The organism is Paenibacillus sp. 1781tsa1 (assembly GCF_024159265.1).
GTDB lineage: Bacteria > Bacillota > Bacilli > Paenibacillales > Paenibacillaceae > Paenibacillus.
This window is the reverse complement of the sequence record NZ_JAMYWY010000001.1, coordinates 346,027-403,697: the sequence shown is the minus strand read 5'-3', so window position 1 is coordinate 403,697 and position 57,671 is coordinate 346,027. Positions and strand designations below refer to the sequence as shown.

The 57,671-nt window shown below is 48.9% G+C and carries 42 protein-coding genes, 17 tRNA genes and 3 rRNA genes (1 of these 62 running past the window's edge); 14 read left to right on the top strand and 48 right to left on the bottom strand.

Translation table 11 applies throughout. The features are described from left to right. The 5 genes from NKT06_RS01935 to chrA all read left to right on the top strand — a co-directional run. A protein-coding gene (locus NKT06_RS01935) for a response regulator (protein ID WP_017691068.1) crosses the window boundary here: on the top strand, window positions 1-392 show its 3' portion. 259 nt of this gene lie to the left of the window's left edge; 392 of the gene's 651 nt are visible here — the last part of the coding sequence; the start codon falls outside the window, past its left edge; its stop codon occupies window positions 390-392. Next, a complete protein-coding gene (locus NKT06_RS01930) occupies window positions 385-1,500 on the top strand; it encodes a PAS domain-containing sensor histidine kinase (RefSeq protein WP_253429309.1) in 1,116 nt (371 codons plus the stop codon). The genes NKT06_RS01935 and NKT06_RS01930 overlap by 8 nt, the downstream gene beginning before the upstream one ends. 270 nt (window positions 1,501-1,770) lie before the next feature. Beyond that, entirely contained in the window at window positions 1,771-2,265 is a 495-nt protein-coding gene (chrS, locus tag NKT06_RS01925) for a chromate efflux transcriptional regulator ChrS (protein WP_062837151.1), read from the top strand. Between the two features lie 12 nt (window positions 2,266-2,277). Beyond that, window positions 2,278-2,865: a chromate efflux transporter ChrB gene (gene chrB / locus NKT06_RS01920; protein ID WP_253429307.1), complete on the top strand. Its 588-nt coding sequence runs from the start codon at window positions 2,278-2,280 to the stop codon at window positions 2,863-2,865. Window positions 2,866-2,867: 2 nt separating this feature from the next. Next, window positions 2,868-3,413: a chromate efflux transporter ChrA gene (gene chrA / locus NKT06_RS01915; protein WP_253429305.1), complete on the top strand. Its 546-nt coding sequence runs from the start codon at window positions 2,868-2,870 to the stop codon at window positions 3,411-3,413. 367 nt (window positions 3,414-3,780) lie between these two features. Here chrA and NKT06_RS01910 read toward each other — a convergent pair whose 3' ends face one another. Next, window positions 3,781-6,153, bottom strand: a complete 2,373-nt coding sequence (locus tag NKT06_RS01910) for an Ig-like domain-containing protein (protein WP_253429303.1) — start codon at window positions 6,151-6,153, stop codon at window positions 3,781-3,783. A gap of 211 nt (window positions 6,154-6,364) precedes the next feature. Between NKT06_RS01910 and NKT06_RS01905 the strand changes: the two genes are divergently transcribed. Beyond that, on the top strand, window positions 6,365-6,970 hold the full coding sequence (locus tag NKT06_RS01905; protein ID WP_253429301.1) for a methyltransferase domain-containing protein: 606 nt from the start codon (window positions 6,365-6,367) through the stop codon (window positions 6,968-6,970). Window positions 6,971-7,141: 171 nt separating this feature from the next. Here NKT06_RS01905 and NKT06_RS01900 read toward each other — a convergent pair whose 3' ends face one another. The 7 genes from NKT06_RS01900 to NKT06_RS01870 all read right to left on the bottom strand — a co-directional run bounded on the left by NKT06_RS01900 (window position 7,142) and on the right by NKT06_RS01870 (window position 15,301). Then, on the bottom strand, window positions 7,142-8,278 hold the full coding sequence (locus tag NKT06_RS01900; protein WP_253429299.1) for a glycoside hydrolase family 88 protein: 1,137 nt from the start codon (window positions 8,276-8,278) through the stop codon (window positions 7,142-7,144). A 128-nt stretch (window positions 8,279-8,406) separates the two neighbouring features. After that, window positions 8,407-10,371, bottom strand: a complete 1,965-nt coding sequence (locus NKT06_RS01895; RefSeq protein ID WP_253429297.1) for a glycosyl hydrolase — start codon at window positions 10,369-10,371, stop codon at window positions 8,407-8,409. After that, window positions 10,368-12,356 (bottom strand): heparinase II/III domain-containing protein, encoded by a 1,989-nt coding sequence (locus NKT06_RS31835; RefSeq protein WP_253429295.1) that lies wholly within the window; start codon window positions 12,354-12,356, stop codon window positions 10,368-10,370. Before NKT06_RS31835 ends, NKT06_RS01895 begins: the two co-directional genes overlap by 4 nt. A 240-nt stretch (window positions 12,357-12,596) precedes the next feature. Beyond that, the gene (locus tag NKT06_RS01885; RefSeq protein WP_253429294.1) at window positions 12,597-13,253 is read right to left on the bottom strand and encodes an SGNH/GDSL hydrolase family protein; all 657 of its coding nucleotides are present in this window, start codon (window positions 13,251-13,253) and stop codon (window positions 12,597-12,599) included. Window positions 13,254-13,368: 115 nt separating this feature from the next. Continuing rightward, entirely contained in the window at window positions 13,369-14,166 is a 798-nt protein-coding gene (locus tag NKT06_RS01880) for an NAD-dependent epimerase/dehydratase family protein (protein ID WP_253442336.1), read from the bottom strand. Window positions 14,167-14,276: 110 nt separating this feature from the next. Further along, window positions 14,277-14,606: an AzlD domain-containing protein gene (locus tag NKT06_RS01875; protein ID WP_076319591.1), complete on the bottom strand. Its 330-nt coding sequence runs from the start codon at window positions 14,604-14,606 to the stop codon at window positions 14,277-14,279. After that, window positions 14,597-15,301 (bottom strand): AzlC family ABC transporter permease, encoded by a 705-nt coding sequence (locus tag NKT06_RS01870; RefSeq protein WP_253442334.1) that lies wholly within the window; start codon window positions 15,299-15,301, stop codon window positions 14,597-14,599. Before NKT06_RS01870 ends, NKT06_RS01875 begins: the two co-directional genes overlap by 10 nt. Before the next feature lie 489 nt (window positions 15,302-15,790). Here NKT06_RS01870 and NKT06_RS01865 point away from each other — a divergent pair, with 489 nt between their 5' ends. Next, window positions 15,791-17,749 (top strand): methyl-accepting chemotaxis protein, encoded by a 1,959-nt coding sequence (locus NKT06_RS01865; RefSeq protein ID WP_253429292.1) that lies wholly within the window; start codon window positions 15,791-15,793, stop codon window positions 17,747-17,749. A gap of 103 nt (window positions 17,750-17,852) precedes the next feature. Here the strand turns inward: NKT06_RS01865 and NKT06_RS01860 are convergent, their stop codons facing one another. After that, window positions 17,853-19,049 carry a DUF2087 domain-containing protein gene (locus NKT06_RS01860; protein ID WP_253429290.1) on the bottom strand — a complete coding sequence of 399 codons (1,197 nt, stop codon included), beginning with the start codon at window positions 19,047-19,049 and terminating at the stop codon, window positions 17,853-17,855. A 273-nt stretch (window positions 19,050-19,322) separates the two neighbouring features. Then, on the bottom strand, window positions 19,323-21,296 hold the full coding sequence (locus NKT06_RS01855) for a methyl-accepting chemotaxis protein (protein WP_253429288.1): 1,974 nt from the start codon (window positions 21,294-21,296) through the stop codon (window positions 19,323-19,325). Between the two features lie 233 nt (window positions 21,297-21,529). Between NKT06_RS01855 and NKT06_RS01850 the strand changes: the two genes are divergently transcribed. After that, entirely contained in the window at window positions 21,530-22,963 is a 1,434-nt protein-coding gene (locus tag NKT06_RS01850) for a serine hydrolase domain-containing protein (protein ID WP_253429286.1), read from the top strand. Window positions 22,964-23,162: 199 nt separating this feature from the next. On the opposite strand, the gene nagZ is transcribed toward NKT06_RS01850, so the two are convergent. The 7 genes from nagZ to NKT06_RS01815 all read right to left on the bottom strand — a co-directional run bounded on the left by nagZ (window position 23,163) and on the right by NKT06_RS01815 (window position 31,225). Further along, the gene (nagZ, locus tag NKT06_RS01845; protein ID WP_253429284.1) at window positions 23,163-24,848 is read right to left on the bottom strand and encodes a beta-N-acetylhexosaminidase; all 1,686 of its coding nucleotides are present in this window, start codon (window positions 24,846-24,848) and stop codon (window positions 23,163-23,165) included. 31 nt (window positions 24,849-24,879) lie between these two features. Further along, window positions 24,880-26,076, bottom strand: coding sequence for an exo-beta-N-acetylmuramidase NamZ family protein (locus tag NKT06_RS01840; RefSeq protein ID WP_253429282.1), 1,197 nt, complete (start codon window positions 26,074-26,076; stop codon window positions 24,880-24,882). Then, window positions 26,076-26,786 (bottom strand): hypothetical protein, encoded by a 711-nt coding sequence (locus NKT06_RS01835; protein ID WP_253429280.1) that lies wholly within the window; start codon window positions 26,784-26,786, stop codon window positions 26,076-26,078. Before NKT06_RS01835 ends, NKT06_RS01840 begins: the two co-directional genes overlap by 1 nt. Before the next feature lie 48 nt (window positions 26,787-26,834). Continuing rightward, window positions 26,835-27,944 (bottom strand): ABC transporter ATP-binding protein, encoded by a 1,110-nt coding sequence (locus NKT06_RS01830; protein WP_253429278.1) that lies wholly within the window; start codon window positions 27,942-27,944, stop codon window positions 26,835-26,837. Between the two features lie 51 nt (window positions 27,945-27,995). After that, on the bottom strand, window positions 27,996-28,829 hold the full coding sequence (locus tag NKT06_RS01825) for a carbohydrate ABC transporter permease (protein ID WP_076290721.1): 834 nt from the start codon (window positions 28,827-28,829) through the stop codon (window positions 27,996-27,998). A 64-nt stretch (window positions 28,830-28,893) separates the two neighbouring features. Further along, window positions 28,894-29,817 (bottom strand): carbohydrate ABC transporter permease, encoded by a 924-nt coding sequence (locus tag NKT06_RS01820; RefSeq protein WP_253429276.1) that lies wholly within the window; start codon window positions 29,815-29,817, stop codon window positions 28,894-28,896. 55 nt (window positions 29,818-29,872) lie between these two features. Then, window positions 29,873-31,225 (bottom strand): ABC transporter substrate-binding protein, encoded by a 1,353-nt coding sequence (locus NKT06_RS01815; protein WP_253429274.1) that lies wholly within the window; start codon window positions 31,223-31,225, stop codon window positions 29,873-29,875. Between the two features lie 359 nt (window positions 31,226-31,584). Here NKT06_RS01815 and NKT06_RS01810 point away from each other — a divergent pair, with 359 nt between their 5' ends. Together NKT06_RS01810 and murQ are read left to right on the top strand one after the other, a co-directional pair. After that, window positions 31,585-32,547 (top strand): N-acetylglucosamine kinase, encoded by a 963-nt coding sequence (locus NKT06_RS01810; RefSeq protein WP_253429273.1) that lies wholly within the window; start codon window positions 31,585-31,587, stop codon window positions 32,545-32,547. 22 nt (window positions 32,548-32,569) lie between these two features. Beyond that, complete coding sequence (gene murQ / locus NKT06_RS01805) at window positions 32,570-33,475, top strand: N-acetylmuramic acid 6-phosphate etherase (protein WP_253429271.1); 906 nt, start codon at window positions 32,570-32,572, stop codon at window positions 33,473-33,475. A 150-nt stretch (window positions 33,476-33,625) separates the two neighbouring features. Here murQ and NKT06_RS01800 read toward each other — a convergent pair whose 3' ends face one another. The 6 genes from NKT06_RS01800 to NKT06_RS01775 form a co-directional block, all read right to left on the bottom strand. Then, window positions 33,626-34,465 (bottom strand): MurR/RpiR family transcriptional regulator, encoded by an 840-nt coding sequence (locus tag NKT06_RS01800; protein WP_253442332.1) that lies wholly within the window; start codon window positions 34,463-34,465, stop codon window positions 33,626-33,628. Between the two features lie 123 nt (window positions 34,466-34,588). Further along, window positions 34,589-35,818 (bottom strand): anhydro-N-acetylmuramic acid kinase, encoded by a 1,230-nt coding sequence (locus tag NKT06_RS01795; protein WP_253429268.1) that lies wholly within the window; start codon window positions 35,816-35,818, stop codon window positions 34,589-34,591. Between the two features lie 228 nt (window positions 35,819-36,046). Beyond that, entirely contained in the window at window positions 36,047-37,681 is a 1,635-nt protein-coding gene (locus NKT06_RS01790; protein ID WP_253429266.1) for an MBL fold metallo-hydrolase, read from the bottom strand. Then, window positions 37,678-39,348 carry an ABC transporter permease gene (locus tag NKT06_RS01785; RefSeq protein WP_253442330.1) on the bottom strand — a complete coding sequence of 557 codons (1,671 nt, stop codon included), beginning with the start codon at window positions 39,346-39,348 and terminating at the stop codon, window positions 37,678-37,680. The genes NKT06_RS01790 and NKT06_RS01785 overlap by 4 nt, the downstream gene beginning before the upstream one ends. A 115-nt stretch (window positions 39,349-39,463) precedes the next feature. Further along, window positions 39,464-40,537: an ABC transporter substrate-binding protein gene (locus NKT06_RS01780; protein WP_253429264.1), complete on the bottom strand. Its 1,074-nt coding sequence runs from the start codon at window positions 40,535-40,537 to the stop codon at window positions 39,464-39,466. A gap of 70 nt (window positions 40,538-40,607) precedes the next feature. After that, entirely contained in the window at window positions 40,608-41,624 is a 1,017-nt protein-coding gene (locus NKT06_RS01775) for an ABC transporter ATP-binding protein (RefSeq protein ID WP_253429262.1), read from the bottom strand. A 406-nt stretch (window positions 41,625-42,030) separates the two neighbouring features. Here NKT06_RS01775 and NKT06_RS01770 point away from each other — a divergent pair, with 406 nt between their 5' ends. Together NKT06_RS01770 and NKT06_RS01765 are read left to right on the top strand one after the other, a co-directional pair. Continuing rightward, window positions 42,031-42,957: a LysR family transcriptional regulator gene (locus tag NKT06_RS01770; RefSeq protein WP_253429260.1), complete on the top strand. Its 927-nt coding sequence runs from the start codon at window positions 42,031-42,033 to the stop codon at window positions 42,955-42,957. Between the two features lie 128 nt (window positions 42,958-43,085). Continuing rightward, on the top strand, window positions 43,086-43,946 hold the full coding sequence (locus tag NKT06_RS01765; RefSeq protein ID WP_253429258.1) for a CYTH domain-containing protein: 861 nt from the start codon (window positions 43,086-43,088) through the stop codon (window positions 43,944-43,946). Between the two features lie 178 nt (window positions 43,947-44,124). On the opposite strand, the gene NKT06_RS01760 is transcribed toward NKT06_RS01765, so the two are convergent. The 24 genes from NKT06_RS01760 to NKT06_RS01645 form a co-directional block, all read right to left on the bottom strand. After that, window positions 44,125-44,195: transfer RNA gene (locus tag NKT06_RS01760), tRNA-Gly, on the bottom strand. A 12-nt stretch (window positions 44,196-44,207) separates the two neighbouring features. Next, window positions 44,208-44,281: transfer RNA gene (locus tag NKT06_RS01755), tRNA-Pro, on the bottom strand. 16 nt (window positions 44,282-44,297) lie between these two features. After that, a tRNA-Arg gene (locus tag NKT06_RS01750) sits at window positions 44,298-44,374 on the bottom strand. Between the two features lie 6 nt (window positions 44,375-44,380). Next, window positions 44,381-44,455: transfer RNA gene (locus NKT06_RS01745), tRNA-Gly, on the bottom strand. A gap of 8 nt (window positions 44,456-44,463) precedes the next feature. Continuing rightward, window positions 44,464-44,551 (bottom strand) — tRNA-Leu (locus tag NKT06_RS01740). A 9-nt stretch (window positions 44,552-44,560) separates the two neighbouring features. Continuing rightward, window positions 44,561-44,636: transfer RNA gene (locus NKT06_RS01735), tRNA-Lys, on the bottom strand. Between the two features lie 12 nt (window positions 44,637-44,648). Then, window positions 44,649-44,723: transfer RNA gene (locus NKT06_RS01730), tRNA-Gln, on the bottom strand. A gap of 11 nt (window positions 44,724-44,734) precedes the next feature. Further along, a tRNA-His gene (locus NKT06_RS01725) sits at window positions 44,735-44,810 on the bottom strand. A 97-nt stretch (window positions 44,811-44,907) separates the two neighbouring features. Next, a tRNA-Thr gene (locus tag NKT06_RS01720) sits at window positions 44,908-44,983 on the bottom strand. 22 nt (window positions 44,984-45,005) lie between these two features. Then, a tRNA-Asp gene (locus NKT06_RS01715) sits at window positions 45,006-45,083 on the bottom strand. A 25-nt stretch (window positions 45,084-45,108) separates the two neighbouring features. After that, a tRNA-Met gene (locus NKT06_RS01710) sits at window positions 45,109-45,182 on the bottom strand. A gap of 18 nt (window positions 45,183-45,200) precedes the next feature. Further along, window positions 45,201-45,276 (bottom strand) — tRNA-Val (locus NKT06_RS01705). Window positions 45,277-45,391: 115 nt separating this feature from the next. Next, window positions 45,392-45,463 (bottom strand) — tRNA-Glu (locus NKT06_RS01700). Between the two features lie 16 nt (window positions 45,464-45,479). Beyond that, window positions 45,480-45,571 (bottom strand) — tRNA-Ser (locus tag NKT06_RS01695). Between the two features lie 3 nt (window positions 45,572-45,574). Continuing rightward, window positions 45,575-45,650 (bottom strand) — tRNA-Asn (locus NKT06_RS01690). 1 nt (window position 45,651) lies between these two features. Further along, window positions 45,652-45,727 (bottom strand) — tRNA-Ala (locus NKT06_RS01685). A gap of 34 nt (window positions 45,728-45,761) precedes the next feature. Next, window positions 45,762-45,835: transfer RNA gene (locus NKT06_RS01680), tRNA-Ile, on the bottom strand. 57 nt (window positions 45,836-45,892) lie between these two features. After that, window positions 45,893-46,009: ribosomal RNA gene (rrf, locus tag NKT06_RS01675) — 5S ribosomal RNA — on the bottom strand. 79 nt (window positions 46,010-46,088) lie between these two features. After that, window positions 46,089-49,014, bottom strand: a 23S ribosomal RNA gene (locus NKT06_RS01670). 341 nt (window positions 49,015-49,355) lie between these two features. Continuing rightward, window positions 49,356-50,907: ribosomal RNA gene (locus NKT06_RS01665) — 16S ribosomal RNA — on the bottom strand. Together the 16S, 23S and 5S rRNA genes with 17 tRNA genes alongside form the textbook arrangement of a ribosomal RNA operon. Window positions 50,908-51,518: 611 nt before the next feature. Beyond that, a complete protein-coding gene (rocF, locus tag NKT06_RS01660; RefSeq protein ID WP_253429256.1) occupies window positions 51,519-52,493 on the bottom strand; it encodes an arginase in 975 nt (324 codons plus the stop codon). Beyond that, window positions 52,483-53,703, bottom strand: coding sequence for an ornithine--oxo-acid transaminase (locus NKT06_RS01655; protein ID WP_253429254.1), 1,221 nt, complete (start codon window positions 53,701-53,703; stop codon window positions 52,483-52,485). The genes rocF and NKT06_RS01655 overlap by 11 nt, the downstream gene beginning before the upstream one ends. A gap of 142 nt (window positions 53,704-53,845) precedes the next feature. Next, window positions 53,846-54,502, bottom strand: coding sequence for an amino acid ABC transporter permease (locus NKT06_RS01650; protein WP_253429252.1), 657 nt, complete (start codon window positions 54,500-54,502; stop codon window positions 53,846-53,848). A 23-nt stretch (window positions 54,503-54,525) separates the two neighbouring features. After that, window positions 54,526-55,347, bottom strand: a complete 822-nt coding sequence (locus tag NKT06_RS01645) for a transporter substrate-binding domain-containing protein (RefSeq protein WP_253429250.1) — start codon at window positions 55,345-55,347, stop codon at window positions 54,526-54,528. A gap of 326 nt (window positions 55,348-55,673) precedes the next feature. On the opposite strand from NKT06_RS01645, the gene NKT06_RS01640 reads away from it, so the two are divergent. Next, complete coding sequence (locus NKT06_RS01640; RefSeq protein ID WP_036671927.1) at window positions 55,674-56,318, top strand: GntR family transcriptional regulator; 645 nt, start codon at window positions 55,674-55,676, stop codon at window positions 56,316-56,318. Window positions 56,319-56,378: 60 nt separating this feature from the next. On the opposite strand, the gene NKT06_RS01635 is transcribed toward NKT06_RS01640, so the two are convergent. Further along, on the bottom strand, window positions 56,379-57,113 hold the full coding sequence (locus NKT06_RS01635; protein WP_253429248.1) for a class I SAM-dependent methyltransferase: 735 nt from the start codon (window positions 57,111-57,113) through the stop codon (window positions 56,379-56,381). A gap of 164 nt (window positions 57,114-57,277) precedes the next feature. Between NKT06_RS01635 and NKT06_RS01630 the strand changes: the two genes are divergently transcribed. Beyond that, window positions 57,278-57,625, top strand: coding sequence for a hypothetical protein (locus tag NKT06_RS01630; RefSeq protein ID WP_253429246.1), 348 nt, complete (start codon window positions 57,278-57,280; stop codon window positions 57,623-57,625). Window positions 57,626-57,671: the final 46 nt, after the last annotated feature.

Below are 57,671 nucleotides of genomic sequence, written 5' to 3'. Positions count from 1 at the left end.
ATGAAGAATATCTGTTCCGCGCCATCCATGCGGGAGCATCCGGATATATTCTCAAAAGTGCGCCGCATGAAGAATTGCTTGCCGCAATTCGTTCCGTAGCAGAGGGTAGCGCCTATCTGTACCCCAGTGCGACCAAGCGGCTGATGAGTGAATATCTGGACAAAGCCAAACAGGAAAACGCCGGACCGTATGACACGTTATCCGAGCGGGAGAAAGAGATTTTGTCCTGGATTGCCAAAGGTTATGCCAACAAGGAAATTGCCGAACATCTGATCATCAGTGTCAAAACGGTCGAATCCCACAAAAGCAATCTGATGGAGAAACTTGGCCTGCGTACACGCCCGGAACTGGTGAAGTTCGCCATGAAAAAGGGGTTGCTGAACTTTGAGTAGTGCACGCAAGAACAGACTAAGTGGACTCGCAGACCAGCCCGTACGCCTCTTGCTGAACGAAATCGATAATCACATTACGGATAATGAATTTCGCAGCAGGTTGAAAGGTTCCCTGCATCAATTGAGTGATTTGAAATTTGCTCTGGATGAGTCCTCCATTGTTGCTCTCACAGACCGCAAAGGGAAAATCCAATATGTGAATGATAAATTCTGTGAAATCTCACAGTATGAGCGCGAGGAACTGATCGGTAAGGATCATCGAATCATTAATTCCGGATACCATGGCAAAAGCTTTATGAAAAACCTGTGGGAGACGATATCCTCAGGTAAGGTATGGAACGGGGAAATTCGCAATCGTGCCAGAGATGGCAGTCATTATTGGGTCAACACCACCATTGTGCCTTTCCTTGATAACGACGGCGAGCCATATCAATACCTGGCTGTACGTAGTGAGGTCACCAAGCTAAAATCCGTTGAAGCCGAATTGCAGAAGATGATGTCCCAGGTCATGAATATTCAGGAAGAGGAACGACGCCGAATCTCGCGTGAACTGCATGACGGGATTGGACAGAGTCTCTTCTCTCTGGTGATTCAGATGGACCGACTGCTGGCAGACCAGCCTCAACCCGGGGTTGAATCACTTCGTAAGCAGGTCACGGGTATTATGGAAGATGTACGTGGTATGGCATGGGAGCTGAGACCGTCCGTTCTGGATGACCTGGGTGTTGTTCCGGCGATTCGTACGTATATCGAGAATTACACCCGTCACTACGGGATCGAAGTTGATCTGGAATGTAATTTGCGCAAACGTCTGGAGATGAACCGGGAGATAGCCATCTACCGGATTATTCAGGAAGCCTTAACCAATGTCGCGAAGTATGCCGATGTTGCCGAGGCACGTGTTACTATAGAAGACGCTGAGGACATGACGATGGTTATTATTGAAGACCAGGGTGCCGGATTCAGCGAAGCAACTGCTGGCAATGGCGTTGGATTGTTCAGTATGGAAGAGCGTGCCCGTGGTGCAGGAGGAACGTTGAGAGTTTCTTCCGAGCCTGGCGAAGGGACTACCGTTACCCTTTTACTGCCCAAGACAGCCCGAGCATAACCGGACATGCTTCGTATCACACTTTGCGCTTCACTCCAGCTTATCTATTATTTAACGGCTGCTCGCTATTGGACTGTGCGAGTGGTCTTTTTATTTCCGATTGGTCGAAATGACAAAATGAAGGCTCAAAATCGGTTAATTTCAATAATCATGATAAATAGATTGACTCCAATTACGATTCGTCATTAAACTATGAATGCCACATACACATTGTATGTTTAGTAAAATTCCATTGTTCATTTCATATAGCGAAAGAAAAGGATGGTCAACATGTCAGAGAAACGCTCCTCCAAAGGAGGAGAAATTCCACAAATGTACAATCTCGACGAGATGGATCGCAAAATCATCGCCGCGCTTCACAAGAACAGCCGGATATCCTACACGGACCTGGGTACACAGATTGGATTGTCGCGTGTAGCTGTTCAGGCGCGCATTAATGCGTTATCCGAAAAAGGAATCATCGAACGTTTCACCGTGGTGATCAACCCTGGCAAGGTTGGGCTTCAGGTCTCGGCCTTTTTTAATGTCGATGTCGAACCGCCCTTCCTGGATGAAGTCGCTGAGAAACTGGACGAAGAGCCCGCCGTCACCAGCCTTTATCATATGACAGGCCCGAGTACTCTGCACATGCACGGTATTTTTGCGGATATGGAAGAGATGGAGCAGTTCTTGCTGGAGAAGCTCTATAAGATGCCAGGTATCGTCAAAGTGGAATCACAGCTATTGTTGAAACGTTATAAAAGCCGGATGGGCATGAGACTCTAGGAGGAAATCAGCATGGGTTGGAAAGATTACAACGGTCTCGTCATCGGAATGGTACGGACCGGAATTCTCGGATATGGCGGTGGCCCTTCGGTTATTCCGTTAATCCGTTATGAAGCCGTTACGCGTTATAAATGGGTCAGTGATGAGGAGTTCGGCGAGATTTTGGCTATCGCCAACGCCTTGCCGGGTCCCATCGCGACCAAGATGGCCGCATATCTCGGTTATAAAACCAAAGGTGTACTGGGCGCGATTGTGTCCGTACTCGCTCATATTTTACCGACAAGTATCGCCATTATTGCTCTGCTCGGTTCCATGTACGCGCTACGCGAGTCGAAAGTGGTAGCAGGTATGGTAGCCGCCGTGCGGCCGGTCATTTTTGTCATGCTGGGCATGATGGCTTATGAATTTGCCATGAAAGCCTGGAAGGGACTCGGCAAAGTTTTTGCCGCCCTATTCGGCGTAATTGCCTTTGTACTGTTGCAGCTGCTCGATATCCATCCGGGGATTGTAATCGCCGTTTTCCTTGGATATGGTGTCTTCCATCTGGAACTGGTCCAGCGCTTCAAATCCAAAGGCAACTCCGATAAGGGGGTGTCCTAAGGATGCTCCAGACATGGTGGGAATTATTTTGGGGATTTTTCGTAGCCAACATCTTGGGATATGGGGGCGGTCCAGCTTCCATTCCGCTTATGCAGGAAGAGATTGTGAACCATTATCAATGGATGACCACAGAGCAATTCGGGGATGTACTGGCGATTGGTAACGCCCTTCCCGGTCCGATTGCAACCAAAATTGCTGCATTTGTCGGGTATCACGTGGCAGGCTGGTTTGGGGCACTTATTGCAAGTTTTGCTACAATCGTGCCTTCCGCAACCGCACTAATTATATTACTTCGTCTGTTGAACAAACATCGCACGTCACCGAAAGTCAAAGGCATGACCCTACTCGTGCAGCCTGTCATCGCTGTACTCATGATTCTGCTTACATGGGAATTCGGGCAGCTATCCACTGATTCCATCGGCATCTGGCAGACGTTGATCATTGCAGGTATCTCGCTCTGGGTCATGACCAAGACCAAGCTACATCCAGCCATTCTAATCGTTATCGCTTTTGCCTATGGTGCACTGGTACTGTCTCACACGATGTAGTTATAGAACATAGTGAGTAAATTTGGCGAATGGCAAGACTATTTTCATTTTCATTTTCTAAGGAACTGAGGACGTCTTATTTGGTCTTAAGGTGCTCTTTTTAAATTGTAAGGAACATCAGACATGTTATTTACCAAAATCACCAGACAAAAGCGCTATAAAAGACTGTATTTTCCGATATAGCGTGTCTCAGATTCCTTAGATTTCTACAAACGTTCCTAATCCCTGATTAAGATGTCTCAGATTCGTTAACGCTCCATGCTCCCTTTCAATTCTAGTTTATAGACAAAAAACGGCGACCCCAGCTATCAAGCTGGGGTCACCGTTTTTTATATTACGCGTTTCACGCTCACATTAGGAAAAACAATTACTTCGCTTCAACCACTACCGTTACTTTGGTTTTTACACCTGCAAATGTCACCGTAATCGTCGCTTTACCTTTACCGTTCGCCTGAATAACGCCATCTTTCACCGATGCTGTTGCAATACGGGAAGATTTCCAGAGAGCCGGTTTGGATACATTGGCTTCACTGCCATCAGCATACGTTGCAGTTGCCGCCACAGTTACCTTTTCACCAGGTTTCATGGTCAACGTTACTTTATCCGTCTGCAAATATTTCAGTGTATCCACATCTACAGCAATCGTGACAGACTTGCTGCCGTATTTGGCTGTGATCTTGGCTTTACCTGAACCTGTAGCTTTGACTTTACCTTTGGTCACTTGAGCTACTTTGTAACTGTTGGTTTTCCACTCCGCTTTGTCCGTAACATCACGCTCGCTACCGTCGCTCAAGAAAGCAGTTACTGTCAGATCAGCTGTATCGCCTGATTTCAGGGACAGAGCCGGCTCGGAAGCTTCAATACGTGAGATGACATCCACTTCAACCTGGATCGTCACTTTTTTGGAGCCGTATTCTGCTGTGATGTTGGCTTTGCCACTGCCGTTACCCGTGATCACGCCTTTTTTCACATCCGCTACACGTGCGTTACTGGATTTCCAGGTTGCTTCGGATGTAACATCCAGCGTGTTGCCGTCCTCATCCGTTCCTGTCAGAAGGATGTTCTGTGTTTCTTTGGCAGACAATACGACGAAGTTCACATCTGCTTCCAGTCCACTAGCCATACCTACTTCAACAGGCAGAGTCAGCGTTTTGCCTTCAATCTTCGCTGTAATGGTTGCTTTACCTGTAGCAACACCTGTGATAACCCCTTTGCTATCTACCTCAGCGATTTTGTCGCTGCTGCTGCTCCAGGTTGCATCTTCGGATACATCCTTGGATGTCTCACCGTAAATCGCCAGTACTTTGGCATTGGTCGTTCCACCAACAGCTACTGATGCTTTTTTCTTATCCATTTCATACTTGTCCGGAACGTCAACATTTACTGTAAACTTAGCTGTTTTACCGCCATAAGCTACAGTGATCGTCGCAGTACCGGATTTGTATGCGATCAGATCGCCGTTGGATACATATACAACATCCGCATTGCTTGAAGTCCACGTTGCTTTGGAAGTTACAATTTCTGTGCTTCCATCAATATACTCTGCATTGGCTACCAATGTCTTGGACTTGTTATCGCCCGTAACACTCATAGCGAGTTTGTCATTTACATCTTTGATATCCAGATATCTTGCCGTATCAACATCCACAGCAATTTCTACGGTTTTGCCACTATAGGTTGCCTTGATCGTTGTTGAACCTGCGCTAATGGCTGTGATCTGTCCCTTAAACACCGTTGCAACCTTCTCGTTGCTGGATGTCCATGTTGCCTGATCCGTTACATTCACATCGCTGCTGTTTGGATAAGAAGCCGTTACAACGACATTAGCCGTTTTGGTTGTCTCACTCAAACGGAAGAAAATACTTTGTTTCTCCACACTCAACTTGCTAGTCAGATCCACATCCACGTCAACGGATACGGACTTCGTACCGTATTTGGCTGTGATCTTGGCAGAACCTGCCGAGTATCCTGTAATTTCGCCTTTAAGAACGTCTGCAACTTTCTCGTTGCTGGATGTCCACTCCGCCAGATCGGTTACATCTTTGGTTGTGCCATCTGGATACGTAGCCGTCACTTTCACACTTTCACTTTTGTTTAACAACAGGTTAACCTGCTGTTTATCTACATCTACACGTTTAACCACTTCAACGTTAACATCCACCGTCACGCTCTGGCTGCCAACTTTCGCAGTAATAACTGCCGTACCTGCGCTTTGTCCAGTTACTTTACCATTCACAACGGTAGCAACCTTCTCATCACTTGTAGACCATTCAGCGGTACTTGCTGCTGCATTATTTGTTTCATTGTCACTATACGTTGCTGTCAAAATAATTTCTTTTGTATCTCCCGTGCGCAAATCCAGACTTTGCACGTTTTTCGAAAGGGCTTTGACCTTCTTCGTTACTTTTACTTGAACGGTTTGACTTTGACCCTGGTAAGCTGCGGTAATCGTCGCTGTACCTTCCTTTTTGGCTGTAATTGCGCCATTATATACAGTTGCTATCGAAGTATCACTGGTACTCCAGGATGAACTGATCGTTACGTTTGCCGATGTATTATCAGAATATACACCTGTCACTGTAACGGAACTGGAATCACCAACTTCGAGCGACATTTCATTCTTGGAAACCACAATTTTGGACAGTTCTTTGTCTGCCGCAGCGGCCAAGCCTACGTTGGAAATACTCAGCATCAACACCAGCATCATCACCATGTACTTGGTCAATCTTGGCTTTAACATCATTTCCCCCCGATTATCATCATTTTTTTCCTTATGTTTTATGTCGGCAAGTCCTTTCCAGATGTTTAGACTTTCAGGAAATTTTCAGGGAATTCTATGGAAATTAATTTATCTTCTATTCCTGTTTCAACCGATCATACCTGCAAATATTGCGCATACCTATGTATATTGACTGTCTTGAACTTCTTTTAACAGGATTGGAGGAAACATAATGCGTCAGCCTTTTGATTACATCGGGTATTGGGAGGAAACATATCGTTCGGGTGAAACTTCCGGGAGGGGTTCATACGGGGTTTTGGCTGAATTTAAGGCCGAGGTCGTGAACGGACTGATTCAACGTGAAGGGATTCATCGTGTCATTGAGTTTGGATGTGGGGATGGCAACCAGTTGCAATACATGAATTATGAGGACTACCTGGGCGTGGATGTAGCGGCTTCTTCAGTAAAGCGTTGTGCTTCCCAATTTGCCAAGGATTCGTCCAAGAGCTTCATGCTGTATACACCAGGCCTATGGATTAACCGAGGTTTCCTGCAAGCCGATCTGACGGTCTGTCTGGATGTGTTATATCACATCACGGATGAAACAGATTTTCGCAATACCCTCTATGATATTCTGCACTCCTCAACAGCATGGGTGGTGCTTTACACCCGTTTGAAAGAAAACGGCAACCCGGGGATTGATACAATCCAGGACCGTAATCTGTTCCATTATCTCTACGACTACCCTGATTTCAAAGTACATGAGATTATTCCGCAGCGATATCCGGATCAATCTTCCGCCGACTTTGTTATCCTGAGACGCACGCCTTCGAAGTGAGACGAGTTCTTTTCAATCAAACATATTACACATCATCTGCCTGTCCGCGGCCTCCAATAGAAGGAATATTGTTCGTTCCTCGTATCGGATACAACGTGAGGCGGACAGGTGATGATGGCTTGTTATTGTTGCTACTACTAATTACATGCTAAATCGTTCTTAACTCTTTTTCTAAAATAACCCCGCACGTCCACGCAGCTTCGCCAGCGCTTCCATATAGAAATAATCGCCGTATATAATCGGCACATTCAGCCCTCGCCCTTCCGGGTAATGCACCGTTCCCTGCATGATCAGACCTTCTTCCGCTGCCGAGTCGCCGGAGCTATAGTTCTCATGCAAGCCGCGGACGATACGTTCTCCCGCGGCAGCATAGGTTTCCCCGCGTGGCGACAGCTTCGCCAGCTCTATAAGCCCGCTCGCGGCAATCGCCGCAGCGGACGAATCCCACGCCACCTGATGCTCCGCAGGTGCGCGGAAATCCCACATCGGCACGATCTCTTCGCCAAGCATGGCGAGGAAGAAATCGGCCGCACGCTCCGCTGTCTCCAGATATCGGGCTTCGCCCGTATACCGGAAAGACAGCGCAAACCCATGCAACGCCCAGGCGGTGCCTCGCGCCCAGGCGGAACCTGGAGCATGGCCCTGTCCGCCATGCTCTCGCAGCTTCTGCCCCGTGTGTGGATCGAACTCCACCACGTGGCAGATGGACCCGTCAGCGCGGATAAATTCGCGCGCGACGGTGTCCGCATGTGCTTCCGCCAGCCAGCGGAAGCGAGGATCGCCGCTCTGCTCGGATGCCCAGTAGAGCAGCGGCAGGTTCATCATGCTGTCAATGATGGCTACGCCGCGCGTATCCATTGCTGACGAGCTGAAGTTCCAGGCGCGTATGAACTCACCGCGCACATGGAACCGGGCAGCGAGCAGGTTGGCGGCGAGCATGCCGCGCCGCCGTCCATCCGTGCTGCCCGTCTGGCGGTAGTTGGCTACGCCACTAAGCAGCCAGATGAACCCCAGATCGTGATCGACCGATTCGGGATCACGTAGACAACCTTCCAGTTGCCGCTCACAACTTTCGGCAATGCGATGTAGCGGAGCGACCGCTTCATTTTCCGGCGCATCTCCATGGACCAACCATAACAGTCCAGGCCAGAAACCTGCTGTCCACCATTCCGGATCATTCCGGTCATACGTCCCTTGCGGGGCGATATGTGGAAATGTATCCTTGATCCGCTTCGCATTCCGAATCGTTTTGGCAGCTCCCTGTTGCCACGCTTCCTCCAGCCATTTTACCGACGTTGATGTGTTCATGAACATATCCCTCCTCGATTCAATACCGGACATCTTTGCTTGATGCTCCAGTTCAACCTCAACTTATTCATCCAGGAATAACACGTTTAACTATCATCGAGATGTTTCGAGGTCTAATGATCCTCGACCTAAACGCCTTCCTGTGTAACCTCGCCCAATCGGACCGTAAAGGTCAGACTACGTGCTCCGTTCACTTCAATCCTCGCTTCTTTCAGCAACCCATTACGGGAAGCCACGGCCTGATCCTCCAGATGAATAATGGCTTCCTGATCCAGCGCTGTAGATTCTACATAGGCCCCCCGATACTCCGTTCGCACGCTTTGATCCGTATGAGTAATCACCGCCTGTTCACGGCCATCATGGAACATCAACGGAATGAGTGCACCTGCCGCCGTGATCTCACCTTCGAATTCATACGTTATAGTCAGCAAGTCTGCCTGTTGCACATAATGAGTACGCAATGTTTCAATTCCAGGTAATGGACCGACCCATGTCACGGCAAAAGAATTCTCCAAGGCATTAACACCATCTTCTGATGCTCTTTCCGCCAGATGCTGCTCCACTTGGTTCCGGGTATCATGGTCCACCTTCTCATATACAATGGAACCACCTCCCTGAGCAGGATCTAATCCAACATCCCGATCATATGTACCACCCAATGGAATACCCTCTGCAAGACTGTGCCATACCCCATCTGGTGTCTTCCAGGCAGGACAATAGCTGAGCGGGCGGACCACCCCTTCGGCAAATTCCGTGAATCCGGCCTGCACATGACTGGCAGCGGAAGGACCAATCAGACCAGGTAACCCCGTCTGCTGAATCCGTACCAAACCAGGGATCGTATACGGATCATTCATCGCCGTGTGTAATACCAGTTGCTGACCAGGTATGGAAGCAATCACAGTTTCGAACCACCCATCCGTCTGCAAAACCCTACTGCCCACCTCGGAAGGAAGGTACACTTCGCCCACATCATCTCCCGGATCACTGAGACAAGCGTGGGCCAGCGCTGCTGCTGTCCACAGGTTGTAACAGGTGTGGTTGGTATAGATTTCATACCCGTGCCGATCTTCTGGCGAGTATTCATTGCGCACGATTTTCAAACGTCCATCATCCATCTTCCAGCGCTCAACAGCAGCAAAACACCGATTGGCCGCACGTGCGAATGCACCCGCCATCACCGGATCTCCCGCCTCCAGAGCCTGCGTTGCATGTGTGGAGCATACATAAGCTGCGGCAGCTTCATTCCACTGATGCTGGGAGCTACGACCACGCGGTGGAATCTCACCTAGCGGCGAGAGCGTCAGTAGCGAGCTGAAGGCACCATGGCGCAGCTGTTCACGTAACGTATCGGCAGTGGTTCCAACGTAACCAGCTTCAAGCATCACCCCAAGGTGATAACGGGTGGCAATATCATAGGAAAATGGACAATTCGGTCGATCCAGCGGTCCATCCTGATACAATCCGAGTGCTGTAAATCGGGGCACATGATAGGCTTCCAGATAACGATCCATCCACGCAGTACCCTGATTCGCCAGCTGTTCACGCCACCGCAGATACTCGCCAGAGATCATAATAGCGTTCCAGTTAATCATGCGGTTGGGATTGTTCATCTTGCTCATCGTAAATACATAATCTTGTTCAGGGTGGATCGTCTTGAGTGCCTCAGCCCAGATCTGTGCTTGTTCAGGCAGATGTGACTTCAACAACATATAGGCTCTCATCATGAGCACCGGAAAAAAATCAGGGTGATTGTCAGGTGCGCTACCATTGACTAAGGCATCAATGCTCTGTGACAGGGCTACCGCTGCGGAATCCAGCAGATCTGTACGTCCCGCATCAACCAGAACTGCCGCAGCCATCGCATAGGCCGGTGTAGAATAATATCTCTCCACACCCGAGAACGGGTCGATAATTGCACCCTGGCTGTCCTGATATGGCGTGTAAGCGCGAACCACACTCTCAACAAGTGCCAACTTGCGCTCCCTATTCCAGCCGTCTGCCGGAGGAGGGCCCGCTTGCTCTGCCAATGAACGGTAACGTTCGAGTTCATCTTTCCATGGATATGTGGACGCAGATGTATATTTACTCACGTATGCTCACCTCGGTTTCTCCCATTTTTCGGTTCAATGCTGAAGTGTACCTCACATACCGTTTCAATCAGATCAGAACTTTCTATCCGAACATCAGTCTCATTAATCACACCTGTCCATGATAGTGACGTTCGATAGAATGTGACTGGAACATTGTCATGATCGACGGTGTTCATTGCTTCCGTAAATACTTGCCAGTGGTTGGCATCATACACCATATGGACCGTTCCATGTACACCTTGCCAGCGAAGATTACCGCTCTTCACCACTTCAGGCTGCACTCTGCTCACCCATCGTTCCACAACGCTTGAATATCCTGCATCTGAATCATCCGCCGAAGAGAATGGTTCTGCCGAAGACTCCCTCCTGCTCTTCCATTGAAAACGGTCAATCAGACGCAATTCCGCTCCATCTCTACTGCCGTCAGGGTTCAATGCCCAATGGAATTGACGTGTATAACGAGCCAGTGAAGCAGCTCCAGGGTATGCGGATGTCAGATCCAATGTTGTATTCAGCTCACCGCCATCCGCTGCCAGTTTTGCCTCTAACACATGGGCTTGCGCTTGCTGGCCCGAGCTTTGCTCCTGCCCTTCAATGAGCGGAACGTTATGCCCGGATGACGAGATGTGGAACAGGCGCTCTCTGCCTGGCGCAAAATACGCTTGGGTATACAACCCTGCTCCCGGATCACACAGGATATTCTCACCACCGCAATGGATAATGAACTGACCCAGATCATTATGGTTGTGAGGTTCATCGTTATGCCCGCCTTTAACGGAAATAGCCACATGAAGGGGCGCGCCGCTGGAACGTTGATTACCCGGAGAATGAAGCACACCCTTCGCAACCATCCAGCCCAGATTTTGAAAAATAAATCCACGTTCAACCTGTCCAGAGGCTCCTTCATCACCATATACTGCCGGATCGCTCCACATCACATTCCGCACTAGATGTGCCCAGCGATGACAGGGATCATCGGTAAACAGTGGAATATGAAGCGGCAGATCTACCTGCAACCCCACCCGGGACGCGAGCAGGGAGAGTAGTCCGGAAGGAATCTCTTCCTGCTCGGCACTGTCCGAATAATTCACGAATGTGCCGCCCGACAGATGAACTCGCAGCGGGAAGGCTGCGATGGCTGCTATTTTGGAACCTGTCAGCAGATCTAGTTCACCCTCACTGTACTCACGAAGCATCTCGGCATAATAGGTGAAATAACCGAATCCATATACCCAATATCCAATGCCTTCAGCACAGCCGCCATCCTCGCCATAACCGCTCAGGAATGCGTTCATACAACCGACCGTATGGGAGATCGATTCCCTTAGCGTGGTCTCATCCTCCGACAGCAACAATGCGGCCATGCCGCAGCAGCCACCACAGACCGCCGACCAATTGTGATCCGCTGTCTGCCAGTGGAACTTCTGCTGATCTCGGTAAAGCGGGGCGAAGATTCGTCGCTCTGCTTCATACCTGATCCGTTCTATGACAAGACGATCCAGCCGATCGGCGTGAATGGTCACCATCTCTGCCAGCATATGTACTGTCTCTGCGGCGAACAGATCAATGTTTCCATTCACCTGATCGACCTCTCCCGTACCCAAATGTGCGGGCAAGCACCACGTATACTCACCACACACGTCCCACAACATTTCCTCCAGCGCTTGCAGTGCATCCGGCCTAGCTGAATCCAATGCGAGCATCGCCACAGCAGCCAACCTGCCCCTTCGATCGAAATAAGCTTGCTCATAAGCTTTCCGCTCACCCGTCTCACTGAACTGGCGGTATAGACGGAACGATAAGGAAGGCAAGGGTTCGTTCAAGGCGCGTTCACCGTAAGCCTTTAAGTCTGTGTATAACGTAGCCAATTCAGGCCGGGATAACTTCTCCAAGAGTCTGTCGGCATTTAAGGAACTCAATGCTCTGCTCTCAGTACCACGTTGGTTTATATTTTCATTTTCGACTTCGTGAATGGAATCTTCCACTGGATTCACCACTCTTCGTTAATGGATTGTCATACCTATATTATAATGTAATCGATTTCATTTCACCGGATATAATGGCATTTTTGAATAATTATCCATTAGAACACTTTCCACGATGTTACTTCCTTCTCCTTCCTGACCAAAAAAAAAACGAAGAACCTCAGTCAGGTTCTCCGTTGCATTCTGCCTGTTACCACAGGCTTTTGATAGCTATCTCATATTGTTAAGTATTCGTTTGGGTTACACAATCGCAAGCGGAGAATTCTGTACAACAGACAACCATTGGCGTGCAATCAGCTCATGGCCTGCCGCGGTTGGATGTACGCCGTCCCATAACCAGTACGCTGCATCCGCCTGCTTCAGAGCATCATTAAACGTCTGCTGCAATGGCACCCACACCGCTCCGAATTCTTCAGCAAGACCTTGAGCCAGTTTTTGATATTGACCGATATACGCCTCCCAGGCTTCCCATTTCTCAGCAGTCGCTCCGGTATTCAGGATAAAAGGTTCCATCAAAACCAGCCCCGTATCCGGCATCACTTCCCGTGTTTCTTCGAGCAAATGGCGATACGCCCGTCCGAAACGATCCGTTACCCCGCTAGCTTCACCATTCATCGTGCGCCAAGCATCATTCACCCCAATCAGGATGCTGATCAGGTCTGGTTTCAGACTAATTGTATCCTCATTCCAACGTGCGTACAGATCAGATGCCCGATCCCCGCTGATACCTCTGTTATAGAACGTCTTATCCTTGCCCGCCAGTTCCATACCCAGTTTGCTGGAGATCAGATACGCATACCCGTGACCGAGAAAATGATTCGGATCATCATTGCGTGATCTTCCCCCATCTGTAATCGAGTCTCCCTGAAACAATATAACGGATGGACTTGTACTCATGATTGAAATCGTTCCTTCCTCTTGTGCAAAATGGAAACACTGAACACCTCAGTCTCCATTTTATCCCTTTCGGCTACAATAGAAAATAGCGTTTTCATCACAAAGTGTCGCCTTCTTATGAATCCTTCGGTTCTTTCTCCACATGGCCTCCGCCCTGGAAGGCTGTCTCATCCTGTTTATCGGGCACGCCTCTAAGTTTTGCCTCTTCCCACAACTCCGCTGCATCATCCTGTGGAATGTATCCAATCTTCTTCGCCAGGTAGCCAATGTCATAGTAATTATCCGTATTCGCCGAGGTCCCATACAGATTCAAGTACTTCATATCCGAATCCGCCTCAATACAGCACTCGGCGAGCTGGACCATGTCTCTTGGTGAGATCCAGATATGAGCCGAGCGCTCCGAGTGCGGGAATGTATCACCGGAGAAGTTTCCAATCCGAATGTTGAAGGAGGACAGGTCATATTTGTCGACATAATAACGTCCCAGCAGTTCAATATAACATTTGCTAAGTCCGTAGAAGCTGTCTGGTCGGTACGGATCGTCCACTTCAATATCCTCACCTGTAGGATAGAATCCTGTCGCATGGTTGGAACTTGCAAAGATCACTCGCTGAACACCGTTCAACCGTGCTGCTTCATACACATGGTAGGCCCCGGTTACGTTGATCGGCAGAACTTTGCCCAGAAAATCTTCCTCATCCTTAGCCCATGCAATGTGCAGAACGGTGTGAACCCCTTTCATCAGTTCTTTCAGGCGTTCCCCATCTGTCACATCCATGGCTACAATGCCAGCTTCCTTGTCCTCAAGCAGATCAGCTGCAACGATGTCATACGAACCCTTGGCTCTCAGCCCCTCCAGCAGGCTGCGACCGATGACACCGGCAGCTCCCGTAATTAACAGCTTGCGCTTCAGTTCACTCATGAATCCAGCTCCCTTCGCTCAGATAGGCTATCCGCCCTTTATAGAACAGTATTAACCGATCAGGCGAAGGAATTACCGGATGTTACAATACAACCAAGCTATTATCCGATCCAGTATCGCAAGATCATCATAGCCACAATACCGACCAATACGGTTCCAAGCAGACTGCGTGTCCAGATGGCTACTGCAATCGTAGGCAGGGATGCCCACAGAGCTGCATTTTGCGTAATCGGCACCAACTGGTTGTCCGACATGAACAGTTCCTGACCAATCAATGCTGCCATGACTGCGACGGGTACATACTCCAGCCAACGTAACAACCACATTGGAATCTGTATCTTGCTGAACAGCATCAGTGGCAGTACACGCGGGATAAATGTTAACAGCGCCGACCCCATAATAATCCAGAATACATCCCATCTTACTTCCATCGTTCCATGAACACTCCCATCGTTGCCGCAATGACCGCAGCCACAATGACACTCATGCTGCCCAGTGAAGCCATGCTGGCGAAGATTACACAGACCACAGCGATGATGGCCACATTAATGTGTATTTTTTTGTTTTTACGATGCACCAACTGGAGTACAACCAGTCCAATAAACATCGCTGGCAGGGCATAATCCAGACCCAGTCGTTCCGGATTGGTGATCCAGCGTCCAAAGTACGCTCCCGCCATATTAGCCACGAACCAGTTCAGATATGCGGTAATATTCAGACCGTGCATCCACCGTTCACTGAGCCTTTCCCTGCCAATCGCACGTGTCATTGCCACACCGAAAGACTCATCCGTAAGTAATGAACCGATCCACATATTTTTAAGCGGGGTTAGATGCCGAAAATACGGTGATACAGCTGCACTCAGCAGCAAATGACGAAGATTCACAAAAAATATGGTGAACATGATAGCTACTGCTGACCCATTCGATGCGAGCATGCCCGCTGCAATGAACTGGGCCGATCCTGCATATAAAATCAGGCTGAGTAGCGCCGTTTCCGCCAGACTCAGACCTGCGGTCATCTCAATGACACCCGCTGCAAAGCCTATACTCAAATAGCCAAGCAGGGTTGGGATACAATCTTTGACCCCTTGCATGAATGTAGCATGATCCTGGACCTCTTCCATGTTCTCCTGTCCAGATATCTGTAGTGTACTTTGGTCCAACTGCGGTACAACCCCTCTCCAATTTTTGTCTCCATCAACCGATATATATGGATGTAGATCCATTCAGGTCCATTTTTCATGAAAACAACTTCTTTGTGTATTCAACATGATCAGGTACATGTCTTGTGGATTTCGAAATTTGCAAAATTTCATTTCACATTAATTCAGAAATATACCACAAGATGTGCACTAATGGAGTGACAGATTAATTTTTACAGAACAGATGTAATCCTAAATACCTATAAAACCAAAAAATATTTTCGTAAAACTCATAAATAATGTTGAATAAACTCGAATTTTGTCATACGATAGCACCAGAAACTTTTGGAAAGAATGGAACGAAATATCTTTTAACAGTTGGACTTGTCCACTAGACATGGGGATGAGTTACACAGAGGGAGAATGTGTATGAAGAAGATTAATAAACAAAGGGCCAGGAGAACGCTGCAGATGAGAGAGAAACTTATTCTGTCATTTGCCATTGTTCTACTCATTCCCACAATCAGTCTGGGCATTATCTCGTTCCAAACAGCCGAGGCCAAGGTCGAAGAGAAAATGTATGAGAACGCAATTAGCAATGTTACTGTGCTCAACCAGACCATTGATCAGATCATTGGCGCAACACGTAAGAATGTTGATTTCTTGGCAAGTCAGCTGGATGCAGGCAATGTTGGACCTAACCAAGGTGACGAGACGGATACCATACGTACCTTGCTTGACGCGTATAAGGAAACCCATGATGACGTGGAACTTGCCTCCATCGGCACGGATCAAGGCGTGTATATTAACTCCCCTGTAACAGCGGTGAACAAAGAAGGATACGACCCGCGCGAACGCCCATGGTATCAGGCTGCTACGCAGAACAAGGATGTCCCTACCGTAATCACCCCTTACATATCAAGCAATACCGGCAATGTTGTTGCTTCGGTAGCTCAGACCTCGGCAGATGGACACGGTGTCGTCTCTGTAAGTCTTTCGCTTGAGGCTCTCTCCCAGACGGTTAATTCCACAAAGATCGGTGAGAAGGGTTATGTCTATATCATTGATAATGCCAACAAAATCATTGTACATCCTACCGAAAAACCGGGAACCGAAGGAACCATGGAACCCTATAAAGATATTTTTGCACAGAAGAACGGCAGTCTGACTTATACGCTAAATGGAAGCCAGGAACACGCCTTTTTCGCCACCAATGAAACGACGGGCTGGACCGTGGTCGGTGTCATTGATAGTGGTGAAGTAACGGCATCTGTCCGGCCTATCCTGTACACCACACTTATCGTTATTGCGATTGCGATCGCTGTAAGCTCCATCATTATTTTCTGGATAGTGCAATCCATCACCAAACCGCTGAACCGCTTGGTGAAGGCATCTGACGAGATTAGTAATGGTAATCTGACCATCGAGGTTGCTGTATTGGGACAGGATGAATTCGGCAAGCTGAGCACCAGTTTCAATAAAATGAGTGAATCCTTGCGAACCGTTATTCAGGACGTGCGACACACGGCTGACGAGTTAACCGCCTCTTCCACACAGTTGGCAGTCAACTCATCGGAGACAACCAAAGCAACAGAGCAAGTTGCCCTGATCACGGAAGAATCTGCAGCTGGACTTGAGAAACAAACCAGCAGCCTGAAACATACCTCACAGCAGATGAATGAACTGGCTGGCGGTGTGGGACAGGTAACGAACAGCACACAGCAAGTATCTGAAGCTGCTATGCAAGCCAGTGAGCTTGCAGATAAAGGAAATGCCACGATGCAGACGGCCGTATCCGAGATGGATTCCGTCAGTCGCTTCGTGCAAGGTATGGCAGATACTGCTGGACGACTTGGACAGCATTCCACATCCATTGGCGAGATGGTTTCAGTCATTACAGACATTGCTGCACAGACCAATTTGCTCGCGCTTAATGCTTCCATTGAGGCAGCTCGTGCAGGTGAGCATGGACGTGGCTTCTCCGTTGTTGCCAGCGAAGTTCGCAAGCTCGCAGAACAATCCAGCCTGTCCGGCCAGAAGATTGTAGAGATGGTTGGAGCGATTCAACAGGAGATTTCATTGGCCAATCACAATGTACAGGTCGGGCAACAGGATGTTAGCAACGGTATCCGTGCCGTTCAGTTTGCAGATGAAGCTTTTGCCCAGATTAGTCAGGCCGTCGGAGTCGTCAATCATCAGCTTGAGAACATTGCGGCTGCCTCACAGCAGATGTCTGCAAGTACAGCAGAAGTGGTGCAATCGATTGATCAGATCCACGCGATATCGGAAACCAATGCCGATGGAACAGAGAACATCTCCGCTGCTACGGAGGAGCAGGTGGCGTCCATGCAGGAGATATCTTCCTCTGCTGATTCCCTTGCCCATCTGGCTCATAAGCTGCAGAAGCTGGTGGAACAATTCAAGCTGTAACCTCCGTAACACCAAAAGCCCCTTTGCCATCATATTGGCAAAGGGGCTTTTGGGTTATATTTGAGTTATAAGGAACGGGCATTCTAGAATGGAAATGTCCCTCCTATTCAGCAGATTGCTTTTTATCTCCGTGGTACCCTTGATCTCCGTAGGGCTCTAACTGTTCAAACCAACGGTTCAGACATTTGGCGAGTGCATCTTTGGGATCGTAATACGGGTTATCATCTGGCTTCAATGTCTCCAGCACTTCGATTACAAACGCATTCTCTCCATATTCATTCCACTCAGCCTGTAACCTTCGATTCAGATGGCTACCCATCTGTAGCATAAACCGTTGTCCGTTAATGGTTTTCAAGTTAAGCGTGCTGTCGATATAAACTTTGCCGTTACGTTCATTCCGAATCTGGTAGACGCCCGCTTCCGTTTTGACTTCTTTGGCCTGTTCCTGCAATTCTTTGCGACGATTCATTTTCTCCTGCTCCCCCTTTTCTTTGCGCTCCTGTTTTCCAACTTCGGCGCTCTGTTGATCTGCGCGGCTTCCCAGCCAATACTGACTGCCGTCTGGTTCACGTTCCAGCAAACCATAGTCGATGAGATACCTCCGTATTTCCACGTAATCATCATGAACTTCCTTCAGCAGCTCATTGACCTGTTTTTCGGAATATTGGCGCTCTGTCTCGAATCGTTTGGCAATTTCGGTGAGCACGATATATTTATGCTTTTGCTGCATATGAAACGTCGTCAACGGACCGCCGGTACCCTCTGGAAAATACTTGTTTAGCACCTTCTCCCGATCCTGTTCTGTAATATCAAATGAGCCAGGATGGATCGTATGTCCATGTCTTGTCACCGGCGACACCCATTCGGCTGGAGCCTGGGTATCCTTGCTTTTGAGAAGTTCCATTAATGCCAGGAATATCTTGGCCTGCCGTTCCTTCTCCTTCAATACAAACCGATGATTCCGGATTGTGGAGGCACTCCCAATACCAAGAGCTTTCTGTACTTCAGCATCCTTCTTCCCTTCATGAAACTGGGCCAGCAAGCCACGCTGGACATCGGACAATCCGGTTACGCTTTTATCCAGCTCCAGCAAAAACTCAAATACCGATCCATGGACCTTCTCAATATGCACTCGCATATAACGTGCTGCCTCATAGAGCACCCCTTCATCAGGGTAGATAATCCCCTCTTCCGTCCTGTATCCGCAGCAGACGCATGTATAGGCAGCACCCTCCTCCAGATAACCACGCTTGATCTCTTCTAATGAAGCGGTTTGCAACCAGGATTCCGATGATTTCATGGCAAAGCTCCTTTTTATCATTGTTATGGTCATTTCAACCGAATATTAATCATCTATTTTGTATTTTTGTTTGTTTATTTATAGACATAATATATTTTTGTTTATAATATGTCAACATTACTGAAAAGGATACTGTGTTTGAAAACATAACGGACACACCTGTTCAACAGAAAAAGACCGCAGGGTCGCAACCCTGCAGTCTCATCGCAGAAAGCGCATCTCAGCACCTTCCCTAAACATTTATCTTCATTCATTGACTCACTTCAATCACGATTACAACTTAAACCGTTCAATCATGCTTTGCAGATCTTCAGCCATACGCGACAATGCTGCCGAAGATGCTGCCACCTCTTCCATTGTGGCCAATTGCTCTTGAGCCGCCGCCGATCCATCTTCCGTTCCAGAGGCAATTCTGTCCGACAGAACCATTGTATCACTTACTGCTTTGTTAATATGACTCATGCCGCCATCAATCTGACGGGAAGCTGCGGATACTTCTCCAGCTTGCGCAGCCACCAACTGTACAGCAGTACGAATGTTATGGAATGCTTCGCCCGCTTCTGTAACCATCTGCGAACTCTTCACCATACCTTCTCCCGTACGGGCAAAAGTGGATTGCACCGCATTGGTTTTCTCCTGCATCTCATGCATAAGCTCATTAATCCGCTCGGCTGAAGCGCCTGAACTGTGAGCCAGTGTTTTCACTTCGTTGGCTACAACAGCGAATCCTCGCCCTTGCTCGCCAGCTCTTGAAGCTTCAATGGATGCATTCAAGGCGAGAATGTTCGTCTGTTTCGCAATGGCCGTAATCTCGGCCACAATCACCAGAATCTCTTCATTTTTCGCGCGCAGATCCTCAATGACCACAGACATGGCTTTGCTCTCGTCATTCACCTGCTGAATATGGGTAACCGCTTCTTCCACTGTCACCATACCCGCTTCCGACTTGGTGGAAGCATCAAGAGCGATACGGGCGGTGTCTTCAGCACTTGATGAGATCTCTTTGACTCCAATGGACATTTCGCCCACAAGTTGGCCTGTAGCAGCGAGACTGCTGTTTTGCAAAGTCGTTCCTGCAGCTGCATCCTGCATCAGTTCAGCCACCTGTTCTGTGGCTTTTGATGTCTGCTCGGAACTTGCCATCAGCTCTTCCGAAGATGCCGCCAGCTGGCTGGACGTATCATGTACCTCTCCAAGCACATTACGTAGTGAAGTCGTCATCGTGTCGAAGCTTTCTCCAAGCAGTCCGAACTCATCCTTGCGCTGCAAACCTACCCGAACGGTTAGATCACCGGCACTTACTTTCGATGCTGCCTGTGTTAATTGCAGTAATGGCCGATGAATGCTGCGGATAATGAAAACAAGCAGAATCAACCCGATAACCATTGCAGATGCCACAATTGTAATGGAACGAATCAAAATAGGCATTACGGCTTCAGTTGCTTCGGAAGGAACCATCTCACCAACAATTTTCCAGCCTGTCACCGGATTGGTGAAATACACAGCTTCCACTTCGTGACCATCATATGTATACTTCACGGTTCCGCTTTCTTTCGTATACATCTCATTGATGTAAGGTTCATCCGACTGTGTACCGGATTCAATATTGTAATGGAACAGGAACTTACCCCCGTTATCCAGCATGTACAGTTTTCCTTCTTTACCAATACGTATCTGATCTACAGATTCTTTCAGATGATTGAGACTGACATTGGCCCCGAATACCCCTTTGCCATCAGCTAGCTTGGCCGCCGCGGTCACAACCCATTCACCCGTTGAAGCCGATTGGAATGTATCTGAGATTACAGGTTCATCCTGAGACATGCCCATCTTATACCATGAACGCTCTCGAGGATCATAATTCTGTTCTTCGGATTCTGGAGATTTCATCCAGCTGCCATCGTCCGCACCTGCGGTGAGTACACCCAATTCCTTATGATTCTGAGACATCCGATCCATCTGCCTTTGAAGTGCAGGGGATTTATTAATGATATCGTTTGAAGTAACACCCGCAGCCATCTGCGCTGCGTTATCCTTCTCCATATCCAGCATTTGATTTATCTGCAGACTAAGCATTTCTGTTTTGGCCTGTGCGGAACGAATAATTTCCTGCTTAACCTGGTCAGCAGCTTTTTGATAAGACAACCAACCAACGGTAATGCTCGGTACAATCAGGAACAGGAGCAATGCAGCGATCAGGCGTTTTTTTACGGTTAAAGTAAACCAATTTCGAATCCTTTTCTTCATATAAATATCCCCCATCATAATCTTCACCCATCCTTTTATCGGACAATCGCTGTAAAAATATTATGTATAGATACTAAATTGGTACAAATTTAACTTAAATGATTTGATCAGATGATATGAAATATATCCGCTAATCGTTTTGACCCTCTAAGCGAGATCGTTTACAATGCTCATAAGTTGTCTATTCATGAAACGATTGGAAGGGGAGGATTCAAATCTTACGTAAGTCACACATGCAACAACCTGTTTCCACGGTATATTCATCCATGTTCCGTATCCTGTTAGCGTTCATCCTGTGCGCAGGCCCGATTCTGGGACAAGCCGGTATCACGGCAGCCGCAGCCCAGACAACGCAAGCAGTTCACATTGAAGTGAATGGTGAGCAGCAATCCTGGAAGAACGCACCACTTATCATCAAAGGCTCAACGTTTGTTCCATTGCGGGATGTAGTCACATCCGTTCAAGGCACGTTGAAATGGGATAATCGTACCAAGATAGCTACCATTACCGTTGGCAGAGACAAGCTGGTCCATCAGGCTGGCAGCAACTCCATTAAGGTAAACCAGGTTAATCTCGCTACAGGTGTGAATTCACGTACCATTAATGGTACGTTGATGGTGCCTGTCCGGGCCATGGCTAATGCAATTAAGGCAGATATCAAGGTCCAACGTACAGCTACGGGTCAGATGAGTGTGAATATGTTCACGGATCAAGTCAGCCTGCTGAACAGTGAAGTTGCCAGCGTAGATACGTATCTGCGCGAGATCAACTATCCAGGTATGGCACTGATTGCCCGCAATGGTGAAGTTCTGCTAAGACAAGGCTACGGACTTGCCGATGAACAGACGCTGAATCGCCCGGATCAGAAGACCCGAATCGCATCGCTGAGCAAATCCTTCACGGCCGCGTCCATTCTGAGTCTCGTGGAGGAAGGCAAGATTAATGTGCAAGATCCAATCTCCAAGTATATCTCCGGCATTCCGAAGGGAGATCAAATCACACTGCATATGCTGTTATCCCAGACTTCAGGTCTGCCATCCGCATTTGGTCGGAGTGAAGGAACTTCCATGGAAGAGACTGTAGAAGAGATTCGCCACAAAACGTTGAAGTTTGAACCGGGGAGTGCCTATCTATATAGCAACAGTGGGTATGTTTTGCTTGCATACGTCGTTGAACAGGTATCCGGCATGAGTTATGCCGATTACGTACAGCAAACGATCCTGAAGCCACTTGGCATGAAAGATTCGGGAGAGGCTTCCCGTAAAGTGCATACGATTAGTGGTTTTGTTCAAAAAGATAACGCCTGGGTAACTGCTCCTTATTATGTTTCTCAATCCGGATCAGGAACCATCTATTCCACAGTAGACGATATGCTGAAATGGGATCGTGCACTGTATACGGACAAGATTCTAAGCCAGGATACGATTGAACAGATGTATAAGCCTTACTCCGATAAAAACTATGGTTACGCCTGGATTCTCAAAGAGAAGGGCACAAACCGTACCGTCTTCCACAACGGTAGTGGCGGCGGGTTCGCCACAGCCTTTTCACGTAATCTGTCCGATGATATCACGATTATCCTGCTCGGTAACCACGCAGGTATGGACATGACTTCACTTTTGGATCAAGTTGAGGCCAAGACAGCCAAAGCATTGCAATTGCAATAATTTATAATTATTCGTATATATAGAGCAAAGAGACGGTCCTATGAAGGATCGTCTCTTTGCGCAGTATATGTTTTCATTTTTACGTCCCATAATTCCACTTCACTCATCCAACATTTATCTCTGTTACATCCTGCAAAAGGCGAGTAACCATATTCTCATCACTGTCTGGCAACCCTCCATCCGTTCGTTCAACATCCGTCTACTTTATCGTCACAGGAAGTTTCCCCGCAAAAGGAATGCGTCCCATCAGCGCCTGAGCGACGCTATCCATGGCAAGTGGCCGGCTCTCGTAAGCCGCTACATAGACTTGGGCATCCGGAATTGCGAGCAGATCATAGGGACTTCGCAATGCCACAACTGCCAATGGCTTGCCCAGTTGCTGCAACCAGCCGATCAGTCGACACTGTGGATCACCGGAAGGACTTCCCGCATTGTAGGTCCCTACCACAATCTGCCGAATGTCGTCCTCTTCTGCCGCTTGAAGCAGACGTGCGGAACGAATGGCAACTTCCTCGGGCGTGACCACCCGATCAACAACATCCAGACTATACTTGGATAAAGCTGAGCCCAAGGTGAACGTCTGACTCAGCTGTTCATCTGCAATCGTCGTCACGGACGTGGCAACCGTTATGACCAGCGTGCGTTCCGGCTTCAAAGGCAGCATATTCAGCTGATCGCGTACCAGTGTGATACTGTTCTCACTAATACGGCGAGCAACCTCTTGGTGTAATGAACTGTTTCGCTCAGACCCGCTGGAATGTGAAAGATCCTTTGATGAATTCAGGGAGGGTGCATTTGAGAATACACTATTCACTTCATCATCTGCACCGCCCGTTCCACTCTCCAACAAACCACGTTTCGCCTTGTACATCAGCAAACGATTCACCGACTCATCAATGCGTCTCTCGCTAATCCGCCCGCTCCTCACAGCTGCTAGCAACGCTTCAAAAGCCTCTGCCTGAAGCTTAGCCGTATGGCTAATTAACACCAGATCCGCTCCGGCCTCTACCGCCATCACAGCTGCATCGACCGTGCCATAGTTCACAGCAATAGCATCCATCTCCATGCAATCTGTCACGATCATGCCCTCATAAGCCAGTTCCTGGCGAAGTAGACCGCTTAATACGCTTTGCGATAGCGTTACGGGCAGACGCTCTGGCTCCAGTGCAGGGAAATAAATATGCGCTGACATCATGGCATCAACACCTTCGGCGATGGCAGCTCGGAATGGAATCAACTCCAGGCGCTCTACCCGATCACGATCATGAGTGATGATCGGCAGGTCCAGATGAGAATCGGTGTCCGTATCCCCATGCCCCGGGAAGTGCTTGGCTGTCGCTGCAATCCCGGCGTCCTGTATTCCCGCAATGGTTCTAGCCCCATATTCTGCAACGGATTGTGAAGATTCGCCGAATGATCGTACACCGATGACCGGATTCGCAGCGTTATTGTTCACATCCAATACTGGAGCAAAGTTCATGTTAATGCCCATGGATTTTAGCTCCAATCCACTGATATATGCCGCCTGATACGCATCGTCTATGGAACCGGCAGCGGCAATGGCCATTTGTCCCGGCATCAAGGCTATCCCTTCGGTGATTCGGGCAACCATGCCACCCTCCTGATCAATGGATATCCAGAGCGGCAGATTACCGCTGCTTCTAGCAATCTGTTGTAGCCCCGACGATAACCGCTCTACCTGCTCTGGCGACTCAACGTTGCGCGCAAAATAGATCACCCCACCAATGGGATACTTTCGGAGAAAGGATTCCACATCGCCAGCAGCTTCAGTGCCATGAAAGCCGCAAAGCAGCATTTGCCCGACTTTCTCACGCAAGGTCATCTGTCTCAGATGAGACTGGTATAACTCTTTTTGCCCACTCATTTCATGCCTCCTTCCGATGACAAACATCCGTTTATGGATATAACAAAAATGGCTTTCGCCGCTCCTTCCATTCTGCTGCCTGTACATTCCACGCTTCCATTAAACGAACGAATTCCGCCCGGTCATGAATGGTTTCCCTGACTGCCTTCCCCCCTGCCAGCAGGTCGATAAAGTACCTCGAACCCGGCTCTGGTGGCTCTAACCAGCAGAATTGCTCCGGATAGAGTGAAACCAGTTCATGCAAAAGCACTAGCCCCGTCTCTACCGCCCGGAATTTCCTGCTGTCCGTTACAAAGATCCTTACGCCACCACACAGCTCACCTGCATGTTTGGAGAATGTTGGCGACATGTACACCGGATGCACATGCACACCTTCCAGCTTGTATTCCCGAAATCGTTCCGCCAAACGCTCACCCTCAACCCAGGGTGCCCCAATCCACTCGAATGGGCGGGTCGTGCCCCTGCCCTCCGATACATTAGTGCCTTCGAACAGGCATGTGCCCGCATATACCTGCACGCTATCCAGTGTAGGCATATTGGGGGAGGGCAACATCCAGGGAAGCTGGCAATCCGTGAACCTCATGGAACGCTGCCAACCTTCCATCGCAATCACGTCCAATTCGCAAGGTACATCCATCTCGCTGTTGACCATCAGGGCGAGTTCACCTACCGTCAATCCGGTACGTACAGGGACACGCCAAGCGCCAACGAGTGATTCATACCCCGCGTTTAGTACACCGCCTTCCACAACGTTTCCACCCAGCGGATTGGGACGGTCCAGAATCAGCATACGTTTGCCTGCTCCAGCGCAGACCTCCATCATATAGAACAAGGTTGAGACATACGTGTAATAACGAACGCCCACATCCTGAATGTCGAACAGCACCGTATCGACTCCAGCCAGCATTGCAGGCGTAGGTTTCTTGTGATCTCCATACAGGCTGAACACCGGAATGTCCAGACGTGGGTGACGCATGTCTCCGAATCTGACACCCGCCTGAAGTTCTCCATCCAGTCCGTGCTCACAGGCGTAGAGCGCTGTAAGCTCGGCATTATCCAGTCCTGCGCACACATCTATAGTCGATACAAAATCCGCTGTAATTCCAGTCGGATTCGTAATTAGACCGATTCGAGCACCTGTTAACCATGGATGCGATAACCCTCTCGACAGAAGGTCAACTCCCGTTTTTACAGCCGGAATCTGCCCGCCCCCATTCAACCGACCCATTACACATTCCCCTGGCTGATCCACCCTGGATGCTGGTGATCGTTACCACCTGTTACGACAGGTTCCTCTTCAGGCTCCAGCACATTGAGAGCCACCTTATGCTGATAGATGGCAAACATGCCCGCGAACAGCGCTCCAAAGCCAACAACCGTCAGCATCAGCAAAGCAGTTAGGCACATGGCCTGAAAACAAGCGCCCATCGTATACCCCGGGTGACGGAAGAACAGCTTTACACTTTCCCCCATCGCCTGAAGGATGCCCATGTTTTTTTGTAAAACAAGCTGCCAAGTATAGAACTGTGACATCAGCGCCATGAGGACGAAGAAGGTTTGGAACATGCTCACTGCTGTACCTGTAATCCCGCCCTGTCCGCCGTAATACCACCAGGTTGACCAGAGAATGAAGCCAAGCACGGCGAAAAGTACACCTACTGATCCTCCGGGGATCATTCCCTTCACCGTTCCGAACCAGATATCCTTAAGCCCATTGCGGCGTTCCTTGCGTTCCAGCCTGTGATGTACGGCATAACTGACACCGAACAGGATGGGCATATATATCAAGGCCAGAAGCAGCACCGCGATTGGCAGTGGAGCAAACATCAGAATGGGAACCAATACGATGGAGCTAACGACACTGTACAAGGCCACCGGAATAATATCCCGATAGATTTCTGCACCTGACTTGATCAACACTTCACTCAGCTTACGCATCTTCACCCTCCCCTTTCTAACCGTTCCTTCTTCGCCAGGCCTCGTCTTTTATTCCCGTCCAATCGCAAGCTCCGTCTCTGGATCGAAAAAGTGCGCCTTACGCAAGTCCAGCACAAAATTTTTGTCCATTCCTACATACGCATGTGTTTCCGGATGAACCTTGGCCGTGACCGTACGGGCACCGGAATGGAAATACACCAAATTCTCGGAGCCCAGATGCTCTACAACCTGAACTCGCGCCTGCAGCATATGGTCTGTCGGGATATTCGGAGCGACATCGTCACCAAAAATATGCTCTGGGCGCAGTCCCATAATCACCGGCTTGCCCTGATGGCTCTGCAAACGAGCAAGTACATCGGCTGGCAAGGTGAATGAGGCTCCCTCGATGACAACCTGTGTGCCTTCAATCCGTGCATCAATAAAGTTCATCGCCGGGGAACCAATAAATCCGGCAACAAACATATTTCGCGGACTCGCATACAGTTCTTTCGGTGAAGCCACCTGCTGAATATCTCCATGATTCATGACCACGATGCGTTCTCCAAGTGTCATGGCCTCCACCTGATCATGCGTCACGTACACAATCGTGGCACCGAGACGTTTATGCAGTTCTCCCAACTCCACCCTCATCTGAACCCGCAACTTGGCATCCAGATTGGACAGTGGTTCGTCGAATAAAAACACCTGCGGATCACGGACGATCGCACGTCCTACTGCCACACGCTGGCGCTGACCACCAGACAGCTCGCGCGGTTTGCGTTCCAGCATCGCTTCCAGTCCCAGAATGGAGGCCGCATTCTGCACCTGTTCATCAATATAAGACTTTGGCTTTTTCAGATTTTTCAGGCCAAAGGATAGATTTTCACGGATGGTCATATGCGGATAGAGTGCATAGTCCTGAAACACCATCGCGATATCCCGATCCTTTGGATGCAGATCATTCACGACCCGATCCCCGATGACAATGTCGCCACTCGTCTGTTTTTCCAGACCCGCAATCATCCGCAGTGACGTCGTCTTGCCACAGCCCGAAGGACCCACAAAAACCACGAATTCCTTATCTTCTATAACAAAGTCCGAGCCGGCCACAGCCGTGAACGTTCCTTTATGATCGTCTTTGAATTCTTTGCGCACTTGGCGAAACTCCACGCGTGCCATAGGTAGATCCCCCTTTACGTTGTCGCTTGTCCTGAACTATATAAGTTCAACTTAACCTTTAACTGCACCAATCGTAATGCCCTGTAGGAAATAACGTTGCAGTGAGAAAAACAGAATGATCATCGGCAGTGCACCTATTGTTGCCCCCGCCATCATTGCGCCGAAATCGGTTGATTCGGCAAATACGAACGAAGCCAGACCCACCTGAACGGTGCGCATCTCGTTGGAGTTAGTGATCAGGAATGGCCAGAAAAATTCATTCCACGAAGCGACAAACGTGAAAATCGCCAGCACCGCGATCCCTGGCTTCGCCATCGGCAGAATCACTTTCCAGAAGATGCCGAACTCGCTGCATGCATCAATACGTGCCGCATGAATCAGTGATGTAGGCAGCGTTGACATGAACTGTTTCATCAAGAAAATGTTGCCCACACTGACCGCAGCAGGCAGAATAATGGCCGTATACGTATCCCCCAGGTCAAACACGTTGACCATCAGAATGTACAAGGGAATCAGCGTTACCTGTGCCGGAATCATCATCGTACCCAGCAGGGTCCAGAATACCGCCTGGCTTCCCGGGAATTTCAGTTTGGCGAACGCATAACCCGCCAGGGAGGCGAAGAACACATTTGTCACGGTCAGAATGACCGCGATAAGCAGCGAGTTAAATAGCCAGCGCCACGCATCGGTTTTGGCAAAAAAGCGCTCATATGGTGATAACGACAACTGCTCCGGGATCATCTGTGGTTTAAACGACGCCGACATCGCGCTATCCTGCACTGAACCGACCAGCATCCAGTACATCGGAATGACCGTCACCAGTGCCCAGACCACCAGCAGAATGGATGCAACGACAAGCAGTGTCTTTTTCTGTGTTGATTTCATGGATTTCATTCACCCCCGGATGCTTAATGCAACGTGCTCTAATAGAACGTGTTTTGAACTACCTCTAATACTCAATATCGCTGGAGAAATATTTGAACTGTATGACAGAGATGACTATGATGATAATCGCCAATACAAACGACTGAGCCGAAGCCAATCCGAACTCATAGAACTTGAATGCCGTCTCGTAGATCAGATAAGCGATCGTTGTTGTCGCAAAGTTCGGTCCACCCTGTGTCATCAGATATACCGAGATAAACACCTGGAAGGATGTAATGACACCCGTGACGAGCAGATACAGCGTCGTTGGTTTGAGTAGCGGCCATGTAATCTTGCTGAACTGGGTCCATCCGCTGGCATGATCAATATCCGCTGCTTCGTACAGCGATTTCGGAATACCGCCCATGGCTGCCAGATACAGAATAATGCCCGCTCCGTGCGATCCGAGCCAGTTCATTAGAATAAGGGAAAAGAGTGCCGTTCCCGACTGGCCCAGCCAGATCACCGGATCAAGTCCGAACAAGCTGAGAAAACGGTTGAGCAGCCCCGAATCGGTAGGATCAAAAATTGCCAGCCATACAATGGAGATGGTTACCCCGGAGGCTACCGCAGGCAGATACATCGTAGCTTTGAAAAAAGTCTGCCATTTACTTTTCATCTGATAGATGAAATAGGACAGTACAAATGTAATGAGAATATTGACCGGGACTGTGCCGACGGTGAAGATCACCGTATTTTTGATCGACTTCCAGAACGTTTCATCCTTCACCAGTCGCTCGTAGTTATCCAATCCAACCCACGTGGAATTCATAATGTTGTATTTCTGAAAGCTCATCACGAGAGCCGTCAGAACGGGATACAGTGTGAAAATGAGAAACAGCAGGACAGGCGCCAAAATAAACAAATACGCCCACCCGTAGTCTCGCCAAAACCGGGCAGCCCGGGAAGTCCGGGGCACAGACGGTTTTGGCGCAAGGGCGGTCTGCATGGCGAATCCTCCTCTCCTAATCAGTATGGTTTTGCGTTATGTTGTATGGTCCGAGTTATTGTCCAAACATCTGCTGGCCTTTGTTCTTGAAGTCTTCTGCGATCTGCTCCGGTGTCTTCTCACCCGAGAACAGCGCCTGAATGTTAGGCTTCACAACTTGTTCCTTGAATTGTTTTTGCTGTGATGCTTTGTCGATATCCAGTTCCAGTACAACCTGCATAGCGATATTCTCTGCCATGACTTTCGCAGCAGCCAGATTATCCGGTTGACCTAGTTCTTTTCCTTTAAACAGATCTACCTGGGATTGTCTTACGAATGGGAGCGCCAGTTCATTGGCCGAGTTCCCTGCTTTGGCACCACTAAGCGCCTCCATGACCAGGAACGTATTTTTGGCATGCTGCTCACCTTTGTCCTTCTTCTGTTTGAAGGCTACATACCCTTCGCCGCCCATCGTTGTTGCCGCAGATTGATCGTCATTATGCGGTACAGGCAGCAGGACAAAATCAATTTTCTCCCCTTGTACCTTGCCATCGTCAATATCCTTGTTGCGGTTCTGAATCATCACATCATAATAAGGAATCGCTTTGGAGATGATCGCTGTTTCACCCGCATAGAACATATCCGTCCGTTTGGCTGGAGCAAGCGCAGCCGTTTCTTTTGGCATATAGCCTTGATCCATCAGGTTTTTGATAAAAGAGAGAGTATCCAGAATGCGACCATCATTCCACTGGAACGTGCCAGCTTTATCGAGAACGTCAATCATTCCGTTGTTTCGGGACAGCATTTCAATGAAATCAAGCGAGGTTCCGTCGGTAACCAGTGCATATTGTTTAGCCCCGCCATCCAGCGTTTTGGTCAGCTTGGCTGCGGCAGCGTTGAATTCGGACCAGGTCCAGCCGTTTTGTTGAATGGATTTCCAGTCAATGCCCGCTTCCTCCAGAATGCGTTTGTTGCCACCCCATGCCCATTGGAATTGATACAATGGCAGTCCGTACTGTTTCCCTTGGATCTGACCTAATTCAAGCGTACCTGGCAGATAGTCATCCTTGATCTCAGGTGTCAGGTAGCTGTCCAGCTCAAGTGCCAATCCTGTATTCACATACGTGCCGTCTACACTATGAAAGTAAAGATCCGGCGGATTGCCCGCGTTCAGAGCGACATCGAATTTTTTGGGCCCTTCCGCCCAGGAGAGCATTTCAGTCTTCACGGTAATGTTCGGGTGTTCCTTATTGAAATCAACGATTAGATCCTTCAGTTCATCTTCATATGTTCCATGTACTGGATACGTCCATACGGTCACCGTATCTTCTGCATTGGGATCATCTGAAGCAGCGCCCCCGCTATTCCCGCAGGCAGTAACCATGACCATCATCAACAACATTGCCCACACTAGACCCTTCTTTTTCATGCCTTCATCTCCTTCGCGTGTCGTCTCCTGATAATTGCATTGCTTAACCATGCTACCCCTTTTGAAATCATCCATCCTTAAACGGTTAACAGACTATTGAGCGTGGCAGTAAGGAAAATGCACCTCCCTTATGGATTAGACCTGAATGTACGCAGGATTAATCTCTTAAATGCAATATAACGTCAACTTAGTTGACATTAACAGTATTAATTCCTTCCAAAATTGTAGATTGAGTTCATTATATGAGCTATGAAATAAAAATTCAACATTATTTTTTATTATAAAATTTAATTTTACTTTTTCATTTTATGCCTCTATACTATGTAAAAAGAAAACTCAAGCAATCGAGGTGAGCCACTTTGCGAGTATATGTTGGCGTAGATGGAGGCGGTACCAATACTGATGCAGCAATCATTTCTGAATCTGGCGAAATTCTCGCCCGGCTCAGCGGCGGTCCCACGAATCCTCACAGCGTACCCCTGGAACAGGCCCTTTCCGAACTGCAACGAGTGCTGGAACAGCTATTCAATCTAAAAAGTGATTTATCGACAAATTGTGAAGGTATATGCCTTGGTATGTCAGGTATAGACACAATTCAAGAACGGCAACTTATAGCCGACGCAGTAAATAACTATATGAAGAGTCGTAATCGACATGGATCAGAAAGCTGTCCTGTCTGGGTTGTATCCGAAGGAGAGATTGCCCTGATGGCCTCTCTCGGACATACTCACGGTGTATTGTGCATCTCTGGAACAGGGTCCATCGTGTACGGATTTACGCTGGAAGGAGAACGATACCGCGCAGGAGGCTGGGGTCATCTGCTCGGCGATGAAGGGAGCGGCTATCGTATTGGACAACGTGCACTCCAAGCGGTCATGCAGAGCTATGATGGTGTTCTTCCTCCAACCCGTATAACCCCGCTTCTTCTAAAGAAACTGAACCTTCGGGATATATCGGAGCTAAAGTCGCTGGTCTATCAGACGAATTGGGGCAAAAGCGAGACAGCATCCATCGCCCGCCTTGCTATAGAGGCAGCTGAATCCGGGGACGAGGCTGCCCGGGCACTAATCATCGATGAGTCTGCACAATTGGCGGATACCGCCAAGGCGCTGATTGCCCGTCATCCCGAATTTGCATCTACTCAGGTTGTCCTGTCCGGGTCGCTGTTTCGATACGCTGCACTTTTCCGAAATACATTTATCCAGAAGTTATCGGGATATTATGGAGAGTTGGAATTTGTATATCGTGAAGATGCCCCTGCTCCATCGGTAGGTGCAGCACTACTGGCAAGAAGACGCCGTTCCCTGAATGTATCATTCTAAAAGAGAGAAGGAGGCCGTACAGATGAATCACATGCTGAACTCATTATTAACGGAACAACCCAATCCACTAACGGATCATATAGATGAATTGCCATCGGCAGAAATTATGGAACTGATCAATAAGGAAGATCAACGGATTGCAGAGCTTATTCAACCCCTGATTCCGGTCATTGCCCAAGCGGCGGACCGGATCTTGGAGGCCTTTCAGTCTGGCGGCAGGCTATTCTATGTAGGTGCAGGCACCAGTGGACGATTGGGGATACTTGATGCTTCGGAATGTCCGCCTACCTATGGAACCCCTCCCTCCATGGTGCAAGGTATTATTGCAGGGGGATTCCGGGCAGTGAAGGACCCGGTTGAAGGTGCTGAAGATAGTGAGGAATTGGGAGCGGCGGACCTTGATGAACATGGATTAGACGAAAACGATGTCGTGGTTGGCATTGCAGCCAGTGGGCGAACGCCGTATGTGCTGGGCGCGATGAGACACGCCAGAGAGATCGGAGCTACGGTGATCAGCCTGAGTAACAACGCAGGTACGCCGATGACCCTTTTGGCTGATGTAAGCATCGAGGCTGTTGTCGGTCCAGAGGTTGTCATGGGTTCAACACGTATGAAGGCAGGCAGCGCCCAGAAAATGATTCTGAACATGCTCACCACTACCGCTATGATTCGTCTGGGCAAGGTTTACCGTAATTTCATGGTTGATCTGAACCCTTCGAACGAGAAGCTTGTCCATCGGGCCAAACGCATGATCCATCTGGCAACCGGAGCGAATGAAGCGGACATTGAACAGGCCTTTGCCGGTGCAGACGGTCATGTAAAAACGGCAATCGTCATGCTGATGGCTGGTGTGGACGCCGTGGAAGCACAGCGAAGACTGGATCTGGCTGACGGATTTGTCCGCAGCGCCATTGCCGGTCCTTCTTGAACCAAGCAGGGCGCATTGTCCTTGAAGTTGAAAGAGCCTGACATCAGTCTGGGCTCTTTTTGGGCTTTTTTTATCGAAAAGCGGATATCATTCGCGTCAAAAAATCCCCTCCTGTATGATAAACAGAAAGGGGATTCATATGATTCTACTTCATTTATGCTCCAGAATAGCCTGCCGGCTCTTCTCCAAATATTCCACCGACTGGTTGTAATCCCGACTGGCAATGGCCAAATACAGGATATCGATCACGTTCAACTGGGCAATCCGTGACGAAGTTGCTCCACTCCGAATATCACTTTCGGTGGACGTAATCATCAGGGGCACATCCGCCATACTGCTGAGCGTATTGCTCCCCCACTTGGTAATGCTGATTGTCGCTGCACCGCCTTCGTGAGCATGCTTCAGACAGGAGATTACATTCGATGTCTCTCCTGAATACGAGATACATACCACTGCGTCATCTTCGCGGAGCGTCGTTGCGGACGAAATCTGCATATGCGGATCGGCAAACGAAAAGCTTGTGCGATTGATTCGCATGAACTTGTAATGTGCATCCAGCGCAATCAGGTTCGAGGCCCCTACCCCATAGAAAAAAATCCGGTTTGCCCGATGAAGCACATCCACAGCCTTCTCCACCAGACGTGGGTCCAGAATATGAACCGTATCCTTCACCGACTGAATATTATTTGCGGACACATGCTGAATAATGCTCTCCATGGAGTCCTGGGGACGAATCTCCGTATAATTATATTGCTCATCCGTCTGTAAATCTCCAGCAATCTTAAGCTTCAGTTCCTGGAAACCCGCTACCCCGAGCGATTTGCAGAGACGAATAATAGCTGCCGGGCTGCCCCCGCTACGTTCGGATAACTGTGCCACCGAGGACTGGACGGTTTCTTGTGGGTGATCGAGAATATAAGCTCCGATCTTACGTTCCGATGGGGTCAGGTCATTCATTAATGCGCGTAAACGTACAAGTCCACCTTTCATGCTCTCCATTCGCTCCTCCTTTCCATACTGCATTCATGTACAAGCATTTTATCTTATAATTCCAATAGAGTCTAATTGATTAAATGCCATTGCATATCCGACTCATTCAAAAGCCTTGCTGCACTACAGGGTCAGGTTACCTGAGATTACGGCGTGTCTCGCGCCAGTTACTGCCGGGAGTGTATTGGTTCTGCCCATAAGTGCCTCATGGCCAAGTAAAGCAAATCCAATGGCTTCCCGTGCATCATCGGGTATGCCGTAATCTGTTGTTCGTTCCAAACGGATCTCCTTTGGAAGTCTATGACGGATCATCTCCATTAACGTGGCATTGGAAGTGCCACCACCGCAGGCGAGCATGGCCGATATGTGCACCTTGGGCAGGATAAAATCCTTCACTGCACGCACGATGGTCTCCGCGGTCAGACAGGTGGCAGTAGCAAGCGTATCTTCCAGTGTTAAGGAACGTGCTGCGGCCATCTCCATCAGTCTCACTGCATAAGCGGCGCCATATACTTCCCGCCCGGTACTTTTCGGCGGAAGTCGTTTGAAATACTCATCCTCCAAACACAGGTCTACCAGACCCTGATCGACCTTCCCCTGTGCTGCAATGCTTCCACTCGGATCATAATGCTGCCGCCCATCCGTTGCCTGCCGCACAATGGCGTCCATCACCATATTGCCTGGTCCCGTATCAAAAGCCGAAATACCTTCGGTAGATGACTCGGATGGAAGCACCGTAACATTTCCAATACCGCCGATATTCTGTACCAACCGCCCTTCTGTCGGGCTACGGAACATCAGAGCATCCGCATAAGGCGTAAGCGGAGCACCTTCCCCACCAGCCGCCATATCCCTGGCTCGCAGGTTGCCAATCACTGGCAGTCCTGTCCGTTCTCGAACGACAGCACATTCACCGATCTGCAATGTCGATACCACATCAATACTTGCCCCCGTTGGACCTGGAAACGCAGATGCTACAGGAGCATGCCATACCGTCTGTCCATGCATGCTAATCACATCCACCTGCTGCGTTGAGATACCGGAAGACCGCATCAGTTCCGTAACACTATGCGCATACCACTCCGATACACCAAAATGCGCGGCTGTGAGTTCGTCGACACGAGCTGTCCCCGGTGAACATAACCGGATCAGTACGTCTCTCAATCCATTCGAATACGGCACACATACGAAATCAACCAGCTCAATCTGCTGTAATGCCCCGCTCATATCGGTTTGAATACGCACCAGCGCCGCATCCGTTCCGTCCAGAGACGTCCCTGACATTAGTCCGATGACCAGATGCTCCTGCTTCAAACGATACTTCTCCCATATCGGATAGCTGCCTGTATCCATCCATTTCCAACCTCCTGCAAGACCCGATGATCACGTCATCTGCCAACATTTTACCCAGTATATGATATAAAATTTCACAAGTCAAACTTTATGTAAAATTAAATTACACCGGATAAAGGTTAACCACTCTCTATGTATCTTTTCCTACTCTTTCCGATATAAAGGCAAGAACGGTACGCCAAAACAGGCTCTCGCCCTCAGCGAAAACCTGTTCATTCTTTCCCGCTTTTAAAAGGATAACTCATCTCCTGGAGACAACGCATAGATATCAGCTTCCGCAGATGAACCTTCATCAAGCAAACCCTGTCTCAACCTTTCCGTTTCCACAAGGTCAGTATGCACAAGGACCGTATGACGTGCAGAGATCCGGCCCAACATCTGCTCGACATCCCTCCAACCCTGATGAACTTTGTAACGCAATTTCCTAACTTCACATTTGCCATACTCTTCTGGATTTTTCAATAACTCATCGGCAAAAGTTCCGGCAGCAACATGCCCGGTGAGCAGAATCAGATTTTTTTCATTAGATGCCCATTTCTCATAATACCAACGTGCAAGAGAGGACTGCATCATGCCGTCCGGCACAAACCATAGGGAAGCATGATGTTGTTCCAGCAACTGCAGACGTTCTTCCTCGGTAGATGTCTTTGCCCAACCTTCTCCGCTCAGAAAATGATCGATGCTGTCCGCAGGCGAACCTTCCCGAGTCAGTTCTCCCTTCCTGAGCCAATAGGGAACACGATGTAACTGAGTCATTCCATCCACCAGTTTCTGTTCCACAATCATGGGAATGTCCTGAAAACATTGCTGTGCCCATAGGATCATCTCCTGGCCGCGGCCCACCGCAGGCATGGGTAATAACACCTTGCCCCCCCGAGCAATCGCACTACTGATCGCGCTCTCCAGTTGTTGCAGTTTATCCGCCTGCGTATCCTGGTCCGTACCATAGGCAGCATCCACGATCGCCAGATCAAGCTTAACCTGGTATGAGTTAGACATGGATGCCATAGCTTCTATACTTTCTCTCATGTGCATTTGCTCGGTAAGGATGTTGCTGTGTATCACTGCAGATGAGCCTAGTGCTGTCTCTGATCCGGTAGATCCTGTAGCAGCAAGGGTCTGAGCATATACTGCTTGATCAGCCAGCGTCTGTCCCATAGCTTGGCCCATTACCAACTCGCTGGCCTGTTCGCTGTTCGCATCCGTTTTTGCATTGGGCGCGTTGGAGTTGGACATATCCTGAAGGCTTTGAATTGGAACAGGAGCAGCCCATACGCGGCTATGGCGATTCAGGTCTGCCCGCCGGAATCCGTCGGCCACATCGTCATTCTGTAGAAGCATAGACTCCGACGTATAATCGCCGGAGTACAGAACCCGCTTGCCCTCCATCTCAAGACCGAACCAGACCGAACCCGCCAGATGCCCGCTACGCCCCCAGACTGCCGCCACCCCAGGTATGATTTCAAACCAATGGCCTCGCTCTGCTTCGTTTTCCAGGAACCTGTATCGAATACGTAGCTCGTCAGCTTTGTCATATGGTATTACATGTCCTGCTCGTTCCATGTTGCTGCGCCATGCCCGAAAATACGTACCCAACTGCTCCCTCGTCTCCCTTGTCGTCCACACTTCACCCTGGTAGCCCATCTTATACAGCAATGGGATGGCGACTGAATGATCCTCATGGGCGTGGGACAAGAGGACCGCGTCCACTTGTGGTACAATCTCCGGATCAATCAGCGGATACTGGCCCATGCCTTCTTTTTTGACACCACAATCCAGCAAAAGGCGAAACCGGCTCCCGCTCAGAAGATAGGCGGAACGTCCATGTTCGCCTGCACCGCCCCATACGTTAAGTTTGATCATGATGCATTCCACTTTCTCTTTGAATTCAGCATTTCGATTCCAAGCAGCATGAGCACCGTCATGCCTACAGTCACAACGGCCATCGCCATTCCGAGCGACACTTGACCTTGTTCAAATTGGGCAAAAATATACGTAGCCGACGTCTGCATGGACGGCGGAAGAATCAACAACGAACCCACCAGTTCCCTTGTTGCAATCGTAAAGGTCATCATCCAGCCCGCCAGCATGCCGGGCAGAATCAATGGGATCAGGATTCGCCGCAGAATATACAGCGGCTTCCCGCCAAACACTTGACCCGCCTGGAACAATGTTCCGTCAATCTGGGTAAAGCTCGATTTTACATACTGCACGGTGTAAGGCAAGAAGAGAACAACGTACGTGAGAACAACCATGCCATAGGTGTTATACAACGTGACTGGCATCCAGGGTGAGTTCCAGAAGAGAATCAGACCCACGACCATCACGATACCTGGGACCGTATTAGGCAACAGACTGAACAAGTCAATCACACGCTGCATGAATGAAGATGATCTGCCGATCGCCAGCGCAAACCCCGTCCCGATAATAACAGCAACAGTTGAAGCCGCGAGGGATAATCCCAGACTGTTCCCGATGGCCTTCATACTCACCGATCCCCAAGATAAGAGCTCTCTGTAATGATCCAAGGTGAGATTATCAAAAGCGAGTCCCGATCCCCGCAGCTTCATGGTCGAAGCGGCAATGATGGAGAAATACGGGATACCTACCGACAGGATCAACAGGATCGCAAGATACACCCCGCACAACCATCCTGCTCCCCCACGAAGGGAATATCGCTTCGAACGTTGCCCTTTGCCACCCACCAGACGATACGTGAATTTTCGGCTCATGGCAGACTGCATATACCACATCACCAGACAGACGGACAGCAGCACCGATGCCAGTGAAGTCGCCTTGCCGAAATCAATCGGCCAACTGGAGATGTACTTATGAATTTCGGAGGTCATGACATAATAGCCAATCTTGCGCCCGAAGGTTGCCGGTGTACCGAATTCCGCAATCGTTTTGACAAAGACCAGCATGATCCCCATGCCGTAGGACGACAACAACAAGGGTAAAATAATGCGTCTGAAACGGTACCCTGCACGTGCACCGTGCACGGCTCCCGCTTCTTCCAGATTGCCACCGATGCGAATCAATGCATCCCGAAGCAGCAGGTACAAGAAGGGGAACAGGTGCAAGCTCATGATGAGCACCATACCCCAGAAGCTGAAGAACATTTCACTCCAACTTGCAGATGAGGGTATCCATTGCTGGAGGTATCCCCCTTTTTGCATAAACAGAATCCATCCCATGGAACCGATATACGGCGGAGTCATGAATGGAATCATCAGGATTACATCGACCCAGCGATGTTCGCCCATCCGGGTCTTTGCCATCATCCAGGCGAGCGGCAGTGCCAACAATGTAGTTACCGCCACCACGCAGACACCAAGCCAGACGGAATTCAGCAGTACACCCGACAGATGATGTCCCGTAATCGTGCGAATCGGGGCCATCCAGTCCCATTGTCCGTCCACATAGACACTTTGCCAGAAAATCAGCAAGAGCGGCACGCCAATACTTATGGTCAGCAGAAAGAGGGCCAGAATCACGCCCACTCTCCGAAAAATACGGTTGTTGTCCATAACAACAGGTTTCACTACGTTCACCTCACATGACTTTCCACAGACAGCAGGTATTCCTTTTGCCTAATTGTCTCTATGCTTGTTCTTCTTTCGGTGTTTGCCTATGCAAAAGTACTTACTTAAACGTCTCGGAGAAACGCGCCGCAGTCTCTTCGCCATGTTCGCTCATCCAGTTCCAATCCACTTTTAGTTGTGGAATATCCTTCACATTGGTACGGTTAGTCGCTTCAATGTCTTCGCGGCCCGGTATTAGGTAGGCATCTGTAACGAGCTTCTGTGCTTCGTCAGACAACAAGTAGTCGATGAACGCTTTGGCATTCTCTACATTCGGACTGGATTTCAGAATTGCTGCAGGTCTTGGGCTGATTACCGTGCCTTCTTCAGGATATACGATATCCAGTGGTTCACCTTTTGCCTTGGAGGAATACGCCATGTAATCCACACCTGCCGCTACGATGCTTTTGGCACCCGTAATGACCGGATCAAGTGCTTCCTGATTGGCTCCTGCCATCGCTACGCCATTGGCTTTATAGGCACTGAGCAGGTCCCATCCTTTTTCACCGTTCGCGCTCAGGTATCCTGTGATGAAGTCGAGTGCTGAACCTGATAATGTAGGGTCGGGAATGTTCACTGCATCTTTCCACACAGGCGTAGCAAGATCTGCCCAACTTGTTGGTGGGGTAGACACCAGTTTGGTGTTATACACAATACCCAGTGCGGAAGCACTGCTGCTAAAATAGTTGCCTTCTGCATCCGACCAGTCCTTGTTCAGCTTGTCCGCATTGGCTGCTTCGGGGTAAGGCATGGTCAAACCATCGGCTTTCAAAGCCTGTGCTGAAGGCAAGGAGGCCAGGATTACAACGTCTGCTACCGGATTGGACTTCTCAGCTTCCATACGAGCCAGGATTTTGCCTGTCGTTCCCTGGAACATTTCGACTTCGATCCCTGTTTTGTCTGTAAATCCACTCACGATGTTATCCGCCAGCTTCTGTGGGCCAGCACTGTACAAAACCAGCTTGCCGCCAGCCGGTTTCGTTGTTTCTGCCGCTGCTGCTGTGTTTCCTTCACCTGCAGGTTGTGCCGCGTTGCCTGTGGTTGTGTTCCCTGTACTACATCCGAACAAACTGATACTCATGACCGCTGTTAATAACAGCATTGCGCTCTTTTTCCGTGTTTTCATATTCAACATATTCGTCCATCTCCCCTGGTTTCTTATAAAATGTGTACTCCTGCTTCCAACTGCGTGCTCGTTCACCAATTTAATATGCCACTGCGATCGCTTCGTTTTGCTTCATACTCGGGTGGTCATAACCGTCCATTCGGCATATCCTCTCGGGGGCTACATGAAGCTGAACCCGCTCTCCCACACGCACTCTTTGGTTCATATAGGCTGTCCATACGCCCAGCCCTTCCATCTGCACTTGTACTTCATAACGCTCACCTACATAGCTGACACTAAGTACCGTCCCTGGATAACACAGATCATCATGACCTGTTTTGTTCCAAGTGACATGCTCTGGACGCACCATCGATTGATTAGGAGTGAGCCAGTTGGACTTTCCGATAAACGAAGCGACATAGGGATCACTTGGCGCCGAGTAGATCGTTTCCGGGCTTCCCTTTTGCAATATCCGTCCCTTCTGCATCACCACAATCTCATCCGACATCGACATCGCTTCAATCTGATCATGTGTGACGTACAGCGCAGTCAGTCCCATATCCCGTACCAAGGACATCATCTCAATCCGCATCTCTTCCCGAAGTACAGCATCCAGTGCACTTAGTGGCTCATCGAACAGGATCACACCAGGTCTGACGACTACGGCTCTGGCAAAAGCAACCCGTTGCTGCTGTCCACCAGACAGCTGATGAGGATATCGATCTTCCATGCCTTGCAGGCGAACCATACCAAGGGCTTCGTTCACCTTTTGCCGCAGATCGGATTTCTGTTTTCCGGCCTTTAGGCCAAACGCTACATTTTCATATACGGTCATATGCGGCCATAATGCAAAATCCTGAAACACCATGCCCAGATTACGCTTGTGTGTTGGTATATCAATCCGCTTCGCCGCAGAGTAGATATACTCACCATCTGCACGAATCTCCCCCGCATCCGGCTGTTCCAGCCCGGCCAACATACGGAGCAGTGTTGTTTTGCCACAGCCCGATGGGCCAAGCAGTGTCGTGAACTTACCATGTTCAAGCGTTAGATCTGTCGGCAGCAGTGCGGGTGTTTGATTAAATGATTTTTGAATTCCCGTTATCTCTAATTTCATAAGCATCCCTGCCTGTCTTCTGTTACTTGATCTCTTGCACTGTTCTCAGTCTAACGTCCGCTTTCGCGAGTTGTATGTCTTGTATGTAAAATTGGAATTAACTTTTTAGATGAATTCTGTTGATGTTCATAGATTAAATCTATAGTAGGTGAACTAAATTAATTTTCATGTTGTCGCTCCGATTACAGCACCACCTTCCGATCGCTGTTATCCCCAGATTTCTTATATTCCCTTTATAAAGGGAGAAATCCGGGGATAAAGGCGAAGAATATGCTTCCGAAGTAGCTTACTTCCAGAAAGCTTTTGGCTTCGCTTCTTCAGATTGGTTCTGTACTCTCCGTCTTTATGAAAAATATTAGATCATCTTATATATTGGGCTAGTAGAAGTGAAAGGAGTGTTGGAACATTGAATCTGATCAAATTGCAAATTGTTGAGCTGATCGACAAGCATCATCACATGACAAGCGTGGCCGAGTTACTGGGAATCAAACAACCGACCGTTACATTTCATATGAAGTCATTGGAGGAAGAGATGGGTGTGCGATTATTTGAATCGCGCAGTGGGAAGACTTTTTTAACCGAGGCCGGACAAGCCCTGCTCCACTATTCTGTCAAAATCAATGCTTTGACCCAAGAGGCAAGGCGGGTTGTGAAAGAGTATGACAGTCTCTATCGGGGCACTCTGCACATTGGGGCAAGTTATGTACCGGCTACATATCTGCTGCCCGCCATACTCAATACCTTTTCTCAGGAATTCCCTGGTATTCGCATCGTCTTATCCGTCAAACCATCACCTGTTATTCGCGAGATGTTAATTCGGCATCAGATTGATCTGGGGGTGATCTCTTCGGAACCGTTTGTCGGACCCGCGCTGCAAGCTGAGACGTTATGTGAAGATGATTTGGTATTAATCTGTTCTTTGCAGCATGGTTTGGCCCAGAAGGAACCATTGACGCCTGAGCATATTGCTCAGATCCCATTTGCCTTACATGGCAACGAATCCAGTACTCGGCGACTAACCAACCAATGGCTCGCGCAACATGACATTCGTTTACGGAGTACGGTGGAGATGGATTCCCTGGAAGCAATCAAACAGCTTGTGTTAATTGGGGGGCATGTCTCGTTCATGTCACGGATGGCTGTACAGTGGGAGGAGCAGCACGGGCTCATTCAGGTTCTCCCCATTCCGGGAGAGCAGGCACCGCGCCATATATACACCGTACATAACAAGGACCGCCACCCTTCAGTTCAGGTAAACCGCTTCAAAGAAGTGCTGCGAGAGGTGAGTCACGTTTCCCCATTTCCCATAGCTGATTACCCTGATCCTCTATAAACTATCGTTTGCCATTCATCAAATCTATGCAGGGTTAACGCAATGTGCGCTCCCCGTTAATCGCTTTCAGATACTCGGACGATAAAGTAGGATCTGTACGTTAATCCAGATTAGGAGAGTGATTGGTTTTGAAAAAGTGGAAAAAGGTAACCGCCTCATTCATGCTGAGCATAATAACATTGGGAAGTGGACTGACGTTTCTGGGAGCACCCCAGGCTTCAGCTGCTGCCAATGCCGTTCCTGCTTATGAAGTGAAGTTTCTGGCCAAGCCAAAACTCGTGCTCAATACAGATGGGACACCACGCAGTGAAGTGATTCAGACCCTCGGCCTGAGTTCCACGCCAAGAAACATTAACGCAGAGTACTTTGACACCAATGCGCTCGGACTGGATGAGCAAGGATGGAATGTTCGTTTTCGCAAGAAGGATGATAAAAACAACTACGAACTGACCTACAAAAAACGGTACCCTATCATTAATGGTGATATCAACGCAGCGCTGACACTAGCTAACCAAGAAGGATTCGATAAATCAGATGATAATTACGAGGCTGAGATTGATTGGGGATACGGCAAACAAACGCTAAGCTTCTCCAACACCAAAAAAGTCGATACCCAAGCAACAGGTGTTCAGCTTCCTTCAGAGCAAGAAGCCTTGAACATGTTACTGGACAAGCTCCCTGGCAAATTGAAAAACTGGTCTGCCTCCAACTGGGGCAAGCAACAACTGACGCAATCCCGTGCATATGGCCCTATCACATTCCAACGTTATGAAGGTACATGGAATGGTCAAGAGCTTACACTCGAAGTATGGCCGATCCGTGACGCAGCAGGTACAGGTATTGAGAATATCGTAGAGGTCTCTTTCAAAACCGATGATGCTGTAGCTGTATCCGGACTGCGTACCCAACTGCTGCAATTGCTGGAGAACAACAACTGGCTGATTCCTGCGGATGGCTTGAAGACACAGACGATTCTTGAAAGATATTAATTATTAGTCATTGAAACACGGCAAGCTCCTCTTCCTGCGTGCATCGTAGAAAGAGGAGCTTTTGTCTTTCTTGAATTTAAATACTTGTATAACTTGTATAGTAAGCTATTGTAGAGTTTAAATGCTAATACAAAAAGAGCTCCTGCAATAAGCAAGAGCTCTTTCAATAAATCTAGGAAGCGGGTGATGGGAATCGAACCCACGCTATTAGCTTGGAAGGCTAAAGTTCTACCATTGAACTACACCCGCAAAATAAAAAAATCGGGATGACACGATTTGAACATGCGACCCCCTGGTCCCAAACCAGGTGCTCTACCAAGCTGAGCTACATCCCGATACGTATGAAAATAATGGCGCGCCCTGAGAGATTCGAACTCCCGGCCTTTTGATTCGTAGTCAAACGCTCTATCCAGCTGAGCTAAGGGCGCAAATATTGGAGCGGAAGACGGGAATCGAACCCGCGACCCTCGCCTTGGCAAGGCGATGCTCTACCGCTGAGCCACTTCCGCAAAACATATGGTGCGGTCGAGAGGACTCGAACCTCCACGGGGGGTTAGCCCACACGGACCTGAACCGTGCGCGTCTGCCAATTCCGCCACGACCGCAAAATATAATGGTGAGTCATGAAGGGCTCGAACCTTCGACACCCTGATTAAAAGTCAGGTGCTCTACCAACTGAGCTAATGACTCAAAATAATGAAATGGCTGGGGATATAGGATTTGAACCTATGCATGACGGAGTCAAAGTCCGTTGCCTTACCGCTTGGCTAATCCCCATTAAAAAATCATGGGGCGATCGAGGGGAATTGAACCCCCGAATGCCGGATCCACAAACCGGTGCGTTAACCACTTCGCCACGATCGCCATAGAGTAAGCCATTCATCCACTAAGAGTATCTTAGTATTAACAACTGTATCTATAATATACATTCGATTACAAATTCAGATGTAAATACTAAAAATGGTGCCGGCGAGAGGACTTGAACCCCCAACCTACTGATTACAAGTCAGTTGCTCTACCAGTTGAGCTACACCGGCAAGGTGTATATTTAATTAAAAATGGCGGAACCGACGGGATTCGAACCCGCGATCTCCTGCGTGACAGGCAGGCATGTTAGGCCAACTACACCACGGTTCCATAGTACTTTCTCAAGGAAAGTTAATTGCGGGGGCAGGATTTGAACCTGCGGCCTTCGGGTTATGAGCCCGACGAGCTACCGGGCTGCTCCACCCCGCGTCGTTATTAAAAGTGTTATGGTGGAGGCTGAGGGGATCGAACCCCCGACCCTCTGCTTGTAAGGCAGATGCTCTCCCAGCTGAGCTAAGCCTCCATATTATGACCCGTAGGGGATACTCTTTCGAGACTGCGAAGCAGTTGCTAACGAAGTACATCCTCCGACGAACCTTTGGAATTCTCATCCCTTGTTGAAGCAATAGGTATTGCTATGACCCGTAGGGGATTCGAACCCCTGTTACCTCCGTGAAAGGGAGGTGTCTTAACCCCTTGACCAACGGGCCTTGCTAAAAAAATATCTGGCGGAGAGAGAGGGATTCGAACCCTCGAGACGCTTGTGACGCCTACACGATTTCCAATCGTGCTCCTTCGGCCAGCTCGGACACCTCTCCATATGGCTCCCCGAACAGGGCTCGAACCTGTGACAACTCGATTAACAGTCGAGTGCTCTACCAACTGAGCTATCAGGGAATGGTGGAGCCAAGCGGGATCGAACCGCTGACCTCCTGCTTGCAAGGCAGGCGCTCTCCCAGCTGAGCTATGGCCCCATACTCTGGTTTATTTCTTGTTGTGGTCTTGCTATGGGCCCTGGTGGACTCGAACCACCGGCCTCACCCTTATCAGAGGTGCGCTCTAACCAACTGAGCTAAGGGCCCTAATATATCCCTTATTCCTTGGCAAGGGGGGCAAAAAAAATACCCCAAAGGGAAATCGCTTGGCGGCGTCCTACTCTCCCAGGACCCTGCGGTCCAAGTACCATCGGCGCTAGAGGGCTTAACGGTCGTGTTCGGGATGGGTACGTGTGGAACCCCTCCGCCATCGCCACCAAACGCATAGCTGTGCTTACATTTCAGAGTTGTTCTCTGAAAACTAGATTCGAAACGAAAGTGTGCGAACTGTCACTTGCAATTGGATAAGCCCTCGACCGATTAGTACTGGTCAGCTCCATGCATTGCTGCACTTCCACCCCCAGCCTATCTACCTCGTCGTCTTCAAGGGGTCTTACATACTGGGAAATCTCATCTTGAGGGGGGCTTCACGCTTAGATGCTTTCAGCGTTTATCCCGTCCGTACATAGCTACCCAGCGGTGCTCCTGGCGGAACAACTGGTACACCAGCGGTACGTCCATCCCGGTCCTCTCGTACTAAGGACAGCTCCTCTCAAATTTCCTACGCCCACGACAGATAGGGACCGAACTGTCTCACGACGTTCTGAACCCAGCTCGCGTACCGCTTTAATGGGCGAACAGCCCAACCCTTGGGACCTACTTCAGCCCCAGGATGCGATGAGCCGACATCGAGGTGCCAAACCTCCCCGTCGATGTGGACTCTTGGGGGAGATAAGCCTGTTATCCCCAGGGTAGCTTTTATCCGTTGAGCGATGGCCCTTCCATGCGGTACCACCGGATCACTAAGCCCGACTTTCGTCCCTGCTCGACTTGTAGGTCTCGCAGTCAAGCTCCCTTATGCCTTTGCACTCTTCGAATGATTTCCAACCATTCTGAGGGAACCTTTGGGCGCCTCCGTTACTCTTTAGGAGGCGACCGCCCCAGTCAAACTGCCCACCTGACACTGTCCCCGCACCGGATTACGGTACCAGGTTAGAACCTAGATACGATCAGGGTGGTATCCCAACGTTGCCTCCACAGAAGCTTGCGCTCCTGCTTCAAAGGCTCCCACCTATCCTGTACAGATCGTACCCAAATTCAATATCAAGCTGCAGTAAAGCTCCATGGGGTCTTTCCGTCTTGTCGCGGGTAACCTGCATCTTCACAGGTATTAAAATTTCACCGGATCTCTCGTTGAGACAGCGCCCAAGTCGTTACGCCATTCGTGCGGGTCAGAATTTACCTGACAAGGAATTTCGCTACCTTAGGACCGTTATAGTTACGGCCGCCGTTTACTGGGGCTTCGGTTCACAGCTTCGGATTGCTCCTAACCACTCCCCTTAACCTTCCAGCACCGGGCAGGCGTCAGCCCGTATACTTCGCCTTACGGCTTCGCACAGACCTGTGTTTTTGCTAAACAGTCGCTTGGGCCTTTTCACTGCGGCCCCCTCGTGCTATTCACACTACCGGGGCACCCCTTCTCCCGAAGTTACGGGGTCATTTTGCCGAGTTCCTTAACGAGAGTTCTTCCGCGCGCCTTAGAATACTCTTCTCGCCTACCTGTGTCGGTTTGCGGTACGGGCACCTTCACCTGGCTAGAGGCTTTTCTTGGCAGTGTGAGATCATGACCTTCGCTACTACAATTTTCGCTCCCCATCACAGCTCAGCCTTACAATGTGCGGATTTGCCTACACATCAGCCTTACTGCTTAGACGGACATCCATCAGTCCGCGTCACTACCCTACTGCGTCCCCCCATTGCTCATAACGGCTTACGGTGGTACAGGAATTTCGACCTGTTGTCCTTCGACTACGCCTTTCGGCCTCGCCTTAGGTCCCGACTTACCCTGAGCGGACGAGCCTTCCTCAGGAACCCTTAGGCTTTCGGCGGATCAGATTCTCACTGATCTTTTCGTTACTCATACCGGCATTCTCACTTGTATAATGTCCAGCGCTCCTTACGGTACACCTTCAACCCTTATACAACGCTCCCCTACCCCTGATGCAAAGCATCAAGCCATAGCTTCGGTGGTGTGTTTAGCCCCGTTACATTTTCGGCGCAGAGTCACTCGACCAGTGAGCTATTACGCACTCTTTCAATGGTGGCTGCTTCTAAGCCAACATCCTGGTTGTCTGTGCAACTCCACATCCTTTCCCACTTAACACACACTTGGGGACCTTAGCTGATGGTCTGGGCTGTTTCCCTTTTGACAATGGATCTTAGCACTCACTGTCTGACTCCCGGAAGTAAGTCTATGGCATTCGGAGTTTGACTGAGCTTGGTAACCCTTGCGGGCCCCGCACCCAATCAGTGCTCTACCTCCACGACTCTGTTTTCCGAGGCTAGCCCTAAAGCTATTTCGGGGAGAACCAGCTATCTCCGAGTTCGATTGGAATTTCTCCGCTACCCCCACCTCATCCCCGCACTTTTCAACGTGCGTGGGTTCGGGCCTCCAGTGCGTGTTACCGCACCTTCACCCTGGACAGGGGTAGATCACCCGGTTTCGGGTCTACGTCCACGTACTACATCGCCCTATTCAGACTCGCTTTCGCTGCGGCTCCGGCTCTTCACCTTAACCTTGCACGGGAACGTAACTCGCCGGTTCATTCTACAAAAGGCACGCCATCACCCCTAAAACGGGCTCTGACTTTTTGTAAGCACACGGTTTCAGGTTCTATTTCACTCCCCTTCCGGGGTGCTTTTCACCTTTCCCTCACGGTACTGCTTCACTATCGGTCGCTAGGAAGTATTTAGCCTTGGCAGATGGTCCTGCCGGATTCATACGGGGTTTCACGTGCCCCGCACTACTCGGGATCCGTCTCGGAGGGAACAGACTTTCAACTACAGGGCTTTTACCTTCTTTGGCGGGCCTTTCCAGACCTCTTCGCTTAACCGGTTCCTTTGTAACTCCATGTGAGACGTCCCACAACCCCAAAGAGCAAGCTCTCTGGTTTGGGCTTCTCCGCGTTCGCTCGCCGCTACTGACGGAATCACTATTGTTTTCTCTTCCTCAGGGTACTTAGATGTTTCAGTTCCCCTGGTATGCCTCTACATAACCTATGTATTCAGTTATGAGTAACTGGAAATTACCCCAGCTGGGTTTCCCCATTCGGACACCCCCGGATCAAAGCTTGCTTACAGCTCCCCGAGGCAGTTTCGTTGTTCGCCACGTCCTTCATCGGCTCCTAGCGCCTAGGCATCCTCCGTGTGCTCTTAGTAGCTTAACCTCGTGCTCCGGTATTGGCTGCTCGCTTCCCTTGTTTTGCTTGCGCAAAGCCAAAAGTCGTTCCCACCCAAAACCATCGTACGTGCAATCTACCGTTTTTATTGAAACTTGTTATACACAAGTTCAGCTAAAAAGGAATGTTCTAATTCGCATTTACTTTCGTTTCGATATCTAGTTTTCAAAGAACAAGCTCCATGCAAAAGCAAGCTGTTTGAGAGTTTGAGCTCTCAAAACTGAGCAACGAGTGAGTTAAAAGCTTTACGAAGTAAAGCTCGCTTCGGAAGCATGCTTCCTGAAGACTTGTATTTGAATGTTTCCGTTACAGGAAACGATTCTCCATAGAAAGGAGGTGATCCAGCCGCACCTTCCGATACGGCTACCTTGTTACGACTTCACCCCAATCATCTATCCCACCTTCGGCGGCTGGCTCCTTGCGGTTACCCCACCGACTTCGGGTGTTATAAACTCTCGTGGTGTGACGGGCGGTGTGTACAAGACCCGGGAACGTATTCACCGCGGCATGCTGATCCGCGATTACTAGCAATTCCGACTTCATGCAGGCGAGTTGCAGCCTGCAATCCGAACTGAGACCGGCTTTTTAGGATTCGTTCCACCTCGCGGCTTCACAGCCCGTTGTACCGGCCATTGTAGTACGTGTGTAGCCCAGGTCATAAGGGGCATGATGATTTGACGTCATCCCCACCTTCCTCCGGTTTGTCACCGGCAGTCACCTTAGAGTGCCCATCCGAAATGCTGGCAACTAAGATCAAGGGTTGCGCTCGTTGCGGGACTTAACCCAACATCTCACGACACGAGCTGACGACAACCATGCACCACCTGTCTCCTCTGTCCCGAAGGAAAGATACATCTCTGCATCGATCAGAGGGATGTCAAGACCTGGTAAGGTTCTTCGCGTTGCTTCGAATTAAACCACATACTCCACTGCTTGTGCGGGTCCCCGTCAATTCCTTTGAGTTTCAGTCTTGCGACCGTACTCCCCAGGCGGAGTGCTTAATGTGTTAACTTCGGCACCAAGGGTATCGAAACCCCTAACACCTAGCACTCATCGTTTACGGCGTGGACTACCAGGGTATCTAATCCTGTTTGCTCCCCACGCTTTCGCGCCTCAGCGTCAGTTACAGCCCAGAGAGTCGCCTTCGCCACTGGTGTTCCTCCACATATCTACGCATTTCACCGCTACACGTGGAATTCCACTCTCCTCTTCTGCACTCAAGTCACCCAGTTTCCAGTGCGATCCGGGGTTGAGCCCCGGGATTAAACACCAGACTTAAATGACCGCCTGCGCGCGCTTTACGCCCAATAATTCCGGACAACGCTTGCCCCCTACGTATTACCGCGGCTGCTGGCACGTAGTTAGCCGGGGCTTTCTTCTCAGGTACCGTCACCTTGAGAGCAGTTACTCTCCCAAGCGTTCTTCCCTGGCAACAGAGCTTTACGATCCGAAAACCTTCATCACTCACGCGGCATTGCTCCGTCAGGCTTTCGCCCATTGCGGAAGATTCCCTACTGCTGCCTCCCGTAGGAGTCTGGGCCGTGTCTCAGTCCCAGTGTGGCCGATCACCCTCTCAGGTCGGCTACGCATCGTCGCCTTGGTGAGCCGTTACCCCACCAACTAGCTAATGCGCCGCAGGCCCATCCCCAAGTGACAGATTGCTCCGTCTTTCCAGTTTCCTTCAGGCGAAGAAAACAATTATTCGGTATTAGCTACCGTTTCCGGTAGTTGTCCCAAACTTGAGGGCAGGTTGCCTACGTGTTACTCACCCGTCCGCCGCTAACCATCAGAGAAGCAAGCTTCTCTTCAAGTCCGCTCGACTTGCATGTATTAGGCATGCCGCCAGCGTTCGTCCTGAGCCAGGATCAAACTCTCCAATAAAGTATTGAAAAGAGCGATAAGCTCATTTTGAATCTGACGAGATTAAAAATCTCATTTGTGCTCCAGTCGATCCAAGCCAAGGCTTGTTTCAAACTTTTGCGTTCATTCTGCAAGCAGAATGTTTACTCACTCGTTGTTCAGTTTTCAAAGATCAAACTTGTTTCGCTACCGAATGTCGTTCTCTTCAGCAACTCTTATATAATATCATGTCCGAACCAACTTTGCAAGCTCTTTTTTTAAGTTTCTTTCGAAGCTTATTTCATTCGCTTGCCGCACCGTGTAAACTGTGTTTTCTTGGCCGGAATTAGAATATACCATGTGCAGTTTTACATTGCAAGTCTTTTTTGAAAATGATAATTTTCCGTATCATCGGCACAATATGTATTCTGATGCTCCTGTACTATAGAAATGACACTCAGCATCCTCTTTAGGCTGCTTCTAATATACTAATCAATTAACATAACCAGGGAAGCCACTTTCACTGCGATTGTAGTGAACAATTGATTGTGACCAGCCCTGGTTTTTTGAGATCTCAGCTTTCTTTCCTTCTATATAAATAAGAAATTCATATCTTAGGCACTGCTTATACACCCCGCATCACTTCTCAGTACCTATAATATGCGCTTACCAAGCAGAGAAGCGATCAGTTCCACACCAAGTCGTGCCGTATGTCTATTATGATCAAACAACGGATTCACCTCAACCAGTTCCATGGACGTAACTTGATTGGTGGAAGCAAGTATCTCCAGTGCGTAATGTGCCTCTCGGTAATTCAAACCACCCGGCACTGGGGTGCCTACACCCGGAGCTTCCCGCGGATCCAGACAATCCATGTCAAAGCTGACATGAATACCATCTGTCCCTTTCCCCGCTGTAGCTATTGCTTGTTCAATAACTTGTTGTATTCCCATACGGTCAATATCATGCATCGTAAATGCCCGAATTCCCAGTCCCTTAATCTGCTCTTTCTCATACTCATCCAGATCACGCAGTCCAATATAAACCAAGTTGGACGGATCAATAAACGAGCCTGCTCCAGCAATGTGCGACAGATTGTATGCAGTATGCCCCAAGGAAGCAGCCACACTCATCCCATGCATATTACCGGACAAGCTACGTTCTTCCGTATTCAAGTCTGCATGCGCATCAAACCAGATCACACCCAAATTGGAATAGTGCGCTGTTAACCCGGCCAAAGTACCAATCGCTACACTATGATCTCCTCCCAGTACAAGTGGAAAGACCCCCTCTTCTACCGCAGTCGATACTTCATGACACACCTTCTCACTGACCTGGCGCACCTCATTTAAGTGTTTTACACGATTTCGCTCAATAGGGGCAGCAGGTTCAGAAGGACAATCAACCCTCACTTCTTTGGAAAGCACTAGCCCAAGACTCGCGATCTCCCGCTTCAGTCCAGCTGTAATCAATTCATCCGGCCCCAACTCCGCACCACCTCTTGCTCCCCCGAGTCCAAAAGGAACTTTAATGATGGTCACATTGCGCCGTGCAGTTATTTGATCCATATTAACCGTATTAATAGAAGTATCTTTTATGCCACCATGGACATCATCATCATTTTTCATGTAGGTCAGCTCCTTCATTATTGATCAGAACCTGCTCAATTCTCTCCATTGCCCATTCAATCTCGGACTCTTTAATCGTCAGCGGTGGAGCAAATCGAATGGTGGTTTCATGGGTTTCTTTACACAGTAATCCCGCAGACATCAATCGCTCACAATAAGGACGCGCTGATTCATGCAGTTCAACACCAATAAATAAACCCTTTCCCCGAATGTCCCGGATAGCCGAACTGCGAATATCACGAAGCTTTTTCATAAAATAGTTCCCCAGACGCTCCGATCGCTCCGCAAGCTTCTCATCTTCAAGAACGTTCAGTGCCGCTATAGCCACGGCGCAGGCGAGTGGGTTCCCCCCAAACGTTGAGCCATGAGAGCCCGGTTCAAACAAATCCAGTATCTCCGCATCAGCAGCGATAGCCGAGATTGGCATGACTCCTCCCCCCAGCGCTTTGCCCATAATCCAGATGTCTGGTTCAACCCCTTCCCAGTCGGAAGCAAAACGTCGCCCCGTTCTTCCAAATCCGGTCTGGATCTCATCAGCTACGGTCAACACCTTCTGGCTCTTACACAGAGCAAAGGCTTCAGCCAAATATCCATCAGGCGGGATAACAATTCCAGCTTCCCCCTGAATAGGCTCTACAAGAAAACCAGCCGTATTTGGCGTAATGGCTTTTTTCAGCGCTTCAATATCTCCATAGGGAATAATCCGGAATCCAGGTGTGAACGGTCCAAAATCTTTTTTATACTCCGCTGAAGAAGAAAATGAGGTAACCGTCAGGGTTCTTCCATGAAAGTTACCAGAGCATACGATAATTTCGGCTTGATTCTCCGTTACACCTTTACAACGATAAGCCCATCTACGTACCGCCTTTACCGCAGTCTCCACCGCTTCAGCTCCTGTATTCATGGCGAGAATCTTGGATTTCCCTGTGAATTGTGAGAGTTTCTGATAAAAAAGAGAAGCAGAACTGCTATGGAATGCCCGTGATGTCAGCGTAACCTGATCTGCCTGATCCTTGAGCGCCTGTATGATTACAGGATGTCTGTGACCATGATTCAATGCAGAGTATGCACTTAACATATCCATATAACGACGGCCTTCAGGGTCTTCCACCCATACCCCTTCCGCCTGTTCAATCACAATAGGGAGCGGATGATAATTAGGTGCAGCGTAACGCTCCGACCAATCCATTAACATTTTGGAATCTGACATACACACCCAACACCTTTCCAAAATATTGTATACAAAATACAATATCAATGTATGCGATACCACAGCCATTTACGACTACATCCCGCGATTTCCACAGTAGCCTACTCCCAACCTTTCTTCGAACCGAATCCTTTATCAATAGTTATCGAGAAGTAGACAGTCTACGTTCCAACCAAGAGAGCAAGTTGGCCAGTGTAAATGTGATTATAAAGTAGAGGCCAGCGGCAACAAGCAGCGGAGCAAGAGGCTGGAACGTAACACCTTGAATCGTTCTGGCCGTGTATATAATTTCGGCTATGCCGATCATGGAAACAAGCGAAGAATCTTTAATGATAATAATGAATTCATTACCGATAGCTGGAAGCATGTTACGAAAGGCCTGTGGAAGTATAATATAGCGAAGTGTCATACCATGCGTCATGCCAAGTGAGCGCGAAGCCTCTGTCTGCCCTTTATCAATCGCTTGAATCCCGGCCCTGAACACCTCAGCCATATAAGCCGAGCTATTCATCGTCAGAGCTACCACCCCCGACATAAATGCCGGCAAGTTCACACCTACAACCGTCAGACCATAATGAATAATAAGAATCTGTACCAGCATTGGCGTTCCTCGAATGAGCTCAATATACGCCGAAGCGACCAATTTAATTGGCCATATTCGGGATATACGCATTAATGCCATGATCACACCAAGGAATGTACCAAACAATACGCCGAAGAAGGAAAGTTCAAGCGTGACCCACGCACTTCGGGCATAATCCTGCCAATGTTCTAATAGAAAGGAAAAATCTAAATTCACGGCATACCCCTCACTCGTCCGGTTTATTCACCCAGCATCTCATTCGCTTCAACAACGAAACGTTCAATATCTCCATTCGTTTTGAGCTTTTCCAATGTAGTGTTGATCTGATCCAACAGCTCCTGATTACCTTTCTTCACTGCGATGGCCGAACCACCCTCATCTTCAGCTTGTTCAATCTCCACACCCGCAACAACAAGCCCCTTCTGGTTCTTCACATACTGCTCAGCCACCGGCTTCTCCAAAATGAGCGCATCTACGCGCCCCGTCTGCAACTCCAGGATCAGTTCAGGTATTTTAGCCAGAGAAGTGAGCTTCGCCCCTTCTATTTCCTGAGCAATCCCTTCCTGAATGGAACTCTTCTGTACGCCAACCTGCTTATCCGATAGATCATCCACTGACTCTAATGCCGCATCTTCCCCTTCTCTAACAAGTACAGCCTGCTCTGCATAATAGTAGATATCCGTAAAATCAACATTCTTCTTTCGTTCTTCGGTAGGGGTTAAGCCCGATATTACAAAATCAACCTTATCTGTACCCAGGGCCATAAGAAGACCATCAAAGTCCATGTCCTCAATCTTCAGCTCGGCCCCCAGATCAGCCGCAATTGCTTTGGCGATCTCGATGTCAAAACCTACGATAGTATCTTTACCATCAATTTTCTTATGAAACTCATAGGGTGCATAGTCCGCACTGGTCCCAAGTACAATTACTTTCTTTTCCGCAGAACTACTTCCAGAAGACGATGTAGCATCTGATCCGTTCCCTGTCGTTTTTTCCTGACCACATGCGGACATGATTACAACCACTAACAGCAGAATCATTGGCAACAAAACTTTTCTCACACAGCATACCCCTATTCTTTTTTGGACTTAGTAGCATAAAGATAAATTTGTATACAATATACATAAGACAATATATGGACTTATATGTAAGTAATACTAACAAACATTCTGAGTTATCACAATCATTTTTTAAACAATTATACGCTTATATTCCATAAAATGTGCTTTATATAACACAACACTCACATCGACTTAAGCAGGAAGTTTACTTGCCCAACTTCCCCCTCGGTGTTAAGATGATAAAAACTTGAAACTCCTGAACGGCGCACGCAGTACCGCCTCACACCCACCTAATTATTCACTATACATAGAAAGGAGGATTCGGTATGGAGGTACCCAAATACCGGTCCTTGAAAGATCACGTATACGATTACATTGCCCAGAAGATTCAGGACGGGACGCTACTTCCCAACCAGAAGATCAACGAGGCTGAAATATGCAAAAAACTGGACATCAGTCGCACGCCTACTCGGGAGGCCCTTTTCCAGCTGGCTTCAGACAATCTGCTGCAATACATCCCACGCAGGGGATTTATTGTCACTCCTTTTGATGCGGGCAAAAAATTGGAGTTCTCCCAAGCGATTGGTGTGCTGGAGGCACTTGCTGCTACTCTCGCAGCAGACCATCTCAGGCCATCTGAACTTTTGGAAATGGAAACTCTCGTTGTCCGAATGGACGAAGATATCAGCCAGCTTGATCTTGCTGCCTACAACAAGAACCAATATCAGTTCCATAACCTGTACATTCAGCGATGTGGTAACGCCACAGTAATTGAGATGTTAAACACATTGAAGAACAGCTTCATCCGGCAGTCGTATGTTAGTGATAATAAACCAAAGCTATCTGAGGTACTACTCGAAGTTAATGAAGAGCACCGACAAATTTTAAGTGCTTTTCGAGCCAAGGATAAGAACCAACTGGAAGCCCTGCTCAAACACCACTGGCGGATTATTGATAACGATATGCTTTAGTACGTTCTGCCCGAAACAAACCAAAGGCAACCCACAACTATTGTGCGAGTTGCCTTTTTCCTATTTTTCCTTTTTGATCTCCAACGGCGCCCTAGCCTGAAAAACAGCATACCCCAACTTTTTGCCGTATTTCGCGAGCAACCGATCATTGGTCTGACTCATTCGCTGCATACGTTCATCCTCAAACCAATTCATGTCGATCTCACGATGCGGATCATGATCAACGCCCCATTTTCCTATAGATCGTGAATGTTCTTTGACTTCTACCTTGGTGAAGCCACACTGTTTTAGGCGTTTTCTCCATGCCGTCGCCGTTACCAGGGTTCGTATACCGTAGAATTGTTTTAGTCTGCGATACATCAATTCGGTCTTCTGGCCGGATAAAACCATCTCCCGATCCACCAAAAGTCCACCGGGCTTCAACACTCTTCTATACTCATTAAGTGCACTCCGCCATGGTGTGAAGATCGTAACCGACTCCACGAACACCATATCAAAATCATTTTCCGGAAAAGGCAACGATGCTACATCAGCCTGAACAAATCGGACATCCACCCCTTCTCGTCTTGCTCGCCGAACTGCCTTATCCAACATATTGCGATGAAGATCAATGGCTGTTACTTGATATCCACTTTTAGCCAGGTAACAGGCCGTCCTCCCGGTGCCACATCCTATCTCAAGGATACGACTACCCGCAGGCAGAGATAAGCTATCCAATAACTTCAGTGTTGCCAAAAACCCTCCGGGGTGGGCACTTCCCTCCCCTAAACGAGCCAGCATGTCATGATAATCCACGCGACATCCCCTCCTCACTCCTCCCAGTGTATGGAACAGATTCAAAAACGGCTCCTCCCTATTCGATTTTCCGGGTACTCGTCCATACCAAATCCTCTTCTCTTTACTATGATATACAAACCGTTGAATTCAAGCGGCAACCGCATCTAATGAGGAGGATATGCATGTACAGAATTAATCCGGTATGTGAAGAAACGGTTTCTCCGCACGTTGGACGTTCCGTTTGTCTTGTTATGAAAGACGGTAAGCATATGTATGGTACACTTAGTCAATGTCGTGATGGGAAAGTTTATTTGAACGGATGTTTCGAGGGGCCAAGGCTGTGTTCAGTCAAATCCAAACAGCAGCTGGTAAAAAGCAGCAAGAAAAACGCTGTTGCATCAAAGAAAGTTAAATCTTCGGCCTACGGTCCATATGGATATGGAGGATACGGTGGAGGTTACGGCTACGGAGCAGGAATCGATCTGGCTCTGGTAGCAACATTATTTCTGCTGCCATTCCTGTTCATCTAAACTCAAGCTGGACGTGGTACAATTGTAGTCACAACAAAGACCCTTT

Bases quoted from the DNA above. Each gene is read 5' to 3' on its own strand.
- NKT06_RS01860 (WP_253429290.1), bottom strand. From the start codon at position 19,049: ATGAAATCATCGGAATCCTGGTTGCAAACCGCTTCATTAGAAGAGATC.
- NKT06_RS01800 (WP_253442332.1), bottom strand. From the start codon at position 34,465: ATGAAAGGTGGACTTGTACGTTTACGCGCATTAATGAATGACCTGACC.
- NKT06_RS01815 (WP_253429274.1), bottom strand. From the start codon at position 31,225: ATGAAAAAGAAGGGTCTAGTGTGGGCAATGTTGTTGATGATGGTCATG.
- NKT06_RS01795 (WP_253429268.1), bottom strand. From the start codon at position 35,818: ATGGATACAGGCAGCTATCCGATATGGGAGAAGTATCGTTTGAAGCAG.
- NKT06_RS01885 (WP_253429294.1), bottom strand. From the start codon at position 13,253: ATGAGTACAAGTCCATCCGTTATATTGTTTCAGGGAGACTCGATTACA.
- NKT06_RS01775 (WP_253429262.1), bottom strand. From the start codon at position 41,624: ATGAAATTAGAGATAACGGGAATTCAAAAATCATTTAATCAAACACCC.
- NKT06_RS01835 (WP_253429280.1), bottom strand. From the start codon at position 26,786: ATGCGTAAGCTGAGTGAAGTGTTGATCAAGTCAGGTGCAGAAATCTAT.
- NKT06_RS01870 (WP_253442334.1), bottom strand. From the start codon at position 15,301: ATGGAAGAGGTCCAGGATCATGCTACATTCATGCAAGGGGTCAAAGAT.
- NKT06_RS01640 (WP_036671927.1), top strand. From the start codon at position 55,674: ATGGAGGTACCCAAATACCGGTCCTTGAAAGATCACGTATACGATTAC.
- nagZ (WP_253429284.1), bottom strand. From the start codon at position 24,848: ATGAGTGGGCAAAAAGAGTTATACCAGTCTCATCTGAGACAGATGACC.
- NKT06_RS01820 (WP_253429276.1), bottom strand. From the start codon at position 29,817: ATGCAGACCGCCCTTGCGCCAAAACCGTCTGTGCCCCGGACTTCCCGG.
- chrB (WP_253429307.1), top strand. From the start codon at position 2,278: ATGGGTTGGAAAGATTACAACGGTCTCGTCATCGGAATGGTACGGACC.
- NKT06_RS01850 (WP_253429286.1), top strand. From the start codon at position 21,530: ATGCAACAACCTGTTTCCACGGTATATTCATCCATGTTCCGTATCCTG.
- chrA (WP_253429305.1), top strand. From the start codon at position 2,868: ATGCTCCAGACATGGTGGGAATTATTTTGGGGATTTTTCGTAGCCAAC.
- NKT06_RS01825 (WP_076290721.1), bottom strand. From the start codon at position 28,829: ATGAAATCAACACAGAAAAAGACACTGCTTGTCGTTGCATCCATTCTG.
- NKT06_RS01875 (WP_076319591.1), bottom strand. From the start codon at position 14,606: ATGGAAGTAAGATGGGATGTATTCTGGATTATTATGGGGTCGGCGCTG.
- NKT06_RS01780 (WP_253429264.1), bottom strand. From the start codon at position 40,537: ATGTTGAATATGAAAACACGGAAAAAGAGCGCAATGCTGTTATTAACA.
- NKT06_RS01630 (WP_253429246.1), top strand. From the start codon at position 57,278: ATGTACAGAATTAATCCGGTATGTGAAGAAACGGTTTCTCCGCACGTT.
- chrS (WP_062837151.1), top strand. From the start codon at position 1,771: ATGTCAGAGAAACGCTCCTCCAAAGGAGGAGAAATTCCACAAATGTAC.
- NKT06_RS01840 (WP_253429282.1), bottom strand. From the start codon at position 26,076: ATGGGTCGGTTGAATGGGGGCGGGCAGATTCCGGCTGTAAAAACGGGA.
- NKT06_RS01655 (WP_253429254.1), bottom strand. From the start codon at position 53,703: ATGTCAGATTCCAAAATGTTAATGGATTGGTCGGAGCGTTACGCTGCA.
- NKT06_RS01830 (WP_253429278.1), bottom strand. From the start codon at position 27,944: ATGGCACGCGTGGAGTTTCGCCAAGTGCGCAAAGAATTCAAAGACGAT.
- NKT06_RS01865 (WP_253429292.1), top strand. From the start codon at position 15,791: ATGAGAGAGAAACTTATTCTGTCATTTGCCATTGTTCTACTCATTCCC.
- NKT06_RS01790 (WP_253429266.1), bottom strand. From the start codon at position 37,681: ATGATCAAACTTAACGTATGGGGCGGTGCAGGCGAACATGGACGTTCC.
- NKT06_RS01785 (WP_253442330.1), bottom strand. From the start codon at position 39,348: ATGGACAACAACCGTATTTTTCGGAGAGTGGGCGTGATTCTGGCCCTC.
- NKT06_RS01910 (WP_253429303.1), bottom strand. From the start codon at position 6,153: ATGTTAAAGCCAAGATTGACCAAGTACATGGTGATGATGCTGGTGTTG.
- NKT06_RS01855 (WP_253429288.1), bottom strand. From the start codon at position 21,296: ATGAAGAAAAGGATTCGAAATTGGTTTACTTTAACCGTAAAAAAACGC.
- NKT06_RS01905 (WP_253429301.1), top strand. From the start codon at position 6,365: ATGCGTCAGCCTTTTGATTACATCGGGTATTGGGAGGAAACATATCGT.
- rocF (WP_253429256.1), bottom strand. From the start codon at position 52,493: ATGAAAAATGATGATGATGTCCATGGTGGCATAAAAGATACTTCTATT.
- murQ (WP_253429271.1), top strand. From the start codon at position 32,570: ATGAATCACATGCTGAACTCATTATTAACGGAACAACCCAATCCACTA.
- NKT06_RS01900 (WP_253429299.1), bottom strand. From the start codon at position 8,278: ATGAACACATCAACGTCGGTAAAATGGCTGGAGGAAGCGTGGCAACAG.